Below are 57,671 nucleotides of genomic sequence, written 5' to 3'. Positions count from 1 at the left end.
CGAAGAAGTTCAGGAATTTGGGCTGGAACTTTTTGAAAGATTCCGTCATCAGGGGATTGGATATGCCGCTTTGGTTCGGCTGCTGGAAATCTGCAAAAATGAATATCACGTAAAAGAACTTCACAGCAAGGTATACCCGGATAACTTTCCAAGCATTCTGCTTATGAGAAAGATCGGCGGCACTCCCTATGGGATCACTGGAAACCCGTGTATCGATGTTTCTGAACGACTGGAATTTCAAAAAGACAATGCGGAACTGATTTCGGATAACGTAAAAAGAATGGCGGAACTCTTTGGCGTTGAACCGGAGCTGCTGCTTTCCAATTTGCTGGTATTTCAGATCCCGCTCCAGCCTGCGGAAATACGTTCTTCTCTTTCTTTGACCGGTGATCTCAGTTATGAGAAAAAGATAGAAACCAAAGCAATCAACCACATGTATCAGGAAACAACTCGGATTCTGAAATCCATACTGGAAAAGGCGAAAAAAGGCACAGAAGAAGATTTTAGGAAAGAAATGATGGATATGATTGAAAATCTTGAATCGCGTATGTAATGCAGGACTGAGCAGGGAGATTTTTGAAATTCTGTGAATCATCGTTTTTTCAGGTAAAGAAAAAGCACGGACGCTGGGTTCGTGCTTTTTCTTTGGGTAAATTGGTGAGTTTAGATTGTTGGAATGAAGGTGCCGTTGTTCCAGGTACCTGCTCGTTTTGTGAATTCAGGATGAGACCAGTATCCTACAAACATATTTTCAAAATCGGATACATTTGTAATGTCCCAGTGTTTGATGCCGCTTTCCTGCCGATTCTGAAAGACTTTGCGGAGATCACCGGTTCCAGACTGAAAATCCAGCAAGACCCGTGGCATGACATCACGGCAACTTTCAGCAGTCAGTGCGGCATCGATATTACGCCGAGTGAAAAGAGAATGCGTATGATCATCTCGGCCGCCGATCATATCAGCATCAATAAACAGACTGATTCCGACCGGGTGGATTTTTCTCTTATCTTCGGTTTTCCGGATGATGCAGAATAAGAAACAACAGGGATGTACGGATCAATCTAAATCCGTCATCCCTGTTTTCGTATATATACATCTCTGTTTCTTTCCTTTTATTTCGCAAACATACTCCCCTCTTTTTCCCTGTTTTTCTGCACGTTTTTTCCTTTTATATCGCAAACAAGCGATTTTTCCTGCATCCTGTTTTTTCCTTTTATTTCTTAAACAAGCAAAATACGTTTTCCTTTTATTTCCTAAACAAGCAAGTTTCATGTCGGTGAGTTTTTTCCTTTTATATCCTAAACAAGCGTATTGAGGAATGGTGCGAATTTTCCTTTTATTTCGTAAACACCTGGAGGTAAAGTGAAGAAAAAAATCCTGCGGCCAACCACCGCAGGATTGTAGAATTAGATCAGGTTGTTGGAGTAAATGTACCATCGTTCCAGGTACCAGACCGTTTGGTAAACTCCGGATGAGATGGGCAATGGATAAACATATAATTAAAGTTTTCTACATTTGTGATATCCCAGTCGTTAATAGCAGATGCATCAGAAAGTTGATTACAATCATTGAACATAGAATATATTTTGATAACATTGCCTGTCTTCCAATAAGCAAGTGGCGCTAAGTTGGTAAGTTGGCTACATCTACAGAACATAGCGCTCATATCGATGACTTTATCCGTTCGCCAATTGGCCAGTGGTGCTAAATCGGTAAGTTGACTACATCCACCGAACATACTGGCCATGTTTGTAACCTCATCCGTCTTCCAGTGAGTAATCGGTGTCAAATTAGTAAGCTGGTTGCATTCCCAGAACATGAGACTCATGTTGGCAACTTTGTCAGTTTTCCAGTTAGCAAGTGGTGTTAGGTCAGTAAGTTCTGTGCAGTGGCAAAACATCTCACTCATATCAGTAACTTTATCGGTTCGCCACTCGCCAATTGGCGTTAAGTCGGTAAGCTGATTGCATTGAGAAAACATCTTGCTCATATCGGTTACGCTGTCTGTGTTCCAATCAGCTAAGCCACTAATATCAGTCAAATTTTGCATTTCGTAACATAAATTTTTCAGAGAAGAGCCTGCGTTAATTTCTTCGGCTTCCGACCACCATTTAATCACGCCATTCTCATACCACATGTAAGCTGGTTTTGAAGTTGAATTATTTGAAGAAATTAAATAATCAGAGTCTTCCATGACATAATCAGGAGGTGCAGTATTGGATCGTTGGATTGCTACAATTGAGGTATCCGTAGTGTTATAATATGCCGAACTGTTCCCGGCTAATCTTTTCATGTGAATATTAAGAATAGTTCCGCTATAAAGCTTTGCAGTATTCGGTTCCCATTTTGCCGTAAACAGCATGTTTCCAGTGCCGCCTGTTGGGATGTTTGCTGGACTCCACCCAGCAAATTTATATCCTTGTTTTGTTGGTGTTGGTGGTGTATATCCATAATCGGTGCTTCCATACTCTGTCAAGGCTCCATCTGCTATGGTTCCGCCATTAAGAGAATAATAGATTTTACCGAGTTTTCCTGACTGGTTCCGGTCACCGTCATCTGCCGGTCGGCTTGTCTGGTTACCGGACTGGTTCAGGAAGATGGTATATACCTGATCCAGCACATCCTTACTCAGATTTCCATCACTGCCAGGTGTCAGGTTCACATCCGGGATATCGGTTGCCTGAATGGCGCAGGCGGTCACAATGATATCTTCCACGTTTCCGCTCAAATCGGATTCCACAGCATTTTTCATCTGTACCCTCTGGAACAGTTTGTCCGTGGTTGCGTCTTTCCCCAGGGTCTTTTTGTAACCGTACACATAGGATGTTTTTGCTTTCCCGTCTTCCCCTGCCACTGTTTCCGTTCGCAACAACTCCCACTGGTCACTGACGCCTTTTAACTGGAACAGATCCTGCTTCTTCTGCTCTCCTGTGCCGTCATCCTCGTCGGTAAACGTTTCCTGTGGTACCTCGACCCGTAAAAATACCAGGGCATTGTTGTTGCCGGTATTCTCGATCTGCGGATCTTTCACGATCTCCTGATTAGGGATGATATTTTTGACCTCGTCACTGTCATTTCCGGGATAGCCGGGTTCCTCCAGGTCGATCTTGACCTTGCCGACCGTGAACGTGTTGGTGGCTGTCTCGGCATCGGTCAGATAAGCAACGGTGCTTCCGGCTGCCACGGAAACCACAAGCCCGCAGGCGATCATTGCCCGAAGAAGCTGCTTCTTTGATTTCCTCATAAAAAGAAAACCTCCTTCCATATTTTTTTGTCGGTACAATTATGGAAAATTTGCACCCGGAATTGGTGGAACGCAAAAGAACCTGCTCCGATAAGGAACAGGCTCTTGTTTTATGAAAATATGATTAGACTGACAGGTCATTGCCTTCCAGGTTCTTACTGTTATTGGTATTTGCTTCCGGTACGGTCTGGCCATTGTTCTGCTTGCCGTAGATATCATAGATCTTCTGCAGGTTCTCCTTGGTCAGGGTATCGGTCAGGTCGGTATCCTCGCCCTCCAGCACCTCGGCTGCCTGGATCGCATAAGCAGTAACCTTGATATTTTCAGTATTGGTATCAATCTGTCCCTCGATGATGTTCTGCAGCTGGATGCTGTCAAACAGTGCCGTGGTCTTGGCATCCTTTGCCAGTTTCTCCTTGTAAGCATAAACATGTACGTTTGTATCAGCACTGGTATTATCACCCGTAAGTTCTACCCAGTTCTTTCCAGCGGTACTGCCGTCAGTTGCCGGATCGATGTCGGTATTCAGCATGGTAAAGAGCTCGGTCACCGCAGTGGTCTTTCTTGTGCCGTCCTTTTCTGCCACAATTACGTCCTTCTTCGGCATCTCAACCTTTAAGAATACGATTGCATCGTTGACACCGGTGTTCTCCACCTGCGGGTCCTTTGCCACGATCTGGTTCGGTACCAGGTCCTTCTTCTGAGTTTCCGTCAGTTTCGCATACTCCGGCTCCTCCAGATCAATCTTTACCTGACCAATGGTAAAGGTGTTGGTTGCGGTCTCGCTGTCAGTTAAATACGCCATGGTTCCTCCGATGGCCATTACTCCCATCATGGCACAGGCTGCTGCTGCCATGACCATCTGCTTCTTTGATTTCCTCATAAAAAGAAACCTCCTTCCATAAATTTTCTTGCGGAACAATTATGGAAGAATTACTGCATAAATTAGCAAAACGTAAAAAGAACCCATTCCCACCAGGGAACAGGCTCTCGTTTGATGTGACATACCCAATCTTATTGGTTATTTCCATGTATAATTTTTTGACAGAAAATTATGGAAGAAATTAGTCTTAATGCCACATCTTACTTAGGATCTCCTCCTTTCCTGTTTGATACAGGAATTATGGAAGAAATTTCCGCAGAATTGGTCAGAAAATAAAAATGGCTCGATGTTGTTTCTGTTTTTAATTCATCTCTCCACCTGCAGAGGTGGGGGAATTTTCGTTTCTTCTTATTTAAAAAGTCCTTTGACAATCTTTTTAATCATGAATGGATAATACTGAAAATACGGCTCCATGTCAGAAATAAAGATGCGGTTCTCCAGGAGCCAGTCTTCCACCTGTTTTTTATATTCCGGGTGTTTGCCGGAAAACATCAACAGATTGATTCCTTCGATTGCCTTGTAATTCCGGTTATTGATTTCCGCATATGCCGCTCTGGTTTTGAACTTTGTATTTCCCACCTTCTGATTCCTGAAGTCATCCGTTTTCACGTCATTACACAGAATGTATTCCGTTTCCGGTTTCTTATCCAGAATACCGGCATGGTACGCGGCGGATTCATGGTAATAAGCCCCGATATGTTCCCCGCGACGCTCCAGGTAAATCTCCCGGATTGCAGTCTCATCGGGAACATCCAGATCCACGGAGAATACGCCCGGACATTTCCGAAACAGGTGTCCTTCGGCAAGCAGCTGACGTGACAGATACTGAATCTTTGCAAACTCCATGGCAGCGTCCGTTTCTTCCGGTATCCAGACTCCATATTTCTCACAGACTTCTTTCGCCTTGAAATACAAAACCGCAGCATCCCGCAGGGGAATTTCCGGTTTTTTGACCACGTGATTAAACACTGAGGATTTCTCGCCGAGCGAAAGCTCCTGTATAAAAAACTGTACCGAGTTCGTCAGTTCCTTTCCGTCGGGACCGCATACCGTGATCGTGTTCCGTTCAATGCCGCTCACATGATATTCTCCGCCGGTACACTCCGCCACATATCTTCTCATGTCTTCCTTCGGTATAACCGGCGTACACAGGGCGCACCGCTTGCCGTTCAGAAAACTGAGGGCATATCCTTCGGTTGTTGTTCCGCAGGTGCGGTGACGTACCGTCATCATCTTTGACAGTCCCTGATATGGAGTGATCATCTCATACTCATCCCCCATGAGTTCCTGGAATCTCTCCCCGAATCGGTCAACAACCGCCTGACCGCTCCTGCAGCAACGACAGAACGGTGCCCGTTCAAATTCCCGAAGAGATACTGTGAATTCGCCTCCGCATTCCTCATGCCGGAGCGTCACGAACTGTCCGATTCCCTTACCGCCCCGGTATTTCACCAACGTGTATGTATTTTCCGCATGCGCGGCCCTGTCGATCCTTGCCTGCAGTTCTTCCTGTCTGAGATATGTTTCACAGTAACAACGTTTCTCCATCCATATCAGCTCCGTGGCGTTCACATTACGTTCCTTGCCACAGGTCTTATGTCGGATCTTTACGGGTCTTCCATATCCCGGGAAGTGTTCCTCCAGTTCGTAGGTACCGTCCCCAATCATATGAAGCTGGCGCTGAAACACCTCATCTGGATCCGCTTCCCGGTCACATTTCGGACATCCGGCACCAAGGAAAAGAGCATAAGGATGGATATGGAACCGCTCCCCGCATTTCCGACACTCCAGTTCCGCAATCCAGTGATCCACGGAATGCACGATGTATCCCGGGAAAAGCTCGGCAAGCGTTCCCGTATCATCCGTCTGTACCTTCAATGCCGCCTTCTGAAAATCCTCGTAATCATGGAACAGGAATAACAACAGTGCAATCGCGTCTTCCGGTACAATTTTCTTCTGTGACAGAACCTTGAACACACGCACATCCGTTTTACCGGCGAACAGACCGGCATATCCGGCAGTCCGAAGATCATCCGCAAGATTTCCGTACGGTGACTCCAGTGGATATCCGCCTTCTCCCATGCGCGCCAGAATCATCGCCTGTAAGCCATTCAGATCCAGATCCGGCGGGCACTCATATAATTTCCGCATAAACTCACTGATACGCTGTTCCGTTGTTTCATCTGCTCTAAGCTCCACCGGAACCATGGACCCGTCATCAAGTCCGCGTTCCCAATCGTCCGGTTCTATCTGTACACGCATCAGTACCCGGTGATGTTTCGGACACATCCGAGCGCCAGGAAGATGATGGACGGTATGGAGATACGGTCTTCCATATGCGGCAATATCCTCCCGCGCGCAGTCCGGACACACGCGCAGTTCCGTGATATCACTGTCCATCAGAGGAATATCCAGTTTGCAACCGTTATGTTCCCGGAGCAGAATTTCCATGCATTCTGCCTGATATCCCCTGGTCATAAACGGAAACAGGGTCGTGAGCGGTGTCATTTCCGCAATCATGCTCCTGACATCCGGGAAACATTCGAATTCTCCGTTCTCCGAGCATATATGGTCCAGATTGAATCGGTAATCCAGACGAACGGGAACCGGTTTTCCCATTTTAAATTTTCGATCTTCATACGGGATATAAGCTGCACAGAATTTCTCAATGGAATCGTACATATTGACTCTGAATAACCTTACAATCCAGCCGTACAGCAGTTCACCGGGATAAGGTTTCAGGCATGTCGGCATCAGCATAAATAGCACTTCCTTTCCATAATGTCTTTGTATAAATTATGGAAGAAAAGCCCCCTGTTACCGCAAAATGAAAAGCCCCGGAAGGCTCATTCCTTCCGGGGTTAAGTCACATAAAATAATAAGAAAAGATTCTTAATGATGATTTTAAAGTTTGGGATGAATCCTTGGAAATTTTTGCATCTGATTGATTGCTGATAACATCCAATTATACTGTGGATTTATAAAACGCAGCCTTCCGTGTTCTTCATAAAGCCAATGGCTCTGCAGTTTTTTTTCAGAGTATGCCTTTTGAATATCATAATGAGAAAAATGTCCTCCTCTTACCTGATAAATCGTGTATTTGTTAGCATACTCTACAGTCAGTGCATCCTCATAAACCAGTCTTTGGGATTTGCTGATTTCTCCAAGTGGGATAATTTCGTGAACCGATTGTGGCTCATATACCGCAGTTGCTGACACGGCAGACTTCCCACTTGGCGCAAAATGCTCCCGAAAACGTTGAAAAATTCCGTTCGTCTCTCCAATATAATATAAATCCTCTGCGCATTTCAAAACATAAAGATAAGATTTTCCTTCCACTAAGTGATACTTATCGCAATAATCATAAAGGGATTTTTGCGTCCCCCAATACCGCAGCTTGTTCTGCGGTCTGCAGTCTCTGCGCTCTTCTGGAGTCATGTTTAAATATCTGTTATGAGCATCTTCCAATATTTGAAGCATTTCCTCTAAAGTCATTTTTTGATTTTCCATTGTCATCCCTCTTTTCTATGTGTTTGCCTTCATGGTCTGCATTCCGCGCATCAGTTGAGCAGGGTGCCTTAGAAACGGTAAGTAATCCATACATAGTCGGCTTTCATGTGTAAATTATGGAAGGAAAGCACCCTGTTACCGCAAAATGAAAAACCCCGGAAGGAATGTCCCTCCGGGGTTCAAAACCGCTATTCTCTTAACTTTTAGAGCTGAAATTAACAGATTCTGGTGATCCGCTCATAGATGACGGTATCCTTTTCCGTGATCTGACGGTCCACATGATGATGGCCGAAAAACCACTGGCCGTAATCCGTCTTCTGTTTTACTTTTTCCAAATATTGATTCAGCGGATCCGGCGACAGAAGTCCGCCGCCTAAGATAGCCAGACTGGATGACGGACCGTCATGAGAAACAATGAAATCCGTCTTCATCCCGTTTGCTTTCAGTGTCTGCATCCCGTGCATCATTTCCAGTCTGGTCGGCATCTCGACCCGCCACCAGCTGACTTCCTCAATCCGCGCGCAGCAGTTTGTTCTGCGGAGAATCTTAAGCTTATCATACAGAAGCGGATCGTCCGGCTGCAAAATCCCTGCCGTGTAATCCCGTTTCAGTGCCGCATCCGTTGCAAACCCGTCGATGTCATGGGATCTTGCCCCGCCGAAAGCGAATACCTTCTTTCCGTCCAGATCGAACATCTCGCCACGCATTAGATGAATGACATGTTCCCGGATCTTATGCACCCGTCCTCCATGCCATTCCTCCACCGGAAAGGTATTCAGTCTGGTAAAATTCTCATGGTTGCCGTCCGCGAACAGTGTGGTGTATGGTCTGTCCTCCAGCCAGTCGAGCAGCTGCTTCTCCCGTTTGCTTTCCTTATCCTCCGCCCATACCAGTCCAAAGTCTCCGCAGATGATCATGTAATCATCGCGCGTCAGCTCTTTCTGTTCCGGGAAATTCTCCGTATTGAAGCGGTCCGGTTCCGCGTGAATATCCCCTGTCACGTAAATTCTTCCCATTTTTCTTTTCTCCTTTTTGCATGATTCCGTTCTGATTCTCCAAGGAGTTTACAGTTATCATACCATTGTGTCTTACTTCTGTACAGTCCCGCTATCGGCAGCCTGATTTGCACCACCACGTTCTCCCGAACGCTTCTTTTCCGACAGGACGTATTCGCCGTATCCGATCCGTTCCAGATAATCGTTTCTTACCAGCCATCGCATCAGGTCCTGCACCTGTTTCAGCGGCAGGATGTCAGCCGAGTCCCTGGGGCTCCAGAATCCCTTCCGTCGGCAGATTTCTTTTGCGGATAAATAAATCAGCGCTTCTTTTCTTTGTATCGGTTTCGGTTTTGCCAGCCGGTGCGTAAAAAGCTTTGATTCCGTGGGTCTGGACAGTTCCTGCATGATGCATCCGGAATCCCGGAAGAATCTTTCTCCGTTTTCGCCTTCGATGCAATATCTGACGTTTTTCATGTCCGTAATGCGGTAGTACCCTCCAGTGCATGTGTTAAGCGCCTCTTCCAGTTCCGTTCTTCGAATTGCCTTGTGGCACAGGTTGCATCTTCTCCCGCGGAGAAAATCATTCGGAATCATCTCCGTAACGGTTCCGCATACCCGGTGTCTGATCAGTATCCGGCTTCTCAAATCCGTGAAGCCGCTCACCGGCTCGTATTCGTCTCCTGCCAGTTCCCGCATCCGTTCCTGGAAATCTTCCGGGGAATTTCTTGGGGCACGCCGTCTTCCGCATGCCATGCAGGTCGGCCTCTTCTCAAAACGGCTCAGTTCCCACTGAAAGGTCTGACCGCAAACTTTGTGTTTCAACCGGACGATGTGCTCCTTTTTCCCTCCGATATACCGGATCAGTGTAAAATCGGGGGATGCAGCGCGGACACGTTCCGCCGCATCCGCAAAACTCACTTTTGTTTCGCAGTCGCATTTCTTCTGCGTCCAGAGTGTCTCCATAAGTCGGGTTTTCCGCAATTTCTCGCAGGTTTTATGGATAATCTCAGCCCGTTCTCCCATGTCCTCCTCATTGACATCCTGCGCCAGCTCATAATTTCCGTCTCCGAGAAAAGAAAGCCTTTGGTTGATCCGTTGTTGCAATGACAGCTTTGCTTCACAAAACGGACAGCCGCAGCCCAGACCGAGCGCATACGGATGGATATGGAAATTTTTTCCGCAGGTCCCGCACTTCAGACACACCAGCCTCCCGAACCCGGACATCAGTCGGAACCGTCCGCTGATTACGTCCGCAAACGGTTCCTCCAGTTCCCTCAGACAGCGCTGCGCCTTTTCTTCCAGAACGGAATATTTACCGAACAGGAATGTCGTGAACGCCATCAGCTCTTCCATTCCGTTCCACGGCTCCATCAGTATTTTCAGTACCCTTTTTTCACATTCGCCTTTCAGGTACGGAAGAAATCCGGCCGTCTCCACCGCTTCCTTTATTTTCTTCCGGATCCCCAGTTCTTCCATGCGTTCTGAAAACAGCGCCTGCAGCCCGCGAAGATCGAAAAACAGCGGCCGTTCATACATTTCCTTTGCGAAGCTGCTGATCTTCCATTCCGTTTCCGGATCTCCGGCCGGTTCTTTCCCCGACAGGATGATTCCGTCCTCATCCGGGTCCAGCACTTTTTCTTTCCGGCATGCCAGGATCTGCAGAGGAACCCGGTGGACGGCGCACAAACGCACACCCGGCAGATGATGCCAGGTGCGCAGATAGGAAAAGCCGTACCGTTCACGATCCTGCCGTCTGCATTCGGGGCATGACAGGAACTCCGGAATCATGTTTCCGCGGTTTCCAGTCCCGGTCAGGGCAGTGTCTTTTTCCCTCAGGATGAACTGCGTCCACCGCGCCTGGTTCCCGTATGCAAGGAACGGAAAAACCGCATACAGCGGCGTCATCTTCCTCAGCATTTCGTCCGCTGACGGAAAGAAACGGACCGGCCCGTATTCCTTACAGGTCCGGTCCATGTCCCGGATAAAATCAACCCGCGCGGTCCAGGATACCCCCTCCAACGGCTGCAGTACGGTCCTTTCGGCCAGGAACCGTGTCCCGAATTCTTTGATCGACGTGTATCCGTTTTCCAGTGACAGCCTTGAAAGCCAGCCGTAAAGCAGCTCATCTTCCATCGGTCTCACACATACCGGCATGATCATGGTATGAAGCCCTATCCTTTCTCGATGCAGTTCATCAACGTGTTTTCGATCTCCTTCATTTTTCCGTCATCCCCGGCTGCCTGTTTTGTTCCAATCGTCCGTCTTTTTCCTTTTCCGACCTTTTTTAAGACGGCAAGAACCATCTGAACACGTTCTCCCTTGGCGGCCTTTTTGAATCCGTCTTCCTGCTCCGCTTTTGCAAAGGCTTTCCGGATCTGAAGTTCCGAATACTCCGGATAGCAGTCTGAAATGGATCCCATCATCTGAGAAAGAATCAGGTCACGATCATAATGATTATCAATGTTTTCCTTCGCTTCCCGGCGGAATGCTTCCGCGGCTTTTCTTTCCTCATCCGCCAGGGCTGACTGCTGAATATCCATCAGCATGTTTTCACGAAGTTTCAGAAAACGCTGTTCATTCTCAACCAGGGATTCCTTTAACAAACCCCGCATTTCCCTGATGTGTTTCTCGGCAACCTTATGAACAAACACCTCATCAATAGTCGGCTGCTCCTCCGTGCTTAATACCTCGAACTGCATCATCATCCACAGCGTTGTAAGCAGGTCAATACTGCCGCAGCTTTCCTCATACATGGCATTCTCAATTTCCTCCGTCAGGGTTGCCGGTTCGTCCAGCCACTGGTATTTCCAGATCCTCTCGATAATCCCGCTCATGTACTTCCTGTTTTTGCAGTAGGAATCCGCCCGGATAATTGTGCTTGCCATGCGCCTCTGGATGCGCAGCATGCTGCCCCATAACCTGCACGCCTCCGGGGTTCCGATTGCCACGATCGCCACGCCCGTCTGGGCCGTGATGGTCAGGAAATTCTCGAAGCTTTTTGCGCTTCCCTGTGAAAAATCAAGGAACTGGATCTCGTCGATTGCGATCACCCCGATGTGGTACACCTCAATCCATCCGCAGACAATGGAAACAATCTTTCCCAGGTTTGCCTTACCCGAAACCATATTCAGGTGATCCGTCCCGGTATCCAGCAGCCGGTCGAGCTGCTTGGCAAATGAAAGGAACAATGCCGTCAGGTTTGAATTCGCAAAGGCAGTCAGACGGATGATCGGGATCTGCGTGTAAAATCCGTCCGGAAAGGTGTGGCGGATGACCCGCGGATACTTCGCGCATGTCAGGTCAAATGCCGTTGATTTTCCCACTCCGGATGTTCCGACAACGGAAAATCCCAGTACGTTGGCAGAAATATCATTCGCATACGAAATGATATTGGTCGCAATCTCTTCTCCCGCAACCCTGGTCGGTCTGGTAATCGCCGTTATCCCGTTCCGTCTGCTGGCGTATGACGAAATCAATGCCATGGACAGATGGTATTCAATAAGAGAATGGAACGGAATCGGATAGCGGATCTTTTTCAGACTGATCAGCCGGCGTTTCCGCTCAGACAGCGGAACCATCTTTACCTTTGCCGGGTCATATCCGGAAATGGGGATATTGTTTTGTTTGAACAGTTCGTTGATATCCGCCGCACGCGGCAATGCGCAGATATCCGGATTGCCCGGATATCCGTTCTGCTTCCAGTAACGCGCTTCCACACAGTCTTCAGCCTCCAGATCCACACCGTCATACAGGTTTTTTCCGACGGCCGGTTCCACATAATCAAGACTCATGTTCTTAACAAATCTCATGATTTTTCCTTCCTTTCCGCGTTCTAAACACCGAAATGTTTCTCCATCCCGCTGAAATCGTCCGGGAGTACTTCAATTACCTTTCCGGCTGCTTTCGCCGCCTTATTCTTCTTTTTTGTAATGTTTTCTTTTTCAGGCTGTACAGTTTCAGGTGCCCCTCCAATATCCGGCAGTCCGGTCACAACATCCTCTTTGGCTGCCGTAAGGCGGTCGGCAAGCGTATTGGAGAGCTGATTGTTTTCCTGTTCCTGCTTTCTGGCATTCCGGATGTCCTTTTTCCGGTTCTTCCCGGCATTTTGTAACTTTTTCGCCGTCATGATGACATCCGCCATGTCCCGCTGCACGCTGACCTGCTGCTCCAGATCGTGTGCTTCCAGACTCCTGCCTGTATCCTTTTTCCGTTTCCAGAGCCCGTCATATTCCTTCCAGCTCATGTTTTTAAAGGATTTCTGCTCCTCCCGGATTTCGTTCAGGGGGATGACATGCAATACGCCGTCTTCCATCAGGTACACGTGATTGATGCTCCGCGGGTCATAGCGGACTCCTGGCAGTGCTTCCCTTTTCTTTCCCGTTTTCCACATTTTCTCCAGAAGCCATTGTTCTCCGTTTTCATAGAATAGGCCGCGGTATGTAACGCCGCGTCGGGAGATCTGGAACTTCCGGTCCGTTTTCAGAAGTGCGAAAAATGCGGTCTTTTTCGTGCTATCCGTCAGCCAGCGCGGTGTCATCAGATACTCACACCCGTACTGCCATATGGAAGCCGGGATTGGCGGGACATCCGCCTGGATCATTTCCTTCGTCAGAGGATATCCGTCCCGCTTATGCTGGTTGAAATAAATGACAAACCGGTATGCCATGCGCCGGATGTCGTCCAGATCGGTGCAGGCGGTCTCGTAATGCCGGGAATCATGTTTCTTCATGATGACTCCCGTTCCGGCGGCCGCTCCTCTCACAAGTTCCTGGAACTGGTGGAATGACTGCTCGACGAGGCCTTTCATGGAACCTGTGGCCGGAGGCGCCAGCACGATGTTCATTCCGATTTCCCGTCCTACCCGCCGCATGTCCTCCGACGTGTATTCGGCGCCGTGGTCCGTACGCAGTTCCTGGGGAATGAATCCCATCGGGTAGACTTCCGGCGATGCAGTCAGGCCGTATCTTTCATACTGCTCACGGCCGTCGAAAAACAGCGCCATAAGTAAATTTGTGATTCCGACAAAGCTGTTATTTGCGTAATCCACCCAACAGCCTACAATGCAGCAGGAATAAACATCTATCATCAGATACATAACAGCTCGTCCGACAACCTGCCTGCTGTCCCGTGAGGACACGTTAATCATGTCGATCTCCACTTCGTCCACCTCAACGATATGTCCCGGTCCCAAGCAGCCGGACTGGCTGTTGCCGCGCAGGAGCCTTGAGTTGTTTCTCCGCTCCTTGGCGCTCATCTTCAGAGGAGTAATACCGTTCCTGTCGTTCTGTTTATTGCAGTATGTCCAGAATCTTTTGTATGTTGGAATTTCCTCAAGCGGAGCCATTTTCTGAACCAGGGTACCATTGCTGTATTCCTGTGTCATGTAATGCTTTCCGACCAGATATCTGTATGCCGATTTAAGCGACACTCCGACTTCTTTCCCTTTCAAGAAATAGCTGTAACCATCTTGGAAAACCTCTTCCAGACGTACGTCATTGGCAACCGTTTTATTCCCGTGTCCACGGACAGGGTCTCCTACCTTGTACTCATTCTTCCTGTTTTTTTCTCCCTTTCTTCCATCTACAAGAGAATAAGGGTTTCTTCCGGATTGAAGATAGTTTCGTATTTTTCGATGGGTAACCGCCTTGCTGCGCCCGAGCTCCTGCATCAGTTCTTTTATTTCCGGTTTGGTTTCCTTCGACTGGATTCGTTCCCATTCCGGATATAAGCGCTGCAGCATGCGCTCCACTGCAGCTGTTTTCCGGTTTAGTTCTTCCTTTTCCTCATCCGTCAGATTTTTCACTAAAAGCTCTTCATCTTTCCAGTCTGATCTTTTTATACCGCCTATGGATATCTGATACTTTACGAAATCCATGGAAAAACGCAGGATGTTCAATCTGGTTGTTTCTATTTGGATAAAAATTCCGCAATTAGGAGTCATGACCAAAACCCGATATAAACCGTCAGGCATCTGTACCACGTCACCCACCTGCATCTGTAACGACTCGCTGTTTTCCATCCCGGTACCTCCTGAACGCTTCTCTTATTTTCTCTTCGTTACCTCTTACCAGGCTTGCAAACCGTACGATTTCCCTGTCCATGGGAATCGATACCGCTTTGTGTGCAACCAGGTATTTTAGCATAGTCTCTTCACCCACCACATGCTCCAGAGCATAGTACGCCATACAGTGTTCGATATTGACTGCCAGGGTTTTATTCAAATTTTCCCGTAACACGATTCTGAAATCGACACCGTACCGTTTCCAATATTCCAGCTCGATGTACTGCCGGATCAGAAGATTACTGTATTGCGGTGAATCCGGATTGAAATCATCCGAGCCCGATTTGATACTGTATGCGACCCTGCTGCCGTTACGGAATGTAATGAGGAAATCCGTGGACAGGACATTGCGCGGAATGCGGAATCCATGTTCCTCACAGATGTTCCGTACCGTCTCGGAAGAAAGCATCATCTGTTCCTGAATCTGTGCCACGTCATCGCGAAAACGCATGATCCAGAAAAATTCCTTTTCGCCCATGGATAACGTATCCACGGTCCTCTCCGCAATCGGATCGTATACTGCCGTTGATGTTCCGATACTGCCGATTTCATTTGCTTTAATGAATCCGACATACAGGTCTCCGGTTCCGAGGCAGCGCCCTTCCTGTCGTTTTTTTGCGTCGCTTTTCTGCTTCAATTTTTCACCTCCTCGGTCCAATTATGGAATATCCCAATCCATGCCCTTTTCTCTGCAAGGCTTAAGGAATATAAATCTCTCTTTTCTTCTTGAAAAAGTCCTTTGTATCGACTGCGCATTTTTAAATTTTGACGAACCGAACAATCAGAATGACAGTCTTTTGATGTATCTTTTCTTGCGGATAGATGAATTCCGCTTTTTAAATACAAAATGTATGCATCTTCTCGAATATATACAGTCATTTTGCTTTAGAAATATTACTTTCCGTGCCGATACACACTATGACTGTATATTTCTTCATATTTTTCACAAACGCATGCACTGTGACTGTGTTAGTTCGTGCTTACTGACTGCGGATATCAAAATCTATCATATTTTATCGTTATGACTGCATATTTTTGTTCTCACGCAGTCATTTTGATATAGAATTTTACTTTGCAAATCCGGTTTCCCGGAATCAGGAACTGTGCTATACTTTTCTTATTACTGACGACAAAGAATCTTCGAGGTACACATACGATGAAATTAAAACGCAATGATGAACTGATCCCTAAACGGCTCAAAAAACTTCGAGAGGAAAAAGGCTGGTCCCAGACACAGGCCGGTGATTCCATCGGCGCAGGCCGTGGTGCCTGGCAGCAGTGGGAACTCCGTAAGCGTACGCCAAGTGACACGGCCCTTATCGCCGCTTCCTATATTTTCAACGTAAGCCTTCCGTATATCTGCGGCGTGGATGACGAACCGACTCCACAAAGCATGATTATCCAGGAATCCCGCTTACAGCCGATGGATCGTAACGGGATTGAGGCTTATCTCAGCCTGACACGGCAGGAAAAAGAGTTTGTGCGAAAAACCATGGATTTCCTTCAGTCCCATCGTCATCACCAATGAACCCCCACTGTCGGAACGTAATCTGCTCCGGCAGTGCATTTTTTTATTCTTTCTTCTTTTAATCAGAAAGCGAAACTTTTTCAAACTACTTTTCAACACAAGTAACAACTTCTTCAAAGCTACTCTCTTCCTCACTTTTCCTTGCCGCACAACCATGCGTCAAAGCTTTCCTTGGGTACGCGGTACATGGTCCCGATTTTATGTACCAGGAACGGCGTTCCGTCTTTATAAACCTTTGTCAGAAAATTGTAGGCAGCCGAACGCTTCACGCCAAGCATCACCTGAATATCTTCTGCACTGTACACACGCTGATCGATATCCTGTCTCTTCTCATATCCCATATCTGTTCTCTCCTCTCTTTTCCTCTAAAAGACGCAAAAAGGCACAAAAAGGCACAGCCCCTGCCGCCAATTTCATGGCCTCTAAACAGGAACTGCACCTAGTGGTGTCGTTATCGGTATTCTCTTTACTCTTTAAGTATAATGTCCTCCTGTCCGGGTGTCAATCCATTTTCTTCTATCTTTTCCATTCTATTTTTCTCTACTTCATCGCGCCATCTTTTCCCATAATTCCTGTACAAACATACAGGCATGGAGTTGAAAATTCGTGCCTGCTTTTACGAGAGGAGGACATATCATGATGCACGATTACTATGATCCCGTTAACCTGCAACGGCTGCAAGTTGCTCTTCCATTGCTGTACGGCCAGTTGGAAAGACTCTTGACAGAGATGCATACTTGTTGGCAGTTCCTTGCCTCTGATCCGGCTCCACCGAATGAGGACAGCATTCTGTATCTCCTGGATCTGATTGATCTGGTAGATAGATTTTCTGAGCTTTGCAAGAGACTTCGAACAGAATACCATACGCGGACTGGACGGCAGTTTTTCAAGCGGATTGATAATTTCGGTCATCGGCGAACGCTGCTGCTGATCGCGTTGGCTATGTATAACGATCTTACTTCTCAGTAGCACGGACTTAACAGCCTCCTGCTTTCCAGCGGGAGGTTGTTTTTTGCTGGATGATATCAGCTTTCGTGATAACTATGGCATAAAAGCTATCAGTTTCCGTGATAATCACGGTTGGCCCGCGGCTATCAGTATACGTGATAGTATGATGATTACTTAATATCAGCTTCTGTGATAACTTACGGTACTTATCTATATCAGCTTTCATGATAACTTTGTTTCAGTGGGAAGTTATCAATATACGTGATAATGTACCGGAAAGAATATATCACTTTCGTGATAATATCCGATATCCTTGGATATCAGCTTCATGATAATTTCTCTCGGTGTTTATATCAGCTTTCGTGATAATTTCTTTTCGCAACATATATCAGCTTCGTGATATTTGTATTTTCCCTAAAGTTATCACATACGTGATATCTATAATTTTCGCAAAGATATCACCTTCGTGATAGTTTGTTTGTCAGAAAAACACGTCATTTTGCTCACCATACGTCATTTTCTTCACCGTACGTCATTTCCCTCACCATAGCTTAAAAGCAGGCTTATTTTTCCCAAAATGCGGTGGAAAAAAATACGATAGGAAATGGGGAAAAGTACGTCATTTTGCTCACCTCACCTACTTTTGCTCACCGTACCACCCCAAAATACGTCATTCTGCTCACCATAAGACATTGATAATTCCTCGGAAACACCTGTAATTCCAACGATTTCTGGGTGGCACCGCCTACTTCGTAAACAGATTTATAACTATGTAATACTATAAATGTACAAAACTGTACGGCAACAATTTTTTCGCCCCAAAAAAGAAACAAAAGAAAAGAAATCTCGCAATAAAAAACTTTATCGTAGAACAGACCATGAATTGACTCAGCTACAATAAGTTTATTAAACCGATTCCTCATAAGCAGAAAATATCGATACAGTTACTGTTCATTGTATCAGTAACTGTATCGACACTAGGGGAATGTATTGGCATCTTCTACACAGTGAACCCTTTATGGAGAATGTGAATTGTCTGAAGTGAAGTTATTGGAGAGGTAACATAGTGGCAGGAATAACTTATCCTTTCGAGAAAAGAATTAGCACACCGCCAAAATATTCTCCAAAGTACAGATATGGTTATCGGAATACAAAACTGTACCGGTTATCAGTGACCGAGTCGCATACGCTGCCTCCCACCTTATGGAGAGGCGGTAATTGGTGAAGAGAAAATTGTCGGTTAACAATGACTGTATTGGCAGAAATCACGTACTTTTTTCGGAAAAGACATCGGCACACCGCCAAAATTCCACTTAGGAAATGATACAGCCATTGGAATATGGAACAGCTCCGTTTATCAGTGCCGAAATTGACATATGGTACTGTGAAAATGCTGTTGTGGAGACGCAAAACTGGCATTAAAACTTGTATCATCCTGCAGAAAATGGCTGTCATACACAAAAAAATCCTTTTCCTTCAGAAGAAGATTGATCCATCAATACCAAAATATTCCGTTTTGTCTCCATAATTACGGCATCAAATCGGTAGGAAGGAGACCAGTAATCAATGAAACATTATCCCCAGCCAGCAATACACGACTACAAAATCTTTGAGCGGAATGACATTGCCAAATATGGCATCATGTTTATCACTTATAAGGCTCTTGATCCGATCCAATATAAGAGCCTTATGTATCTGCTTTGGAAAAGTTTGCAGCAAACTTACGGGCGTATAGATTGCGCAGAATTATCCATCAGTGAACTCTGTCATGCCCTCGGATACTGCAGCGACCGGAATTGTAACTTCGCCCGTCTAAAAAGGAAAATTGTCCTGCTCATTAAGGAGTTAATGAACGAAACACTGACAATCCATGATAAGGACCAGGATATGTATGTTTCTTTCGTATGGATTCAAACGATGAGTTTTTCCTTCAAGAAAGACTGGCTTACCGTCCGGTTTAATACGGATCTTGCACGTTATTTCGGCTATGCATTGAAGGAAGACTTCACCGTGGTGAAATTGAAATATCTGAATCGGCTCAAGAAACCTGCTTCCGTCATACTGTATCCGTTTTTCTGCCGTTACCAAAATATGCATGTCTTTAATTATGATATTTCGGATCTCACGAATCTTTTGACAGGAGACATGGATTTTCCGTACAAATATCTGAAACGGGACCATATTTTGCCGGCCATTCAGGAAATTAACCGCTGCACAAATCTTAACGTAACCGTCTCGGAAAACTTTTCGGATCGGAAGGTAAGCAGTTTACACTTTGTCATTTCACGTTTTCCTGCCGAGGACGAAATGGATCATTACATGATCCATGAAAATGTCATGTTCGATGAGTTGTCGATCTGTCCGTATCGGAATGACTGGATGAATGACTTTGATTACGATATGGCTACCCAGAAATACATACCTCATCAGGATGCCACAACCTCGAAGATCGATGTCGATTATTCCAGTTCCATCTATGATGATATCATCGATTCATCTTATAAAGGCTAAGGAGGCGCCATGTATTCCACTGATTTGTTATTAAAAATTCCGAAAAGCATTTTGTTAACCGGGATTTCCGGGAATGACGGGAAGCCGATTTCCGCAATCGCCTGGAAGGCCCTGCTGTCCATCATGTACTTTTTCCACGAACGCGATCACTGTGAAATCACTGTGCCGATCACGATCCTGCACATGATGTTTGGATACTATTCCAATTCGGAGTGTAATCGCAACCGCTCACACCATATCCGTCGCATCCTCTCCCATCTGGAAGATCTTGCCGGACAGCCTCTTGTTTTTGGAAGACACCGCAAGAATAATACATCAGGCATGATCTGTATAGAGTCCGTTCAGGCGGATATCCGTTCAGACCAGTGTTCCGTGACTTTTTCCCCTTCCTTCATTCAATATTGGAAACGTAATACCGAGAAGACTTACCAAACCTTAGACCTCCAAAACCTGTATCCGCTTCATACGCGGCCTTCTGTCATTCTCTATCTGCGTTGTGTAGTATCCAACTCAGGCGTTATTACCCTTTCCGCAGAGGCGCTGGCAAAGCTGCTTACCGGAGACCCGGACTATCCGTATAAGTTGCTCAAAAAGGACAAAATTCGTCCGGCCATTGAGGTTATCTATTCGAATGCGGGTTTTCGCATTCATTTTAAAGAAATATTCCGTGGTCAGAAAGTGCAAAAAGTGCAATTTACTTTTGGTCGAAATCAGGTCACCCAAAATGATGGATGACGAGGCACACCAGTACAGTTGGAATCTATTATTTAGGGGCTTGGAGATTGACATTATTCTTTATCACGGACACAAAATGTATTATAATGGGGTTAACCCAAAGATTGGTATGTCAGGCTGCCATGCAGCTTCAAAAAACGAGCGCAGATACAGCACCTGCGCTCGTTTGATTTTTCTGCATTTTTCTTATAACGTTTCCATATCATCTCCAACGGAGTTTCTTTCCACCATCATGTTATCGAATATCGTTTCCTCTATCACTTTCAGACATTCATCCGGCTTCTTCATGATATCATTACCCCAAAACCGGATAACCGTCCATCCGCGGAACAGCAACGCCTTGTTCACTTCGTCATCCCGCTCCATGTTTCTTGCAATCTTTTTCACCCAGAACGGTCCGTTGTTTCCGCGCTCCAGCTGAGGTTTCAGCACCTCCCAGTCCTTTCCGTGAAAGAATTCGCTGTCGCAGAAAATCGCAATTTTATACTTCGTCAGAACAATGTCCGGCTTTCCGGGCAGTTCCGCCCAGTTTTTCCTGTATCCGTATCCGTGCTCTCTCAAAACTTTCCGCAGGACAAGTTCAATCTTTGTGTCTTTTGCATGGATCCGGCGCATGTTTTCACTTCTCTGCTCGCTTACCGGCTTCGGCATGACCGCTCACTCTCCTTAATGATGCACCAGTGCCGTGCATTTCAGCATGGATGCCAGATCCCTCATGGGTCTGCGCCCAGCACCGGATCCTTCCGTCCGTTCCAATGCGTTTCGGCATGATTCATTGTCCATGACGGTCATAATCTCCAGCCGAATGCGCGCCCTGGATGCTCCAACGTAAAACAGCATGGCATCATCAGTCACGGTCCGTTCCGTGAAATCAACCAGAATGACCGCATCCGCTTCAAGCCCTTTGAATTTTCTGCAGCTCATGAATCGGCATTCCCCGTAAACGCCGTCTTTTACGGCTCCGCTTACAATGCTGTCCGTTTCCGTTGACAGGGTCAGAATCACGATGTCATCGATTCCGTCCCTGCGCAGTCCGCCAATCACATCATCCAAGGCATTGAAATATGTTTCCTCACTGCAGAAATGAATGCACGGGATTTTACCCGTAATGCCGCGAAGAACTTCCGCTCTTCCGCATTCTGGCAAAAGACTCATCGCCGTCCGGTATATGTTTTCCGTGTTCCTGCAGTTTTTATGCAGGGTAAGGCGGCATTCCGCGTTCCGTATGAAACCCGGAATCTGATCCGACTGCACCGCCTGGAGCCTGTCGTAAAACACGTAACAGGATGATTTCGAATTCGGGTCGGCCAGCACGGCATCATGCAGCAGCTGAAGCAGTTTTACATTTTCCATCGCGTCCCGGCCGAAGTCCTGCCCCTCGTCCACGATGACATGATCATACGGGAAACTGTCGAATGCGGCAAAGTCCTTCAGCTTCCTTTCCGCCCTGCCGTAATCCGAAACGGAAACGCCGCAGAGCCTACACACGTAACCGTCCAGGGTCATGAAATCAATAAGCGGATTTGCATAATGAAGCGCGAGGAATTTTTTCAGTTCCGAATTGTAGCAGAGGAAAAGAACCCTTTCTCCGTCCGCGGCATGACGCACGGCTTTTTCAACGGCTATCATGGTCTTTCCCGTTCCCGCGGCGCCGTTTACGACCGCGCTTTTCTGTTCCGTGAGGAAATTCAGGATTCCGCTCTGTTCATCAAGCATTCGGTGAAACACGGCGTGTTTCAGATCAACGTCAAATCCTGGCGGCGGAAATATGTTGAATTTCGGGCAGAGAATCTCGCGGACAAGGGCACGGAAATCCCCGTCCGAAATATCGGTGACAATCCCGGCAGGAACTTCCAACGAAAACAGGCGTTCAATGCATGTCCATGCATCGGAAAGCGCCTCGCTGCCCAGCACGATCTTTCTGTCCGCTTCCGGCGGCATGACAATCTCATCGATCCGTTCATCGGAAAGGGACGGAAACCACACTCCGTGCAGAAATTTGATTCTTTCCGTAAGAAAGCCGAGCCGACTGTTTCCAATCAGCTCCATCAGTTTCCATTTGTTGGCCGCGGCCTGCCGGAACGGACCTCCCGAACGCATCGGCGTTCCGTTTCCGTACATCCATCGGCCGTCGCGAAAGGAAACGGCTCCCGCCTTCGCTTCCAGGCACAGAATTCCTCTTTTCCTGTCGAAAATGATAAAATCGGTCTCGCTTTCATTCAGAATCCCGTCCTTCACGTCCGTGAGCCGGAAGGAATGAAAAACCATGCAGAAATCCGGCAGGTTCTTCAACGCTTCAAACATCACGTCTTCAAGGCTTCCGGTCTGAAACGGATTCGGTATTTCCGGAATCATTACGGCCATGTCATCTCATCTCCCTGATTATCCTCTGATTGTTTTCGCTTTGCCCGTCAGGCCCGTAAATGCATTTTACGCCGTTGTCCGCGGCGATTTTCATGGCTTTTTCCTGACCGGAAGCAAAATACATGATTTCCGAATCCTGCCAGTAATAATCGCATTCCCAGGTACAGGAGTTCCCGGACACGCTGAATTTCACGTCCCGAAGCGGCATCCGTTTCCCGGCGAGTGCGCCGCTGCTTTTCAGCCATTCGGCAAATGCGCGTTCCCCGTCGGTTTCCGAAAACTGCGAAATATCAGAAATCACGCTTTCCGGGCTTTCTCCGCTCATGTCCGTACCCGCGGTGACGACCACGCGTCCCGTCGGCCGTTCCGTTTCCGTCGTTTTCTCTTTCAGAGACTCCAGATCACGTTTCCACCCGCCGGTTCCGTACAGCTGTTCATGGAAAAAGCCGAGTTTTTTATTGTCATACGTCCCGACGGCCACTCCGCGATCCAGAAAAACATTGAACTCCTCACAGCAGGTTTCCGGAAGGAGACAGCAGGAATAACATGCCGCAAGGTTCAGGGAATCCCTTCCCTGACCGTTGCTGAGAGAGCATACCGGATCATTGGAGCAGATGACGGCCGATTCGATTGCTTTTCTGTATATGCGGGGGAATGTGTCGTACCTTCCCTGGCGCACAAGACCTCCGAGCGTCCCTTCCGAATCCCCGCTTGCCGTGTAAATCAGGATTCCGGCCATTTCCTTGCCCTCCGCCGCTTCACCGCAGTAGATTCTTTCCTTCAGCGAGGAAATGTTGTATCCGCATTCAAAGCTCAGCTGTTTGATCAGCAGATGCGAAACGGTATGCAGAAGAAGGAATTTCCCGGAAATCTTCCTTTCGTGCTGGCTGCCGATGAAGGATTTGTCATAGTTTTCCTGGAGCATCTTTACGCGCTTTTCCAGCGTTCCGTTCCCGCTTCTCCACCTGTTGATCGCATCCTCGTCAAATTCAATGAAAATGCCTTCACCGTACACGTTGTAACCCGGATACCAGTCATCTTCCGTTTTTTTGACGGAAACAAAACCGGAGTTCGAACTTCCATCCCCTATCATGGATGCGGAAAAGGGGCTGATTCTTGAGAATCCGAGCATTACCTGCACCTCGCGGATTTTTTCAATCAGGGAAATGTTCTTCACAAACGGAATGTCGTATTTTTTTATGTCGGTTCCGACGCGCTTAAAATCATCGTAATCCGTTCCCGTGACGGAGGCGCGACCGGAAAGGGCGTCAAATTCCGCCGCCCTGTATTCGATGCTGCCCGTGTCATAATTGATCTCCTCACCCGAAGACATCCGTCTGCTCAGGATTTCGCGCACCTGGTCACGTCTGCATCCGATGTTATCCGCAATTTTTCCCGCATATTCGTCAATCTTGCCCTGTATGAATACATTTGTCTGTTCTTCCGACAGGTTCATGCTGACCTTCATTTCCATGGCTGTTTTTATCGCATTCCGAAAATCTTCATAAAGGGTACTGTCCTCAATTCGGCTGTTGATGATGTCCGAAAACGGCGGAATGACAAGGGAACTTGCCGTTACCGGGAAATACACGGAAGAACTTCCCCTCTGCAGCACCTTCGGATAGCACGGGCAGACATCCGTCTGGTTTTTCCACGGATGCCTTCCTTCGCACATGAAATCGTACCTGTTTTCCGTTTTCTCGTCCAACTGCTCAAATATCCCGTCATTGAAAGCATCCTTCAAGGTGGCCGATGCATTGCACGCGGTGCACTTCAGGCTGAGACCTTCCAGGCCTTCCGAAGCGACCGGGCTTGTTGTAAACGTAAGCTGCGGATTCGCGCAGACCGGTTTCGGGCCGCCGAAACTCTTTGCGTGTGTCCATTTCACCCACGGAAAATCGTTGATGTGCCCCCGCGCGCATACCGTGACGATTCTCGCCACGACAAGTTCGACGCGATCCTTCGGGCAGTAAAGCCTGCGGCTCATGTTTCTGTTGTTTGTCTTTTCCTGTTCCTTTGCATTTTTATTAAACTCGGCAATCCATTTTGAAAGGGGCTGGAAGCGACGGCATTTCGGACAGAAATACCATTCCGGGAACCGGGCATATGCGATTCCGTCCCGGTTTTTGCCGCCCGCGGGCATTCCGAAATACCGCACTCCCAGTGATTTTTCCAGTCGTTCATCATGAATGCGAATGATCTGATCATTCCAGTATTCGGGTGCCGCGGTCATGAGCGTCTGGGAGGGAAAATCGACCATTGCCCCGACGCCGTACTGCAGCACCGCCTGGGACGCACGCACCGAATGCGATGTCGCGTTCAGTCTGATTTTTTCAATATTTTTATCTGCCATCCTGATCATCATCCTCCTTCCACTCGATGATGGAGCCCGGCACCATCACGTCAACGTTTCGCATGGATGTCATGGTTTCGAATGCCGGATCCTCCCGAAATGTTCCGAACGCTTTCAGCAGGCGTTCCCCCGAAGCATCCGGATTCTTCACCATGAACTTTCTACCGTAACAGAAGATTTCTTTCGCATCCTGTGCCAAATCATCCCACTTTTCAAGAATATCCTCCATTTCCTTTTTAAGATCGGCGGAGTCATCCTCCATGTAAGGGTTGATGCGCCGATTGACGTCAATGCAGCGATTTACCATGTATCCGCCGATCTCCTCAATCGTCTTTTTCCGGTCTTCCAAACGGAATTTTATCGCATCATTTTCACCGGATAACTCTCCCACCGAAAGTCTTATGTAGGCGATCAGGACCGCATGAAGCGCCCTTTTTCTTGCCGGTGCCGAGAATGGAGTGGCTCCCGTCGGTTCGACGTGACGGTAGAAGGATTCGTGGTACGGTCTGAACTGTTCATAGTGGGATCTGTCGCGGCTCTTTCCTCCGTCATACATGGTGAACGCCACGCCCGGATACTCACGCCCGACACGGCTTGATGCTTGGATGTATTCACTGGTAAGTTTCGGCTGTCCCACCAGAAGCATCACGTTCAGCCGCGCCACGTCAATGCCGACGGAAATCATGTTCGTTGCCAGCAGAACATTACACGGATAAGTTTTACTGTTGTTTGTCGAATATTTATTCTTTTCCAGTTTATCCAGAGTCTGATTCAGCTGGGTGGTGGAGACACGGCTGGTCAGTTCATCCGCGGTTCCGATTTTTCTTACTTCCGCGTTTGATTTCAGACGGTAGCACATTCTCTTCATGAAGTCCTTGACGTCATCATCCACCATGGTCGCCGCCTTGCCGAGATCCTTCAGGCTGTTGTAATAAGCCGTGAGCGTCCACAGCTTGTCCCTTACCTCGTCACTGACATCCATGTCCTTCGCCTTCTGCAGCATCACGGCCATGGAGCGGATCTCCATCATTGCCTTGGTCTTGCCGGACGGCATGAGTCCCACGTATTTTCTGCCGAAACTTTCCTTTTCGTAATCAATCTTCTTTTCCCTTGCGAAGAAGGAATCCTCCGCGTCCAGCGCCGGATGCGGGAACTGGCTGACATCCCGGTCGTAAAGAGCGGCGCACTGCTCAACCGCCCGTCGTATCGTCGCCGTTGACGCCACGATTTTGGTCACGTTTCCTTTTCTGCGGCACAGCGCATCCACCGCGCTTTCATACAGACCGACCATGGTTCCGAGCGGTCCGGAGATCAGATGAAGCTCATCCTGTATGATAAGCTCCGGTGCCCGGTTTTCGGAATTAAGCGCAAAGAAGTTCCCGATCCGGTTCTCCCAAGGAAGCATTGCGAATTTGTCCACCGTTCCGAAAAGGAGCGTCGGCGGTTCATTGTACAGTTCCTCATCCACCACCTGAACCGGCAGCCTGTTCCCGAATGGACATGCCTGTCTCGTGCAGTAAAGGGCAAAGTGATTTCCTCCGTACATCTTGTAACCGAAAGTGCCGCGGATCTTTTTATCTTCGCCTCTTTCCTGCGTCATGCGGGTTCCGCACCAAGGGCACTTTAATACCTGAAATTTGTTGTATTTGTCCTGATTATAAACCCCTGTTCCCCGCAATTTTTCCAGATTCTTTTTCGCTCCGTCATCGGTATTCGGCGTATGTTCCCCTCCGATCCACAGTCCTATGGTGATCGGAGTAGTTCCGAGTGCATAACGTCTGTACCTGGATTTCCTTGATTCGCAGTCCTTTCGGATGAACTCACAGGCACAGATAAGCGTCGAAGCTCTTGTGAACTGCTGCGCCGCAAGAAGCCTGAGCGTATAGCGCATGATGACTGTCGTTCCCCCGCCCTGTGCGGGATGACGGAAACGACGGTAAAAAATGGTCATTGCGGTAAGACCAAGGTAAGCTTCCGTTTTTCCGCCGCCGGTCGGGAACCAGATCAGATCCACCAGGGAACGGTCGGCGCTGTCATCATCGGTCACCGAAGCGACATCCAGAAGCATGAACGCAAGCTGGAACGGTCTCCACGCGTACCGATCTTTTGGAAAAGTTTTATCCGCCGTGCCGTAATCAATGTCCTTCAGGACGTTCGACAGATCCTTTTCATCCGGGTATGATGCCGGATAATCCCTTTGAATCGCAAGCTGGACACGCTGCATGAACATGGCGCGGTTGGCAAGCTGGAAGGCATCCCATGCCATGTCGTCTTTTTCAAGGATATGGATTCCGTTTCTCATGCGTTCGCACGCTTCCAGGCAGCCCTTCAGGTTCCGGTCTGCCGCCTTTGCCAAACGCGGTTCCAGCGCATGCGAACGTACAACCAGATCATCGATCCATGCGGAATACGCATCGACCAGACTTTCCAGGTCGCGGATTTTCTCGCTCTTTTCCGTATCGTTCAGATCGGAAAGATATTTCATGGACAGTGTCCGGTCGCTGACCCCGCAATCATCCGGAAGTGTAAAGTCCATGGACGGCACTTCAAATTCCGGGAAAAAGTCGTTCCGTATGAATCCTTTCCCGTTTTCATCAATCTTCCAGTTGACCGCAGTTCCGAGACCGGTTCCGTACACATGCTTGTTCCTGTACTGGAGTTCAAGAGACTGCTCTTCCTCATCAAGGAGATCGAAATTCACGGCTCCTGAATATTTTTCAAACGAAAACTCATTATTCTCCGAATCCACCCGAAGCTCCGGCTGAAAAATACAGTTGCTGCTCTGCGGCCGTCCCGTTTTGGCATTGACCGCCATGATTGTCAGGGCCGTGGTTCCGTTTTCCATTTTTCTTCTGAGCGCCGTAATTTCCACAAGGTCATGATCCGCAATGCACGTTTCATTCGCGTAGTCCCCGTCACCGAACACGATTTCGTAATTATTCAGTTCACGCGGTTCCCTGACGAAACCGTTCTGAAGCTGATCGGCGAGTTTGTACAGATTATCGATGAGCTGATCCTCATCCGTATCCAGCAGATCCCTCTCCTTCAGCTGACGGACCGTTTTCCGGTTGATTCCGTTGATCAGTCTCAGGGTCTTTTCTTCCTTATCATATCTGACGTAGCGGTCAAATTCTTCCGGGACGGTCCATTCTCCCGCTTTTGCCGGTATAAACGGAATCCTGCAGTCCTCCATGCGGGCATCCCTGTACGTGCCGTATTTTAAGGATATTCTGACACGGTCGGTGTTTCCTCTGACAAAAAACGTGATTCCGAAAGAGGACGGCATGTTCTGGGCGGCCAGACTGACTTCCTCATCCAGATTATCCTCCGAATCCGGGTCATCATCGGCCTCATCGGCTGTCTTTTTGTCCTTTTCCTTTATCGTCATGTCCTTTCCTACATAATCGGAATCATCGAATGCAACCGTTTCGGCCTGTTCCGCGTCTCCCTTTTCGTCTTCCGGGACGGCGCGATCCACGTCGTTTCCGTCCGCCTGCATTTTATTTTCCTTCGGGAAAAGAATTCCGATGGAATATCGTTTTTCCGGAACGGTCGTGATCAGTTCATGTTCCGCGTCCGGGACGGACACTTCCGATCCCGGTCCGAGAAGTTCCGCCTTTACCAGGGCAATGAACTCATCCCTCGCCTTAATCATTTCAGACTTGTTTTCCATGTTTACAATCCCCCGTCAAGATCCAGAGGCCGGTTTGTCATATAGGCCGGTACCGATCTCTCATCTTTTATTATTGTTTCTATCCTGAGAACTGCCGCAAGCGTTCCGAGCCGTTCACGAATCTCGGGCGGAATCATTCCCTCGGGTGCCTTCTGCCCTTCCAGAAATTTAATGATTGCTGCCCCCAGTTCCTTCAGAATGTCTTTTCGCAATCTTCTGATTCTTTTGCATGCTTCAAAATACTCGGCCGCATGATCGAACATATCCCAATCGTTCGTCAAATAAGCAATCTGCTCCAGTGATTCCACCGACTGCGGAGCCACGGTATGTGCATCCTCATCAATCCAGTTCATCACGGTGTTTTTCTGAACCCGTACACCGTTTCCTTTCATTTCATCCGCAATTTTCTTCGGCGAATGCCCGGTTTTTTCCATGTGTTCCAGCAGATCATTTTTCCATCTGCGGGACATCTCATAATCCCTCATGTTTCCTTCGCTTATCCGGTTACCGTCGATCAGTTCCTTTAAAATGTAATCGACGATATCCCGAGTGTATTCATCACGGTTAAGGAATATCATCCGGTCACCGGCTTTCAGATCATCCGCCTTTTTCTTTTCGGCTTCGCCCTTTTCATCATTCAGAACATACGCTTCGTAATGCTTTGAAAGCATGGCTCCTTCCCCGTCCTCAAAGCGGACAAGCACGGAAACATCCACGGGAGGAACCGTGCTGCTCTCTCCTTCCCGCCGCAGGGCCGCATCGAACTTTTTCGTGACGACTTCTTCCGTGTAGGACGCAATTTCCTCATCCACGTTCTCGATTTCATCCACGTCCGTGACGGAAACATTCTCTTCGATTTCATCATCACCGTCATCAGCCGTACACTGGTGTTCGTTAAACAACCGCTCCGTCACGCGGCTCCGCTTCTCCCTCGCGCGGAACATGACGGCTTCCGCCTCGTACAGAAGTACCGTGATTTCCGCGGATGACATGCACCGGAAGATGTCAAAATGTTTTCCGAGCAGATTTCCGACAACCAGAATGCGGTCGTATGCACGGGTTCCGTCAAAACGGGCCATCGTCACGATTTCAACACCGGATTTCTCCGGATCAAGTTCGGGCAGTACGTAATTCCATATGATGTCGGCATAATAGGCTTTCGGAACCACTATGGCAATTCCGTGCCCGTAATTTTCGTCAATGTATTCCCGCAGGAACCTGCGTTTGGGCGAATCATCATATCCCGCATAGTATGCGGTTTCCAGGGAGTCCGCGATTTTTCCCGCGGCTTCCGCCAGATTGACAGGCAGCTCCTTCAGTTTCTTTTCCAGTTCTTCCAGCCGGATATGCGGCTGTCCCACTTCCCTGCGGATTTTTCCTTCCTTTACGGCATCCTCCATTTCCCTGACGGAAAACGGCGCCGTCATGAACAGGTTCATGAGAGAATATGCATTGGGAATTATGTACGCCCTTTCATCCTCGTCCAGTTCATCCATTCTGACATATCCGACGGCTTTTTTGAAATCCCGGTATGCCTTCCAGTCCGTTTCGCCGTGCAGAATCACCTTATGAATCTCACGGTCCATCACCGCATCCGCCTGCCGCTGCAGCTCAACGGTAAAATCATTTCCGTTTACCGGAGGCAGGGTATTCTCCAGAAGGAAATCCTTCGTGCAGGCAAACACTCCCGCTTCCCCGTATTCCTTTATCAGTTCTTCCGCACAGGACAGATCCATGCCGCCGGACACGACCGAAAAACCGACGGATTCCCTGGTCATGACCTGCCCAAGTTCCGTGATTCCTCTTTCAATCAGGCCGTTCCCGCAGACAAACATTCCGAGATATTCGTTTCCGTCCGATTCCCATGTCATATCCAGACCGACGGATATTTTTGACGCGAATTTTATCATCGCTTCGTTTTTCCCGGCATTGCCGCCGTACGGATACTCGTTTCCTTCCGTAAAATACGATGCGGTCACCAGATCCTGAATCCGTATTTTCAGGTTTCCCGTCTGCAGAACCAGACCGTCCATACAGCGGTTTGCCCGCTGACGATCCATGACAATGATGACGGAAGCATCCGTCACGGAAGGGACATCCTTTTTATCGCATTCAAGCAAGGCCGACAGAAATTCTTCCCGATCGCGGTTTCCGCTTCGGATTCCGCGCCCGTCATAACGCTCCGACTGACCGTAATACGGCGTGATGCGCGCCCAGCTTTTTCTTCCTATTCTTGTCGTGCCGCCTCCGCAGCGGATGCTTACCCGTTCCACACCGTCCTCGTCCGTATTCAGGCCGATAAATTCCGCTCTTTTACGGTCATAAAGGACCTTGTCTCCCGGTCTGAGGTTTCTGATGATGGACTCAACATCCGTTTCATTCCCTGCTATGACGGCCAGAGCCGCCCATGCAACCGAGATCGCGTCAAAACACGGAGAAGCCAGATGCAGCACAATGCTTCCGTTGTTTTCCGCCTTACCGGCCTCACCGGTCAAAAATTCCATAAAGGATCGCAGGAGCAGCTCTCCGGAAATGAGCCGATCTTCAAAATAAACGTCGCATTTTTTCATGATCTTTTTCAGGCTTTCAACATCCATCGAACTTCCCCCTTTCACCGTTACATTTCAGCCGAAAATTTCTTCTTTTCCGCTCTCAGTTTGTAACCGCCACTGTCAAATTCCACACATTTTGCACGTTCCAGTCTGTGCAGATAACTATAGGCTGTAACATTGGACTGCCCGAGCGCCGCTCCTATGTCCTCCGCGCGGAAACCGTTGCTCAGTCCGATTTCCGAAACGAGCCGACAGCATTTTTCAACCGTCTTCGGCTTCTCATTCTTCAGCAGTTTCCGAATATCGTTCTGCACCTTGAGCAGTGCCCCGGGAATTTTATAACATTCCCTCTCCTCTTCCGAAAATTCCGCTTCCATCCGTGTCACACAGTTTTTTATGAACAGTGCCATTTCCTCAATGAGCGGTATCGAAACGGAATTACCGAACTGCTTGAATTTCTGCTGATTCGACATTTTTTCCGGGAACGAAAAAGTCTCATTCCCGTTCTTATCAAGAAACGCATAGCCGATGAATCCCTGAAGGCGTCCCCACTCTTCCGGAGTCATGGTTCTGATGCATTTTTCATTTATGGGAGTCTTCTTCCCCGGCACGTTCCTTCCGGCAATGTCGCGGCCGTTGACCGGATCATAAATCAGATTTCTTTCCTTACCGGAACCTCCAGTCGCAAGAATGGTATGTGCAAGCGGTCTGGTCATGGAAGCGTCATTGACGATCCGATAACCGAACCCGTTTCCGTTGCTTTTCTGTCTGGCCCTGTGCTTTTCCAGTGTTTCCAGGAGACCAGATGAAAGGAAAAATCTTTCCGAAACCTCGGTGTCCAGAATATCCAGAACCGAGTGGAATATTTCTTTCCGTCCCTCGGTCGGAGTTTCCTTCGGCAAAACATCCAGATGTTTCCCGAAATAATCCCTGCTGAATGCCACCATGTACACTCTCGGCCTGTTCTGCGGGAGTCCGAAATTCTTCGTGTTCCTTATGAAGGACTTTTTGTCATACTTCAGTTCGCCTTTTTCATCCCTTTCCACGCCGATGACATGGTAGTTCAGTTCATTCTCCAAGGTATTTATGATGATCTTAAAAGTCTGTCCCTTGTCATGGCTTACCAGATTCTCCACGTTTTCCAGGAATACGACCTTCGGCATCGTACGGTCAATGATTTCCGCTATGTCGAAAAATATGGTTCCCTTCGTGACATCCCGGAATCCCTTTCTGAGACCGACTTTGCTGAATGCCTGACACGGGAAACCAGCAAGCAGCACGTCATATTCCGTCCGCGTCACCAGCTCCTTGAATGCCTCATCCGTCACATCGTGTCTGGGATCATCACCGAACAGATGCTGGTACGTCCTGCACGCATATTCATCTTTTTCCGCAGAAAGCACGTTCTCGAAGTCTCCGGCCAGTTCAAATCCCCTCCTGATTCCTCCGATTCCGCAGCACAAATCAATTGTTTTCATGATCCCGTTCCCTCATTCTCCTCTTTTTTCGGGCTTCTTAATCCAAACCGATTCCGCGGTTTTATCCGGCCCGTTTCATTCACATAAAAAATATTATATTTCCTTTAAGTATATCACAGAATCCGCTTAAAACCGTCATGTATTTCGCAATCTTAGCTGAAATTTTCCATATTTTGCATTTTTATACAAAATATCCGTTTCACACCGCACTGACGGATGAATGTGACGGGATTTTTCCACGCGGATTCTCAATATAATTATGGAATGAAAACATGAATTATCAGTTTTGGGGCAAAAAAAAGAAGGACAAGGATTTCTCCCTGTCCCGAATATTCTTTGCTCTATACGGATAAGTCCAGCGGTAAATCGCTGATGTCCTTCAGTCTCTTTCCTTCTATCAATGCGTTCAGCATCTCAATGGAATCTTCAGCCCCGGTATCTTTTACGGCTTTCACCAGTTCATACAGTGCAAAATGGTACATGCAGTCAATGTCACCGGTTCCCAATGCCAATGAGGCAAGTCTGCTCGGCAGCGGCTCCCCGGTTACCACCACGATATGGGGCAGATGTCCCTTTCTGTTTCGGATCAGATTCAAGGCTTCCGTTCTGCTGTTCTGGGCACGGTCGCTTCTCATTGTCCATTTGGCTGAAATGGAAGCATGCAGAATTGGCAGTCCTCCGTTTTTTGCCCTGATATCCGTCTGCAGAGCAACCGAATCATCAACAATCACGACCTGACTGTTCAGTTCTTCGTCCGTAAGCGGTTCACGGTACACAACCACATCTGGCGCGACCATGTAATCGTTTCCCATGCTTGCGGCCAGCTTTGAATCAACAGCCAAAAGCTGTGACAGATAATCCAAATGCTCATACTGACAGAAACTGCTTGTTTTTATCGCATTTCGGTTTCCCAGTTTCACGATGTGCCATTTTCCCGGACGGACATTCTGAAGTTTCGGGAATGTCGCCGCCAGGAATTCCATGTTTATCTGCTCAAACTTGGCTCCCGAAGTCTGTCCCAGGGCTTTTTCATGTACCTCAGCCATCAGCTGATCCGCGATTCCCTTTGCAATCTCCTTCGACAGTCTGGATGAAGAATCCGCATTGCTCGGAATTCCGTTTTTGTCAACCGTCAGAACGCCGCCGTCAAGTAGCATACGATGATAGTGTTTTCTTTCCTCAGTCAGTAACGCTTCCACCTTCCAATACCCTCCTTATCTCTTCTCCGACCGCCTGAGCCACCGGCGGCGGGAATGCATTTCCGATCATGCGGCATGCGTGTGTCTTTTTGTTTCCGAAATCCCAGGTGTCCGGGAATCCCTGAATTCTCGCAATCATCCGCGGAGTGAGTCTGGGCATCCCCTCGAAATCTTTTGCGGGTGCCTCATTCGCCACGCCGAGTCCGTCAACACCGAGTGCTTCCCATGCCTTTCTTGCCCTGACCGGTCCCAGATCCGGACCTCCGTGCTTCTTGGAACCGCCCACAATTGTCGGGGCAATGCTGTTTGCTTCCTTGGCCCATTTTGCGGCACCCTGCCAGCCGTTTGTTTTCATAAGATCCAGCAGTGTTTCTCCGACTGTTTTGGCATTTTCCGGATGTTCCTCCGGGTAATGGAATTCCCCGTTTTCATCGTTTCTGATTCCGACAATGATGACTCTCGGACGGAGCTGCGGCACACCGTAATCACTGGCATTCAGTAACTTTATCTGCACCCTGTATTCCAGATCCGCAATCCGCTGCAGGATGGATGTTCTGTATTCGGTAAACTTCGGATCAAGCAGTCCGCGGACATTTTCAAGCATAACGGCACGCGGCTGAATTTCACCGATCAGTCGAATTGCTTCCGGGAACAGGTCACGCTCATCCTCGCTTCCCAGCTGTTTCCCTGCCTGGGAAAAAGGCGGACACGGAACTCCGCCGGCCAACAGATCTATTTTCCCCCGATAGGGGATTCCGGAAAACTCACGGACATCCTTACAGATCACATTCCATTCCGGACGGTTTCGCTTCAAGGCGGCACAATAGTCCGCTTCATATTCCACCAATGCCACATGAACGAACCCGGCCATTGCAAGCCCCAGCGCCTGTCCTCCGGCACCGGCACATATTTCCAAACTTGTAAGCATATATCAGTAACCTCATCCTTATGTATTTCTCTTTACGTGAGTTACAATTATATCATACGGCAATACTTTTATCCAGTCGTTTCGGTTTATATTCGCAACCGTATCAAGAAATCGGCTTTATAATGAAAAATCAGCACGCCGAAGAATTCCCGGTATGCTGATTCTGTTTGTCTTCATTCATTATTTCTGCTCCGTGAACCGAATCACGTCATTCGGAGTACAATCCAAATAGGTGCAAATACGTTCCAATGTAATCAACGTAATGTTCATATTTTTCTTCAAACGATCAAGCGTATGATTGTCGAGGATCTTATCCTGCAGCATCATATATTGTGTTATTCCACGCTTGCGCATTGTGTCCCACAACGGGCTGTAATCAACCATGATAAGTCCTCCTCCTGCGAACAATCATAGCTGATTTTTGTGCAAATCAATATTGTGCATATATCCACAATGTGTTATGCTGTTCAGACAGGAGGTATAAATATATGCAGGAATTTGATTTTACAAAGAGGGATGGAGCCAACGAGTTATCTGAGATGGCCGAGCAGCTTTCACTTAAAGAAGCCGCTGCCGCCATTGCGGCAATTCATGCAACAAGAGATGAAAAGAAAAATACTGAGGCGGAAGACTTCAAAAATTGGTTTGATGCAGCCTTTCTTCCGATTCTAAAGGATTTTGCCGCCCTTACCAGATCCAAACTGACAATACAGCAGGATTCATTTCATGATATTACCGCTACTTTGACCAGCCGATGTGGTTTTGATATCACAACAAACCAAAAACGGATGCACATGGTCGTGTCCGCGGCCGATCACATTTCAGTGAATAAGTGGTCTGACTCTGATCAGGTAGAATTCACGCTTATCTTTGGTCTGCCGGAAGTTGAAAAATAAAAAGCCGGTTTCTTAATTATAAATTCTGCTATACACAATAGAGCTAATGTAAGAATGCAAAATTTCTGCATTAGCTCTGTTTCTATGATATAATGTTTGAAACAAATATGTCGAAATTTGAAATACGTTAAATCAGACTTGTATGGATAGCTCAAGAATGATTGAGCATATTGCAATATTTATAATGTAACTTCACTTAAAACCATTATGACATATTGTAAAAACTTCCCTAATGTGAGGAAGCAATTTTTTCTTTGGGAGAATTTATAATGATTGATTACAGTAAATGGGATGAATACTATGATGGTGGATTTGCCGACGAAGAACCCGTAAATAATTTTAATGAAGAGTATGATGAACGATCAGAATTAGAAAAATTGGAATATGGCGGGCAAAAAACCAATGTGACAGCAAAACAAATCATGCAGGAAACAGGAACGACAGCCATATCCGAAAAGTTCTTATATCGAAATGGAGTCGTCATTATTTTACTTGATTATTCAAAAGGTATTTTTGATAGATGGAAAAATGGAAAAATATTGCATTGTCTCGGAGATCGAACGTATACCACCCGCCAAAATACAAATGACCTATCTATAATTGATAAGACGCTTTTTAATGCAGATTCTATTGATAAGATTATAGTTCGTGCGTTTTGGAAGGATGAAACTAAAAATTATAGACTTGTCAATGGTTTATTGGTATTAAGTAAAGAGAAACCTTATCCTATAGAGGAAAATGGAAAATACAGATGGGTCTTCCCTTTATCTCTAATGTCAAAATACAATTTCCAAATGCCTGAAAAATACTCATATTTCTTAGACATAAGAAGCGTAACAGAAGCAGCACTAATTAATGCAGATAAGGAGGACGGAGCCCGTCTGACGACGTTAAATAAACTTGCCCGTTTTTCCTCCAGCAAAAACGACATCCATTATAAACGAACTCCTCAAAAAAAGATTAAATACACAAGTGTACAGGAAAAAATCGAGAGGAGCAGCAAAATAGCTGAAAATGCGCTGATTCTTGCCGATTTTAAATGTGAAATAAATAATGACCACTTTACCTTCATCAGAAAAAATCAAAATGTGCCATATACAGAGGCACATCATTTGGTTCCGTTGGCATACTCAGATTTGTTTAATTATTCCTTAGATGTTGAAGAAAATATAATTTCACTATGCAGTACATGCCATAACCAAATTCATTATGGAAAAGATTCCGAATCGCTCATAAAAAAATTATATGCGAACAGAAAAGAATTATTGAAAGAAGCAGGAATTGTATTATCAGAACAGGAACTACTGGAAATGTATAACAACTCTTAAGATGATATCCACTTTTTGCCAATAAATTCGTATCATATAAAAGGAGATTCCCTGAACACTTACATAGTGCAAGGGAATCTTTTTTACACCATATTTCCACGAATAATCGGATCTGACGAAGGGCAGCATTTTGCCCCCAAATACGGCGGCAATTTCAAAAACGGGCCAATATATTAAACGTGCAGGAAAGATAAAAAGATCATTGAAATAACGAGTGTAAATCAATGAATAAGTTTGGTGTGAAACTTAAAATTGGTTACAATGAAAACTCAAATACTGTACAGGTACTTCTTTAATCAACCATACCCCATTTACGGACAAATAAAACTGATAACCATCTTCCGCCATCTGCTTTGCATTTACCCGGTATACAACCGGCTTCCCATGACGGCTCCCGACCGTCTTGGCCGTCTCGTAATCTTTGGACATATGTACATACAGCCTGGATTTCGGAATCAATCCAATCCGATTGATTGATTCCACATACTTCTCTCCCGTTCCATGCCATAAAACATCCGGCGGGGTCTTTTGCTCCAGTTCCACATCCACTGGAATGGAATGCCCCTGGTTTGCCCGGATCAGCGTTTTATCCTCATTGAAGGAATACCGCTGCTTGGAATCAGTCCGTACAATTTCTTCCAGCATCTGCATGTCAAATGGTCTGCTCTTCGCTATCCCGGCAATCAGATCTTCCGTACGCGCCCATCCGTGTTCATCCAGTTTCATACCAATGGCTTCCGGGTGGTGCCGCAAAATAAACGCTATGAATTTTCCGGCATTGTCCTGATGTCCCATATTCTCACCTGCCCTTCCACTGTAATGCCTACTCTTTTGACTGCGCCGCCATATATCCTTTCATATAGCCGATATCATAGCCCTCTTTTCTTCCCTCTTTCAGAATCTCACGTGTCATGGTCAGCATGCTCACGCCTTCGCCTTCATCCTCATCATCGCTCAGCCATTTTTCTTCCGGCGGTACCGGGATTATCTTTCCGGCGTTTTCCGCAACCTGTTTTACCCTTGTATTCACGAACTCCGTGCGCAGTACGGCAACAATGGCATTCATCGCATCGTCCGCGCTGCTCTTTCCGCCCATATACTCCTTGTAAGCAGATGCCGCAAGATTAAACGCCGTTCTAGCGACATGTTCCTGCCACTCGTCATGCGCTGTCCAGCAATGTTCATGTTCCTCAACCTTCCGCGTCTCTTCATCTTCCTTGAATAATTTCTGGCAGTCTTTATTCCAGAATCCATAATACGCCTGCTCCTGGCCACGGTTGAATCCCGAAACGTATGCTTCTTTTCTGACTTCAGTCACCAGATCCGGGATCTGGTATCCTTTCCGTAAAAAGAACTCATCCGCAGTATAGAAGGACGCTGCTTCATTCTCTTTTCCGCCTTTTTTGATTTTCCTCATCCCGTTACCTCCTCACATTCGTATTTAACCCATCACCCGTTTAAACACCTTGAAATTCGTATCATCCCGCGGTGGGCAATAGACCGCAAATTCAATGGTTTTAAATGCGTGCAGATAATCCGCAATTACTTCTTTTGCTGCTCTTGCCACCACTTCCGGCTTATTCTGGAACGCTCCGCATCCGAAAGCACCCAGGATTACCACTTCGTCACCGTTCAGTACTGCAACATCCAGAATCCTGGTCAGCCTCTTCTTATGGATTTCCAGGAGTTCCCGGTCACTGACTTTTACCGCCCGGTCACCGTTTCCCTGGTTGAATCGGTTGCTCGGTCTCTCACGCAGGTTCGGTGCCGCGCAGGTGATCACATCCACTTCATACCAGTCTTTTTCATCCATCAGCTTCGGCCTGCCCGTATCCGTCTTGAATACGGTTACATCCGGCGTGTAAATGATATCCGCATTGTTGATCGGAATCTTCGCATTCCGATGAGGGTAATAGAATCCTTGCATCATTTCCGGTACACTCAGGCAGAAATACAGACCGGAACACCGACACAGACATTCCTCCTGTGCGCTGGATCCCCTTGTCACGCCGCCGCCCGGATTTGTGGCAGAGGCAAAGTTATGTACCGCCACCTTCTGGCCTGCATAACCTGCAGCCGCCTCGAAAGTCCGCTTTGCGGATACAACAATCTTCGCCTCATCTGCGAAACGCGCCTTATCTACGGCAGGCAGATCCACTCCTTCCGGAATCAGCTTCTGATTTTTCACTGACCGAGCAAGGGTGTCCTTAATCTTTCCGTTTGTCTCGCACAGCCTTTTGGTATTTTCAAAAATTTCCACATTCTCAACACTGCTCATATGTTTCCCATTCCTTCCTCTTCCGTTCATTCCGATACTGTCTGGAACTGTAAAAACAGCTGCGGAATTGTTCCCGCAGCCTATGTCTGGCCTCGTCTGTCTCACATGCCATCATCACGAAAATACTCATTTACCGTATGTAACAGCAAAATCATATCCACCTCTGATACGCATGATGCATCCAGTTCAAATTCATAGACGCTGTTCTTTGTTCTGATTGTCAATGAACCATCTTCCACTCGGATACTTCCGTAGGTTGTGTGCAGATATTTGCCCGGACAATCGCTTGCCGGACTCGTAAAGAAGTAAACCAGATACTTCTCATACCGGCTGTCGGATTTATAGACCATGATCAATCCCGGCTGATCCATATACGGTATCCGCCAATCCATGTATTTCCGCCCATTTTTATCTTCTGCTTTACGCAGGATTCCCAACGCTGACTGATCCAAATGCATCTCATCAACTCCTTATCATACAGGTATTTCACCGACTGCTGCAATGAAATCCTGATCCCGGTATCCGACCTCGTCAAATTTCCGCAGCCCGGCTTCCACTTCAAATACATGGCCGCAACAGCAACACTTGAGTTTTCGCGTAACAACAATTCCCGGTTCACTCAGCAGTAACTCCATGGATGATTTTCCTGCATTGGCTGCCACATACTCATCCATCTTTGCCTGTTCCTCATCGGTCAGCTGAATGTGCCACCAGTTATGTTCCTCATGACACTTCGGACATGGCGGGTTGATTTTATAAAGCCTTCCCATAGTTTGGTCTCCTTTCGATTTTTTCGTTGCAACTATATCATCATCGAATTCGAATTTCCAATTGGCGGTTTCTGCGGATAACGTTTTGAGTCAAATTTTCACTCCGACGTTCCTGCCTGAAATCATAAAGCGCTTTGTCATAATTCCGGTTTCAGCATTCGTCAAACCGTTGCCGCCACTATATCATCAAGTATTTCAAATTGCAAGAGGGTATTTTACAGATAATCGGATGTTTCGGAAATAAAAGGAAAACCAGTTCTCGCCCTTATACCCTCTTGTTTCGGATATAAAAGGAAAACTGGTTTTTTGATTTTTATTCTTTGTTTGCGATATAAAAGGAAAACTCAAATCCCTGTTTTACACCGCTTGTTTCGGATATAAAAGGAAAATTATTACGTTTCCGCATCCCTTGTTTCGGGTATAAAAGGAATGTTTCGGAAATAAAAGGAATTAAACAATCTCTCCTACAGCTCGTCCACCGACTCCACGATCTTTCCGTCTCTCCAGATCCTCTCAAGATCATAGAACAGACGATCTTCCTTGGAGAATACGTGTACGATCACATCGCCGTAGTCCATGAGTACCCATGTAGAGCTCATGCTGCCTTCTTTCTGGTGGCACTCGTAACCTGCCTTGAAGAGCTTCTCCTCCACGTTATCAACTAATGCCTGTGTCTGGTTTGCGTTGGAAGCGCTCGCGAGAACGAAGTAATCCGCGATCACGGAAACGCCTTCAATGTCGATAATTTTTACATCTTCGCCTTTTTTCTCTTCCAAAGCCTCGACTGCAAGCTTTACCATTTCTTTTGACTGATTCAACTGATTGTTCCTCCTTGTCTTGATCGGTCTCTCCGGCCGCGCCGGCTGTCTCTTTCTGTTTTTCTGAAACGACACGGCGCATATCCTGGTAGGCCGCCTCCGTCATCGGATCGATCTGGCACCCGGTGCTCTTCAGATACTCGAGAATGCTCTCCATGATCTCAAAGCATGCCTGATCCAGGTCAATAAAGGCAAGCTTCCGCATTTCAGGAAGATTTGCCGCCTTGGACCGTCTCGGTTCAATATAATCCGCCACATAGAGGATCTTGTCGAGCAGACTCATGCCCGGCTTTCCCGTCGTATGGCAGGTGATCGCGCTTAAGATCTCCGGATCATCCACTCCATATTTGTTCTCAGCCATCCACGCCCCGAGTTTCGCATGGAGCAGGGACGGGTCGCGCTCTTCCTCGGCTGTCACCGGGATCCCGCGGTCCAGACATTTCTGAAGCATGACCGGATTTTCAAAGCGTTTTGCCGAATCATGCAGAAGTCCCGCAAGATCGGCTTTATCAAGATCGTACCCATACCGCATTGCAAGCGCCTGACAGGTAAATTCTACGCCGAGCGTGTGCTCGTACCGGTACGCATCGAGTTTTTTCTTTAAATGTTTTCTGATTTCAGGTACCCGACTATCCATAATGAATCTTCTTTCTGAATCTGCCCCGCCGGGATATCTCCCGCACGGGTCCTTCGTTTTCACCTGTTTTATTACAGTCAGGAGCCGGACTGTCTCCTTGCAGTTTACCTGCCTCTATTTCCTGTACAATCCTGTTTCCCTGATGTAATTTGCAACGGCTTCGGGCGTGTCTTTCGAGAGGTCCTCCCCCAGCGCCGCCCGTTTCCGGATATCCGCGGACGCTTCCTCGATCTTCGGGTTGTGGAGGATCCGGATATCAGCCCCATATTTTTTATTGAGGTAAGAAACCTCATCTTCAAGGGAAACACCGCCGTCCTCGTATGTCCTTCCGGAGACCAGGAGTACCGCCTGTGCCATCACCTGTTCGGGATGATACCAGGATTCCAGCTGATACAGGGAATCTGCCCCGATGATAAAATAGACCTCGATATCCGGGTACGCTTCCTTCAAAAGCGCCAGTGTCTGCGCCGTGTAGGTATTTCCTTCGCGTCCCATCTCAAAATCGGAGACCGAAAAATACGGAACGGATTCCGTGGCAAGCTCCAGCATCCGGATGCGCGCCGCTCCGTCTGTGATATGATGATCTTTTTTGTGCGGCGGAACATGAGACGGCATGAACCAGATCTCATCCAGCCCATACTCCCGGTGAGCCTGTTCTCCAAGGAGCAGGTGTCCGTTATGGACCGGGTCAAATGTTCCCCCAAGAATACCAACGCGTCTCATAGGATCCTCCATTACCGACAGGATTATCGTTTTTCCTGTTCTTCCCGTTCCGCAGTCCGTGCGGAGATCACTTTCGCAAATTTCCGGCACAAAGCGGACATTCAGGAATACAGGTATTTCCGCGGCAATTACGGAAGAACGATCTTCCGGTCTTTCTCTTCCTTCGCCGGTTTGTACAGAACGATCATCTTTCCGATCACCTGTACAACCTCAGAATGAGTACGCTCTGCAAGGATCTGTGCAAGGTCTTTTCCGTCATCCGCACAGTTCTTCAGAACGTGGATCTTGATCAGCTCTCTCGCGTTTAATGCTTCCTCAACCGATTTTGTGATCTCCGGTGTGAGGCTGGATTTACCGATCTGTAAAACGGCATCCATCGTCATTGCAAGTCCCTTTAAATAGGAACGCTGTTTGCTTGTCATAATAACTCCTTTTCATATATGGAAAAGCGCGGCTCCCTGGATGTTCCCATGAAACGCCCGAGAAGCTCCGGCGCATTATTTATAGTAATCAAATACGAGTCCGTACATGCGGACGGTATCGCCCTCCTGGATCCCCGCTTTTTCAAGATCTGCAAGGATTCCGGACTGCTTTAAGAATTTCTGGAAGAAGTCAAAGCCTTTCTCGGAATCAAGATTCGTGTATCCGAGCATCTTCTCGATCCTCGGTCCCTCGACCACGTAAATGCCGTCCTCATCCTTCTCGACCGTGTACGGAAGGGAACGATCGCCGACATACTCGATCTCGAACTCTTTCTCGAAGATCTTCGGTGTGCGGTCTGTATTTTTGATCACATCATAGAGATAATACAGAAGATCGTTCACGCCCTCGCCGCTGACTGCGGAGATTCCGAATACCGGGATCCCCATCGGCTCGAACTCTTTCTTTAAATCTGCAAGCGGATCTGCGCCCTCATCATAAACTGCATCCAGCTTGTTGGCTGCGATCGCCTGCGGAAGCTTTAAAAGCTCCGGGTTGTAGGCGGAAAGCTCATCCATGATCGCATGAACATCCGCGATCGGATCACGTCCCTCTACGGAAGCCGCGTCAACCACATGGAGCAGGACTTTCGTGCGCTCGATATGACGAAGGAACTCATGTCCAAGACCGGCTCCCTCGGATGCGCCCTCGATCAGTCCCGGGATATCCGCCATTACAAAGCTGTTCCCGTCACCGAGATTTACAACGCCAAGGTGCGGATTCAGGGTCGTGAAATGGTAGTTTGCGATCTTCGGTCTCGCATTGGAAACGCGGGATAACAGGGTGGATTTTCCGACGTTCGGGAATCCGACAAGTCCCACATCCGCGATCACCTTTAACTCCAGCTGTACCCAGAGTTCCTGTCCCGGCTGTCCCGGCTGGGCATATTTCGGAACCTGCATCGTCGCTGTTGCGAAGTGCATATTTCCAAGACCGCCCTTTCCGCCCTTTAAGATCACTTCACGGCGATTTTCGCCGGACATATCCGTGATCACTTTTCCGGTTTCCAGGTCCTTAACGACAGTACCTTCCGGGACCTTGACGATCAGGTCCTTTCCGTCAGCGCCGTGGCAGCGGCGTTTTCCGCCTTCCTCGCCATTTCCGGCCGCATATTTTCTTACATGACGGAAATCTACGAGCGTATTTAATCCATCATCCACTTCGAAGATGATGTCTCCGCCTCTTCCGCCGTCACCGCCGTCAGGTCCTCCATTCGGAACATACAGTTCACGCCGGAAGCTTACATGTCCGTTTCCGCCGTTTCCTGATCTGATAAATACTTTTGCACTGTCTGTAAACATGGAAAACCGTCCTCTCAATAAATCTTTTGTAACTACTCAGTATCCTCAAGCCTGTGTCTTATTACGGTCAGCGCAGCAAGTGCGCAGACCTACTGGATTGTTACAATCTTTTACCTATAAAAAATGTAACAGCAAAACCTTTCTTTCCTGTTTCCATGAATCCCGAGTCTCACTGTTACACTGCCATCTAATCTTAAAAAAGCTCCATACCATCCAGTATGGAGCTCTTCGTTATTATTCGTTGATTGCCTGAGGATATACAGAAACCTGTTTTTTGTCTCTGCCCTTTCTCTCAAACTTAACAACACCGTCAACTTTTGCGAATAATGTATCATCGCCGCCGATGCCTACGTTAAGACCTGGATGGATCTTTGTTCCGCGCTGTCTGTAAAGGATGTTGCCAGCTAATACGAACTGTCCGTCTGCTCTCTTAGCTCCAAGGCGTTTGGACTCAGAATCACGTCCGTTCTTTGTGGAACCAACACCTTTCTTATGAGCAAATAACTGAAGGTTCATCTTAAACATATCGTTACACCTCCCTGAATCGAAATTTGATATATTCTGCTCCATATTCATCCCGGATGTTTTCGAGTCCGAGGATCAGGGATTTCATGAGGAGCTGCGACTCAGAACTTATTTTATCCGGGAAGGAAAAAGAAAAGCTTCCGCCGTCTTCCCCCACACTTCCTTCGAAGTGATCGTCCGTAAATGTTTCAACGGAGTTTGCCATGTTGAGAACCAGTGCGGAAACAGCAGCACAAATCACGTCCTGTCCGTATTCTGCATAGCCAGCATGACCATTGATATCGATTCCCTTTACTACTTCGTTCCTGTCACGCAGGATATTTACCTGAATCATAATCTTAATTAAGCATTGATCTTTTCAATCTTAACCTGAGTATAAAGCTGTCTGTGGCCATTTTTCTTATGGTAGCCAGATTTGCGCTTATACTTGTAAACGATAACTTTTTTGCCCTTGCCAACTTTCTCTACTGTTGCAGATACTGTTGCACCCTCAACGGTCGGGCATCCGATTGTAAGCTCTCCGTTGTTAACAGCAAGAACCTGATCAAAAGTTACTGCAGAACCAACCTCTGCGTCGATTCTCTCGATCTTGATGCTGTCGCCCTCGGCTACTCTATACTGCTTACCGCCAGTTGCAATAATCGCGTACATATTGCACCTCCTATTATCATTACTCGCCAGTTATGGTGTCCTCCGTTATGGAGTCCTTGGAAACCTCACTGTGCGGCACACTAGATAACTATATCAAATACTTTTCTTGTTGTCAATCACTTTTTCTGCAATTTTTTACATTTAAAAATGTCAACATTAAATTCGACATTTTTTCATGTTTTTATCGTTTTGCCGTTTTGCACAATACGTAGCCTGTTTTATTGTATATTTTCACTTTTAGGCAGCGCAATAGTAAGGCTGCCACTGCTGCCAGCCTCTCACGCTCCCTATTTTCGTTCTTATGCAAGCTGCTTTACCTCTTCCTCGAATAGTTCCCCTGCTGAATGATAGCCATGTATTTTGCGTGGGTATCCGTTTATCCAGTTCTCTATACTCTCTACCTCTTCCTCTGTCCTGTCGTCAAAATTTGTGCCTTTCGGTATCTTCCGGCGTATCATCTTATTTGTTACCTCATTTGTGCCACGCTCCCAACTGCTGTACGGGTGGCAGTAATATACCTTTGTCCGCTTTTCTCCCTCGTTGATAATAGAACGCTGTAAGCCCTCTGCATCTGCAAACTCGCTGCCGTTGTCTACTGTGATTGTCTTAAATACCCGCTTAAACATATCAGCGCCCCATTTTCTTTCTAATCTATCCAGTGCCGCTACTACTGCCTCGTCTGTATGGTCTGGCAGTTTAAATATAATCTCGTTTCTGGTTTTCCGCTCCGTCAGTACCAGCAACGTATTTTTTGACTTTCCCCGCTTACCTAAAACGCTGTCCATTTCCCAGTTGCCGAACTCTTCCCGTGTATCTATCTCTTTCGGGCGTTTGTCTATACTCTCTCCTGCTGCCGCCCTTTTCTGTTGCCTCTGTACTTTCTTATAATTTCTCTTCTTATTCTTCTTTACTGGCAAATTCTTATTAGACAACTTAAGGAAAATACCCTTATCAATGTAGCTGTATAAGGTCGTTACGCATACTGTTACGGAAAAGTCCCCCTCTTTCCCCTGTGCTTTCAATTCTCCCAGTACCGCAGCTGGGCTGTAATCTTCATTTACTATTTTATCCTCTATATAATTTGCGTATGCAATATCGTTTCCTATTTTAAGTTGTGTACCCCTTGCCTTTAAATTTTCCTCTGCTTTCATTTGTGCCTTGTTTGGGCTATAACTTAATGTTTCTGTATAGTCGCTATTTCTGTGCATATATTCCCCTCGCTTAAGCTCATTGTATATAGTGCTGCGGTGTACGCCCAGCTGTTCTGCTATCTCTATCACGCTATGCCCTGCTTTTTTCAATGCCTCAATACTTATACGGTCTGTCCATGTCAGCTGTCGGCTGCCTTTCTTATTCGCCATTTCTGCTACCTCTCTTTCGTTCCTGTTCTTTCCCCATATACGACGAAAAGCCGCAAACTCTTTTACAAGTCTGCGGCTTATGCCTTTACCTATTTACAACACTTTTTACAAGCGGTGTATTTCTTCTTTGCTTGGCTTAGCGGTATGCTCTTTGGGTTTTTCATTCCTGAACAGTTAGGCTTACTATGGTATTTTTTGTTGCTACGGTCTACATATACTGTAGTTTCTCCCGTATGCTGGCTTACGCTGGGCGTTGCGTCCTCGATTACGTCAAGCTCTATATTGCACCCGAACGTCTGTACCCCCCCCCCAGAAATTTCCAGTATTTCTGCGGTGTAGCGGGCTTTCGGGTACTTTCTCGCTAAGTCCCCCGCCAGTTCTGCCGATAGATTGCCTATTACCTTATCGCCCCACTTTACGTATGCGGCAGGCTCTCCGTTGTATGTGTACTTTTCTACTGTAATATCTTCACTACCGGACATTTTGCTTAAAATATCCTGCCTGTTTTCTCCGTCCTCATTATTGAACGTCACGCCTACTACTTTCGTTCTGATTGTATCTAAAACCCTGCTACCAGATGCGGCGGCAGGCGCTGGTGTTCTGTTTCCGTTCTCTTTTCCTGCGCTTTTCTTTTTCAGTCCAAAATAGGCGCATACTGCCGCAATCACAATACAACCCACCCCACCTGTTATATTTCCAGACGGCAGCGCCGTTAAACCGCTTACTGCAAATAATGCAGCCACTACCAATAAAATTACCTTTTTCTTTGTCATAGTAAGCCCTCGCTTTCGTTTCTACTTCAATTCTAAAATTTCATCAGCAGAGGCGTTAAGCTCTCTGCAAATTTTCGCAAGTGTTATTGCGTTTGGCGTAAGCTCGTTGTTTTCCCAGCGGCTTATATCTTTCTGGTATACTTGCAGGCGCTCTGCAAGTTCCTTTTGCGTCACGCCTGCCGCTTTTCGTGCTTTTTTAATGTTTTCGCCTAAATTCATGCCTTACCTCTCTTTTCTCTTGCCCTCAAAATGAAAGCAACCAGCAGCTTTACCAGTCCTACTGCTACTAAAAATACTCCTAATTTTAAAAGCATACTCTTTACTCGGCTTTGGGTTTGTGTTATATTTCTTATAGGCGGCGGGCTTATCGCCCGCCTGTTGGTTAGGGCTTTCGCCCTAACCTATGTACTTACCAATTATGATAAGTATTGTTCCTATGATTAAGTCTATCACTGCACTGATTGCCAATTCTTGCCAGTTGATAGGCTTTTTCTTTTGTTTCTTTTTCTTACCCATTGTGCCGTTTCTCCTTTCCAGTGGCTTTGCCTCTTATTTGTTCTTATCTCCTTTCCATGATTTTATTATATACCTTTTTCGGTATATTGTCAACACTTTTGTATAGATTTCTAAGAAAATCGCAAAAAAATAGAGGGCAGACAGCGAACCGCCCACCCTCGAAAACTTAAGCTAATCTTGTGGCATAATCTAAGCTAATCCAGCCTGCGCCACTCTTCAAGCGTCCCCAGCCAGCACTTGCGCCCTGTCCGGCTTTCACTTCCACAATGGTAAATACTCCCTTTCCTGTGGTTTCTCCCGTCTTTGCATAGTTCGTGCCTGCTCCTGTTCTGATATTAAGGTCTAAAATATCTACCTGTACGCTAAACGGAACGCCTGCGCTTGTCTGCTGCCCCGCTGCGGTATATACCGCCTTGCCGTTATCATCATATACAGTATAACCCGCCTTGCAAGCGCTCTTTGCATTTTCCAGCGACGTAAACGCCCCCAGCTGGCTTGCTGCGTCCGTCCAGCTCTTGCGCACTCTGTAATACTTTGTACCGTTTCCTGCTGCATACTTTTTATAGTATCCCTCGCCGTACTCTGCACGCTTTTTCTTTACTGTTTCGCTCTGGTCTGCTGGCTTTTCATATCCAGTAAGAACGGCATCAGATGCAGCACGCACGCTGCCCGCCTTTTTCAGTGCGTCCATTACTGCTGTGTATCCCTGCAATTCTTCCCATAAAAATCCCAGCTGCATATTAAGGTCTGCAATGGATACGCCCGCCTGTTTTGCATGATTAAGCAACGCCTGTTTTCTGCTCCAATACGTCCACTGCGCCAGCCCATAGCCTGCACTGTCCTTTACAAAATTGCCATAGCTGCCATTATCCACCGCTGCTGTATATTCTGCGTCCGTCTTACCCAGCTTATTGTTATAGGTGTTCTGTAAGTTGTTCGGCATAAGCCCGCTTTCAGCATACAGATTACCCATAATACCAGCCACAGCATAAGCATTTAAGCCCTTTCCTGTAAGAAAATTCCAGATTGTTTTTTCATTGCCGCCCTGCGATGTTTCTGCCTGTCCGCTGATTTTACGCTTAAACTCGTCCCATGTGTGGGCGCTGGTGTTATATACATACGGGTTAGGGCAAATCTTGCCCGTTACGTCGTAATGTCTGATTACATGAGATGCAGGCACGCCGTATTTATTCATAAGGTAACGGGTAAGCTCTGCCGCTGCCTCTACTGTTGCGTCCTCAAAATACCAGTCTTTATCTGTTGCGCCCATGCTCTTTGTGTTTTTCTTCCTTACGCACATTTCAATACCGATACTATTAGCGTTTCGGCACTCTGCGTGCTTATAGCTCGACGCTCCGCAATGCCACGCTATATTAGCGTCCTCTACGCACTGCCATACCTCGCCGTTAAATCCTACAAAGTAATGTGCCGACGCATTTCTATTGCCGCCGCCATAATATCGGCAGTTATCCTCTGCGCCGCCCAGTGCGCCTACATAATGGATAACAATATACTTAATTCTGGAAACGCTGCCCTTATTGAAATTGTACTTACTTATCTTTCTGTTAATGTTCATATTTCCTGCCTTTCCGCATACAAAATAAGCGCCTGCGGTGTCCCGCAAGCGCTCTTTGCTGCTATGTCCTTATTATTCTTATCTTTCCTGTGTCCTGTGTTCCTCTACGTTGCCTGTGGTGCTGTCCCCGTCCAGTTCGTCTGTGTCCGGCAGTTCGTCCGTATACTTCGCCAGAAACTCCCGCACCTTTTCCCATACCTTTTTTACGGGCAGCCCGCATAATGCCATATTCTTAAAAATACTCACTACCTCATAGGCAATGTAAAGCAATGCGAAAAATTCAGCCACGCCCACGGTATCAAGCCCTAAATATGTACGTGCCTGCTCCGGTATAAATCCGATTAAGTTAATCTTAATCAGTACGTCGATTGCCAGCATGAATACCAGAGAAATAAGCATACCTACTTTTCTGATAGCCCCGTCAATGCCTGCGCAGCTGTTAAATTTCTTCTCTTTGATTGCACGCAGCACGCCAAAAACCGTGTCGCACACAATCGCCAATACTACCAGCTGGATAATTTTGTTATGTGCCGCCGCCTCAATAAATTCTGTAATAGTCATGTTCATAAATCCTGCCTTTCTCTTAATTGCAAATCTTTTGCCCGCTCTTTCAGCTCTGCGCCGTCGTAGCCTGCTGTCTGCTCCCAGCTTTCCAGAGTGGCTATTAAATCAGCAATAAGCCTGCTTTGCTTTTCTATGGTTTCCTGTTGTTCTTGTACTACCCTTAGTAAATTGCTACTCATGTACTCGCTCCTGCATTCTGCCGCTTAAGCAGCCTTTTCTATGGCTGCCTCTGCCAGCGTTTCTATTTTCTTTCGTAGGTTATAACTGTCGGCGTGTCCTGCGTGTCCCGTCCAGCTCTGTATACTCTTTTGTAACTGCTCTTTTGTGATTTTCCCGCTCTCGCACTTCTTGATAGTACGCTTTATGCGCTTTATGCTGTCCTTTCGTACTTTCCTGTGCGTTGCCCTGTGTTTGTAGCCTACAAAGTCTATACCGTTCTTTGCTGCCAGCATGGTAGTTTTCGGGTTAAACTCTAACTTAAGCTCTTCCCGTAAGAATTGCTCTATCCGTGCAAGCCAGTTGCGCAGCTGTTCCTTGTCTGGGCTTAATATTACAAAGTCGTCCATATATCGTATGTACGCCTCTACGCCCAGCTCATGCTTAATAAACTGGTCTAATGCGTCCAGATAGATATTTGCAAATAACTGACTGGTAAGGTTTCCTACTGGTATCCCTACGCCGTCCAGCATATTGCCGTTGTGGTCTATTATCCTGTCCAGCAATGCCAGTACCCCAGCGTCTTTTATAACCTTACGTATTTCAGTTTTTAATACCGCATGGTCTATGCTCTGGAAATAGTGGTGTATATCTGCCTTGATAGCATAAAGCGGCTGGTCTGGGTGGTATTTGTTCCACTCATACAGCCACTCTTTTAGCGTATCAGACGCAGCGTGCATACCTTTACCTTTCCGGCAGGCGTAAGACTGCGATATAAACCGCTTATCAAATATAGGCTCTAACACGTTGTTTATGGCGTGCTGTACCACCCTGTCATAGAACGGCAGCGCCATTATCTGCCGCTCTTTCGGTTCGTACACCTTAAAGTAATGGTATTTGCTTGGCGCATAGGCAAGGTTTATAATATCTTCCCGCACCTTGTCTAAGTTTTCCTCTTTGTCTTTCGTAAAAATCAGTACGTCTTTTCTGTGGCGTTTACACTTTCTGGCTTTGTTATAGGCTTTCTGTACGTTTCCATAGTCGCCCATAGCCTCTAAAAGCGTAATGCGCCGCCCGTCCTTATCGGTAATGCATCCTACTCTCTTCAAGTATTAAGCTCCTGCCTTTCGCCGTAGCTACTAACCAGCAGCCGTATTTTTTCTCTTTGCCTCACGGCGGGACAGCCACTCTGACTATAGGATATTAAACACTCGGTCTTATCCCTTTCTAAGTCCTTGCCAGTATTCCGTAGAACTCTGTGCCTGTAATGTTCTCACTAAGTCACACGCCCCACGAGCGCCAATGTTCGTATTGACATTCCACGGGTAATTGTTGCAATTCACGGCACGAGCGCCGCAATTCGCCCCATTGTTCCAGTTGCCGCCCGCTATCAGCGCCGCCAGAGGCTGTAAGTAAGCAGCTGCCCCATATCCTGCTATTTTCTGGTCTTTACCTCTTCTATCAGTTCGCCCAGCATAACGCCTATTTCTTTCAGCTTGCGGCAGCTCTCGCCGTAGTGCCGTGCGTTCATAGCGCTATACTTCAAGTCATGCGCCAGCCGCAGCAATTCTTTACTTTCCTGCAATGCCGTATCTACCGTGTATAAGTGGCTTTTCGTTGCCGTCTTATCCCACTTTATAACCTCTTGCAGCATTTCAAGAATTGCGTTTCTTGTCGCCGTCTGTAAACTGAATTTCTCATACTTTGGGTACTTCGTAAGCAGAGGGTAAATATATAGCAGAAAATCGTATATTTTCTGGTGTATAATATCTGTTTTTGTCTGTGTGTCCATGCCTTACCCCCGTTTATCCGGCTGGGCTTTCGCCCGCCGTCTACAGAGAGTCACACGCCCCACGAGCGCCAAAGTCCGTAATGACATACCACGGGTAATTGTGGCAATGCACGGCACGAGCGCCGCAATACGCCCCACTGCTCCAGCCGCCGCCCGCCAGCAGCGCCGCCAGAGAATATGCGTAATACTGGTAAATGTTACCAACGTCGTAAGACTTCTCGCCTGTGTTCAATGGGCTTTTCTTGTCCCAGCCCCACGCTACGCTTGCGTGGTAGTCTGCATTTGTGGCGTGTTCCGCTCTTGTAATAAGCTCGTCCAGCCACTCCCAGACACGCCCCACGGCATCTACAACGCCCACGGAAGAAACGGCATTTACCACACTGCCTGTTACGCCCCTACCTGTGTTGCTGGTGGCGCTCCATGCGTTTGTATTTGCGTTATCCAGTCCGGCAGGGCTGCCAAAAGCATAAGCGCAAAATTCTGCATAGTTCGGCAGACGCTTACCGCTCTTTGCCAGACGTTCTACAAAGTTGTACCAGTTCATGCTTTCTGTACCCGTCATAGGTGCGCAGCCATACTCTGATTTCAAGCCCTTTGCCCCGTCGTCAGAATTAAGGTAAATATCTACCCATGTGCCGCCGCCTAAATATACCATACCCTCTGGGCTGCATTTCGGGCGGTGTCCCAGTGTCCATACAGAACGTGGTACAATGCCATTGCTTACTGCACTTTCCCAGCCTGTGCCAAAAATAACACTGCTGCCATTAAGCGGCTGTAAATTGCTGTCCACCTTGCGGCAGCGTCCATAATGAAAGCCGCCGATTTTACGGCTGTTTGTAGCGTTCCAGCCTGTCGGGTATGTAGAATTAAGGGAAATTACGTATTTCTCGTCTGCGCTGTCAATTCTGCTGTCGCAGATATATACGTAATAGTCCTTACCTACCGCAAAAGCGCTGCCTGCGTCCAGATTAGCAGCCGTAAGAATTGTATTTGCTGTCTTGAAAATTCCAGCGCCGCCCACGGCAATTACGCAACCCTCTACTACGGTCAGCTCATTTGCTCCGCTGGCGTAAATGTACTCATTGCTCGGTGCTACAATATCGCTGATTGTAGCCATTTTATTTACGTTCAAAAGCGCCCTTGCGTCGGTCTTTGTAACGTCGTCCACTAATAATCTACTCATACTGCTTTAATACTCCTTTCAGTGCTGCAATGTCGTCTGTTGTCATTCCTGCCACGGTGTCTGTGCGTTCCAGCGCAATTACCTTGCAGCCCGCTTTTACCGCTTTGGAAAGTGTAAGGGCTGTTCTGTCGTTTCCCGCCTCTCCTGCTGCCGCTGCCTCGTCGGTCTGGATATGTGTTACTCCCTGCACCGTGCCGGATACGTCGCCTGCTACAAATTTCATACCTACCGCTGCCTCGTCGCAGTAATATACCGTAACCGCCTTTTTCTCTTCCTCTACAGCTGCTACGCCGCACTCAATATAACGCTGGTTCTCTGCGCTCTCGATTTTCGCCAGCAAATCTGCTGCTGCCAGTTCTCCGCTTGCTACCATAGCAAGGCAGTTGTAATAATCCTCTTTTGTCTTTAATACTTTAGGAAATCCTTTCATGGTCTGCCGCCTTTCTAAAATGTATTTGCAAGATAGGAATTACCCACGTAGGTAGCCCCTAACACTGCCGTTTCTACTGTTCTTTCGTAATGCTGGCTCATGTATGCTGCGCCCATGTAACACAATCCCAGTACAGCATCATGCTTATAGTCAATGCCCCAGCCGCTTTCTACTCTCTTAAGTCGCTCGTCCAGCGCTGCTATTGCCTCTTTGGTTTCTTTCGTGCCTGCCTCTGCCTGCTTTTTCACTTCCTGCATGGCTGCTGCCAGCTCTTCAATTTGCAGTTGCAGGCTGCCTGCTATGTCCTCACCCAGCTTGTCCTTGATACTCTCAAACCATGTGTTAAATTCGTTTTCAGCGTCCGACTGGAATAGCTTAATTTTTGCCATAAATTCTGTATAGGCGCTTAAAAGTTCCTTGTCCCAGTTGTCAAGCGTGCTTTCAAAACTGCTGTATCTTTCGTTAAACTGGCTCTCATACTGCGCAAATAAGCCCTCTGTCTTGCTTACGTAGCTGTCATATACGCCCGCAATCTCTGTAAGGTACTTTTCCATACTCTGCTTATATGCGCTGAACTCGTCCAGCACGGCTGCGCTGTAGGTGTTGAAAAAGTCCGTAAACTGCTTTGTAAGCACGCTTGCGTCTATCTCTTCCACCGTTCCTGTTACAATGCCGCAGACTGCGCTATTAAACCGCTGGTCTGTGATGTTCTGCGTCTGTATCCTTGTTACGCCCTTGCCTACGTAAATATCTGCAAGCGCAAGCTCCCATATTTCCGTAGTGCGTGTTACTGCCGTTGCTGTCGGCTTTGCAGACGGTGTGCCTTTCAGCACCGCAATATACATATCTCTTTGCGGCAAATCCCAGCGAACTACTACCCTGTCCACCCTGTTAAGCGCTCCCTCTGCCGTATCCAGTGTTACGCTAAGCGTTGCAGGATTTCTAAAGGCGTAGCCGTTTATAAAGGCATAGCCTGCATTTACTCTTATTTCCATGCCGCTGTAAGCTACTACCTGTAGCCCGTCGCTCGGCTTTGGAAAAATGCCGTTTGCAATGAAAGTAGCAAAGTACCACGCCCAATCCTCGGCTTTATATACCCTGTCGTACTCTCCGTCTACTGCCACGGCATTAAACGGTAAGCTGTTTGCCATTTCTGCTACCTCACTTTCCTAATCTGGTCTACCAGCGTCGGCAGGCTGTCGCCAAAAGTCGCCTCTATGGTTTCCTCGCCTTTCTGGTATGTTTCTGTTACTTCTGTAATGCGTGCATCTATCTGTATGCCCCACTTAGTTTCTTTGCAAGTAATACGGTCGCCTAAATCAAAATCAGCCTTAAATTTTAAGTTTGAATTTGTATTTATGGTACTTACAAAATTTATGTTCTTGCCGTAGTTTTCCAACTCTGCGCCGCCTCTCGTTTTCAGCATTGCAATATAGGTATTCAGCGGTATTGTTACCTCTGTTTCCCCCTGCTGGTACTTTCTGGCAATGTCCGTAGCGTCGCAGAATACCTCTACTAAATCCAGCCCCGTTGCGCCCTCGCCGTCCACTGTGGTTACTGGCTGGCTGCCGTCGTCGTCAGCTGCTCCCTGCACATAAATAAAGTTGCCGCAGTTCTCTATACTGGCTGTGTATTCCTGCTCGTTGACATTATCAAAATCTCTTGAAAATATGCAGGGTGTGTTACCCTCGGTATTTGTGGCTGTAAGGTCATTGCCCTTATACAGATAAAAGCCAAACAGTCTCTCTCTTTCGTTAAGCAGAATGTCATAGCCCAGCTTTCCAGCCTGCGCCCTTGCCTTTACTTCCTGCCCCAGTTGTGCGTATACCTCGTTTGCATATTCAACCGCCACGCCGTCTATGGTTTCCTGCGCCAGAAATGTAAGCAATGGAAAACGCCGCTTTGTTCCTGCTGCGCTGCCGCAGTTGTTCTTTACCATAAGGTTTATAAGATACTGGTTTGTACCTGTCGCCACAATCTGCGGATAAATGCAGCGCTTATTAAGCCACCAGCTAAGCATATAGCCTTGTGCCTCTAACTGCTCTAAGCCGTTCTCGTCTTTGGTAATGTGTACGTAGGTTATCTGCGCTGCCCTGCGCCATACGCCGCCGTCGGCGGTCTTTACTTCCTTTTTTCCGTCGTGCTTGGTTATTAAGTTACCCTCTACCAGCAAACGGCTGTTATTGTCCGTAATCGGCGCAAGCAGGCTAAAAGTTCCTACGTCAAAATACTTTGTATGCCATAGCAGGCTTGCCAGCTCGTCTATAGCTCCCAGCGGCTGTACTGTCTTGTCGAATACTCTAAGCTCCATACCGTCACACTCCTAAAAATTCCTTGCTGTAGAATATGGATACTTCCAGAGAATTTACGCCGCTGGCTGCATCATATCTAAACATATTGTCGCCTATGGCAAGCTGCATAAATGTACTGTCTACATCAATGTAGCGGAAATAGTCGGTTTCTACGCCGTCCCTTATCAGCTTAGCGCCCTTGCTGCCGTACTTCGTGTTAATCTCTATCACGTCGCCCGTTTTCATAGTGGCGTTAATCTGTATAAATTCCTCGGTATCCACATTAAGCAGTATCGGGTTTGAAACTGTCCCCAGTGCTGTAAACCTTATCCTCATTCCTGTTGATACGTCGCCCTCGTTGTAGCAGTCCACTATTACGCTTTCCGCTCGGTATCCGTATATCATGCTCTTTGTGCTGTCCTTTTCGATAACGCAAGGGAAATGCCACGCAGCCACCCAGCTTGCTATATCCTCTTTTGTTTCTTCCTCTTCCCGCCAGAACGGGTTAAGGCACTCTATTTGTAAATCAAACTCATAAAGTACCTCTTTCTTTAGTATCTTAGGCTCTCCATACGCCCTGCAATCAATCACACGCTTAAAGCCGCCGTACTCATACACCAGCGTAGCGCTAAGCTCTGGGTTAAATATCTTAAGCATACGGCGGCGCAGTTCCAATGCCTGCGCCTTGTCCCGTGTGTTGATATGTCCCACTACGTCTATGTCCCTCGCCTCGATACGCTGCCCTACGTAGGTGTCGCCGTGCTGTCCCATACTGTTTGTGCTGTAAATGACGCTCGTAACGCCGGAAATGCCCTCTACGTCTTTACTTATATTGCAATGGTATACGCTGTCTACTCCCAGCTCTAACCGCTCGCCCCTTGAATTTATGTAAGTCAGTTTTTCATTTTCCATGTGTTACACCGTCCTTGCTATCATTCTGAACTGTCGGGCTGCCTCTTTCTGCTGTTTTGCATAGTCCGTGGTATTCGCATAAATATACTGATTGACAACTACGCCGCCTGCTGCACTGCCGCCGCCTCTCGGCTTTGGCTTTTTGTCGTCGTTATCATACTTAAATTCATTGCCTACATTTACCTTTGCGTCTACATCAAACTCCTGCGGTACGCTGTCCTCAATCATTTTCTTAACGCCGCCGATTTCATTAGAAAAGCCAACGCCGATACCCTGCGCCAGATATACGCCGATTTCGTCACGCATCAGCTTAGACGGGCTGGCAATTCCAAATAAATCCTTAAGGAAGTCGGTAACATTGCCTACCCAGCCGCTTATTTTGTCTTTTATCCACCTCGTAGCGCCGCTTATGCCGTTCCAGATGCCTTCTACCATGTTTTTACCGAACCCTGCAAACGTACTGCCAATATCCTTAAATACGTCTGCTATTCCAGTAATTACATTTCTCATGCCCTCTACGGCTTTGTTCTTTACTTCTGTACCCCATGTAGCCACTTTGGAAATTGCACCAGAAATGCTGTTATAAATCTTTTGCGGTATTTCCTTAACAATCGTAACAATGCCCGTTACCATGGCATTCATTACCTCTTTGGCTTTCGTAAGCATATTGTTGCCCCACGTAGCCACTTTGGTAACTGCCCCTACTATGCTGTTCCAGATTTTCTGCGGCAGTTCCTTAACAATC

General features: G+C 47.3%; 55 protein-coding genes (1 of these 55 cut by a window edge). 8 read left to right on the top strand and 47 right to left on the bottom strand.

All coding sequences use genetic code 11. The features are described from left to right. Both GPK90_RS15935 and GPK90_RS15930 read left to right on the top strand, forming a co-directional pair. Positions 1-553, top strand: partial view of a GNAT family N-acetyltransferase gene (locus GPK90_RS15935; protein WP_215703437.1) — the 3' portion only. 206 nt of this gene lie to the left of the window's left edge; the window shows 553 of its 759 coding nt (coding positions 207-759); its start codon lies beyond the left edge, outside the window; its stop codon occupies positions 551-553. A gap of 23 nt (positions 554-576) precedes the next feature. After that, entirely contained in the window at positions 577-1,035 is a 459-nt protein-coding gene (locus tag GPK90_RS15930; protein WP_215703436.1) for a hypothetical protein, read from the top strand. Positions 1,036-1,056: 21 nt separating this feature from the next. Here GPK90_RS15930 and GPK90_RS15925 read toward each other — a convergent pair whose 3' ends face one another. From GPK90_RS15925 to GPK90_RS15880, 10 genes are all read right to left on the bottom strand, one after another. Further along, entirely contained in the window at positions 1,057-1,272 is a 216-nt protein-coding gene (locus tag GPK90_RS15925) for a hypothetical protein (RefSeq protein ID WP_215703435.1), read from the bottom strand. A 139-nt stretch (positions 1,273-1,411) separates the two neighbouring features. Continuing rightward, positions 1,412-3,244, bottom strand: a complete 1,833-nt coding sequence (locus GPK90_RS15920; RefSeq protein WP_215703434.1) for a TasA family protein — start codon at positions 3,242-3,244, stop codon at positions 1,412-1,414. Positions 3,245-3,368: 124 nt separating this feature from the next. Then, positions 3,369-4,127, bottom strand: coding sequence for a SipW-dependent-type signal peptide-containing protein (locus GPK90_RS15915; RefSeq protein ID WP_215703433.1), 759 nt, complete (start codon positions 4,125-4,127; stop codon positions 3,369-3,371). 348 nt (positions 4,128-4,475) lie between these two features. Continuing rightward, positions 4,476-6,887, bottom strand: coding sequence for a TniQ family protein (locus GPK90_RS15910; RefSeq protein ID WP_215703432.1), 2,412 nt, complete (start codon positions 6,885-6,887; stop codon positions 4,476-4,478). A 144-nt stretch (positions 6,888-7,031) separates the two neighbouring features. Beyond that, positions 7,032-7,637, bottom strand: a complete 606-nt coding sequence (locus tag GPK90_RS15905) for a GIY-YIG nuclease family protein (protein ID WP_215703431.1) — start codon at positions 7,635-7,637, stop codon at positions 7,032-7,034. Between the two features lie 215 nt (positions 7,638-7,852). Further along, positions 7,853-8,653 carry a metallophosphoesterase family protein gene (locus GPK90_RS15900; RefSeq protein ID WP_215703430.1) on the bottom strand — a complete coding sequence of 267 codons (801 nt, stop codon included), beginning with the start codon at positions 8,651-8,653 and terminating at the stop codon, positions 7,853-7,855. 72 nt (positions 8,654-8,725) lie between these two features. Beyond that, a complete protein-coding gene (locus GPK90_RS15895; protein WP_215703429.1) occupies positions 8,726-10,795 on the bottom strand; it encodes a TniQ family protein in 2,070 nt (689 codons plus the stop codon). A gap of 11 nt (positions 10,796-10,806) precedes the next feature. After that, a complete protein-coding gene (locus GPK90_RS15890; protein WP_215703428.1) occupies positions 10,807-12,444 on the bottom strand; it encodes an ATP-binding protein in 1,638 nt (545 codons plus the stop codon). A 23-nt stretch (positions 12,445-12,467) separates the two neighbouring features. Further along, positions 12,468-14,654 carry an integrase catalytic domain-containing protein gene (locus GPK90_RS15885; protein WP_215703427.1) on the bottom strand — a complete coding sequence of 729 codons (2,187 nt, stop codon included), beginning with the start codon at positions 14,652-14,654 and terminating at the stop codon, positions 12,468-12,470. After that, positions 14,617-15,333, bottom strand: a complete 717-nt coding sequence (locus GPK90_RS15880; RefSeq protein WP_215703426.1) for a TnsA endonuclease N-terminal domain-containing protein — start codon at positions 15,331-15,333, stop codon at positions 14,617-14,619. Before GPK90_RS15880 ends, GPK90_RS15885 begins: the two co-directional genes overlap by 38 nt. A gap of 519 nt (positions 15,334-15,852) precedes the next feature. On the opposite strand from GPK90_RS15880, the gene GPK90_RS15875 reads away from it, so the two are divergent. After that, entirely contained in the window at positions 15,853-16,224 is a 372-nt protein-coding gene (locus GPK90_RS15875) for a helix-turn-helix domain-containing protein (protein ID WP_215703425.1), read from the top strand. Between the two features lie 131 nt (positions 16,225-16,355). Here the strand turns inward: GPK90_RS15875 and GPK90_RS15870 are convergent, their stop codons facing one another. After that, positions 16,356-16,565, bottom strand: coding sequence for a helix-turn-helix domain-containing protein (locus GPK90_RS15870; RefSeq protein ID WP_215703424.1), 210 nt, complete (start codon positions 16,563-16,565; stop codon positions 16,356-16,358). 295 nt (positions 16,566-16,860) lie between these two features. Here GPK90_RS15870 and GPK90_RS15865 point away from each other — a divergent pair, with 295 nt between their 5' ends. From GPK90_RS15865 to GPK90_RS15855, 3 genes are all read left to right on the top strand, one after another. Continuing rightward, complete coding sequence (locus GPK90_RS15865) at positions 16,861-17,193, top strand: hypothetical protein (RefSeq protein WP_215703423.1); 333 nt, start codon at positions 16,861-16,863, stop codon at positions 17,191-17,193. A 1,545-nt stretch (positions 17,194-18,738) separates the two neighbouring features. After that, entirely contained in the window at positions 18,739-19,683 is a 945-nt protein-coding gene (locus GPK90_RS15860) for a replication initiation protein (RefSeq protein ID WP_215703422.1), read from the top strand. A gap of 9 nt (positions 19,684-19,692) precedes the next feature. Continuing rightward, positions 19,693-20,418: a replication initiation protein gene (locus tag GPK90_RS15855; RefSeq protein WP_215703421.1), complete on the top strand. Its 726-nt coding sequence runs from the start codon at positions 19,693-19,695 to the stop codon at positions 20,416-20,418. Positions 20,419-20,604: 186 nt separating this feature from the next. Here GPK90_RS15855 and GPK90_RS15850 read toward each other — a convergent pair whose 3' ends face one another. From GPK90_RS15850 to GPK90_RS15810, 9 genes are all read right to left on the bottom strand, one after another. Further along, positions 20,605-21,069, bottom strand: a complete 465-nt coding sequence (locus tag GPK90_RS15850) for a very short patch repair endonuclease (protein WP_215703420.1) — start codon at positions 21,067-21,069, stop codon at positions 20,605-20,607. 15 nt (positions 21,070-21,084) lie between these two features. Beyond that, a complete protein-coding gene (locus GPK90_RS15845) occupies positions 21,085-22,782 on the bottom strand; it encodes an ATP-binding domain-containing protein (protein WP_215703419.1) in 1,698 nt (565 codons plus the stop codon). 1 nt (position 22,783) lies between these two features. Further along, entirely contained in the window at positions 22,784-25,135 is a 2,352-nt protein-coding gene (gene drmB, locus GPK90_RS15840) for a DUF1998 domain-containing protein (protein WP_215703418.1), read from the bottom strand. Next, positions 25,125-28,808 (bottom strand): helicase-related protein, encoded by a 3,684-nt coding sequence (locus GPK90_RS15835; RefSeq protein ID WP_215703417.1) that lies wholly within the window; start codon positions 28,806-28,808, stop codon positions 25,125-25,127. Before GPK90_RS15835 ends, drmB begins: the two co-directional genes overlap by 11 nt. 2 nt (positions 28,809-28,810) lie before the next feature. After that, a complete protein-coding gene (locus tag GPK90_RS15830) occupies positions 28,811-31,405 on the bottom strand; it encodes a DrmE family protein (protein ID WP_215703416.1) in 2,595 nt (864 codons plus the stop codon). A 20-nt stretch (positions 31,406-31,425) separates the two neighbouring features. Continuing rightward, entirely contained in the window at positions 31,426-32,838 is a 1,413-nt protein-coding gene (gene dcm, locus GPK90_RS15825) for a DNA (cytosine-5-)-methyltransferase (RefSeq protein ID WP_215703415.1), read from the bottom strand. 341 nt (positions 32,839-33,179) lie between these two features. Then, positions 33,180-34,037, bottom strand: coding sequence for an NgoMIV family type II restriction endonuclease (locus tag GPK90_RS15820; RefSeq protein ID WP_346011280.1), 858 nt, complete (start codon positions 34,035-34,037; stop codon positions 33,180-33,182). After that, positions 34,018-34,965, bottom strand: a complete 948-nt coding sequence (locus GPK90_RS15815) for a DNA cytosine methyltransferase (protein ID WP_215703414.1) — start codon at positions 34,963-34,965, stop codon at positions 34,018-34,020. Before GPK90_RS15815 ends, GPK90_RS15820 begins: the two co-directional genes overlap by 20 nt. A 180-nt stretch (positions 34,966-35,145) precedes the next feature. Continuing rightward, the gene (locus tag GPK90_RS15810; protein ID WP_215703413.1) at positions 35,146-35,349 is read right to left on the bottom strand and encodes a helix-turn-helix domain-containing protein; all 204 of its coding nucleotides are present in this window, start codon (positions 35,347-35,349) and stop codon (positions 35,146-35,148) included. 104 nt (positions 35,350-35,453) lie between these two features. Here GPK90_RS15810 and GPK90_RS15805 point away from each other — a divergent pair, with 104 nt between their 5' ends. Then, positions 35,454-35,861 (top strand): hypothetical protein, encoded by a 408-nt coding sequence (locus GPK90_RS15805; RefSeq protein ID WP_215703412.1) that lies wholly within the window; start codon positions 35,454-35,456, stop codon positions 35,859-35,861. 269 nt (positions 35,862-36,130) lie between these two features. Then, positions 36,131-37,189, top strand: coding sequence for an HNH endonuclease (locus tag GPK90_RS15800; RefSeq protein WP_215703411.1), 1,059 nt, complete (start codon positions 36,131-36,133; stop codon positions 37,187-37,189). Between the two features lie 246 nt (positions 37,190-37,435). Here the strand turns inward: GPK90_RS15800 and GPK90_RS15795 are convergent, their stop codons facing one another. The 27 genes from GPK90_RS15795 to GPK90_RS19220 all read right to left on the bottom strand — a co-directional run. Beyond that, a complete protein-coding gene (locus tag GPK90_RS15795; RefSeq protein WP_215703410.1) occupies positions 37,436-37,984 on the bottom strand; it encodes an RNA 2'-phosphotransferase in 549 nt (182 codons plus the stop codon). 28 nt (positions 37,985-38,012) lie between these two features. Beyond that, entirely contained in the window at positions 38,013-38,606 is a 594-nt protein-coding gene (locus GPK90_RS15790; protein ID WP_215703409.1) for a hypothetical protein, read from the bottom strand. A gap of 24 nt (positions 38,607-38,630) precedes the next feature. Then, positions 38,631-39,467: a TIGR02452 family protein gene (locus tag GPK90_RS15785; protein WP_215703408.1), complete on the bottom strand. Its 837-nt coding sequence runs from the start codon at positions 39,465-39,467 to the stop codon at positions 38,631-38,633. A 101-nt stretch (positions 39,468-39,568) separates the two neighbouring features. Continuing rightward, positions 39,569-39,859, bottom strand: a complete 291-nt coding sequence (locus GPK90_RS15780; protein ID WP_215703407.1) for a hypothetical protein — start codon at positions 39,857-39,859, stop codon at positions 39,569-39,571. Positions 39,860-39,940: 81 nt separating this feature from the next. Beyond that, positions 39,941-40,237, bottom strand: coding sequence for a hypothetical protein (locus GPK90_RS15775; protein WP_215703406.1), 297 nt, complete (start codon positions 40,235-40,237; stop codon positions 39,941-39,943). A gap of 464 nt (positions 40,238-40,701) precedes the next feature. After that, on the bottom strand, positions 40,702-41,055 hold the full coding sequence (rsfS, locus tag GPK90_RS15770; protein WP_117484561.1) for a ribosome silencing factor: 354 nt from the start codon (positions 41,053-41,055) through the stop codon (positions 40,702-40,704). Continuing rightward, positions 40,970-41,692 carry a bis(5'-nucleosyl)-tetraphosphatase (symmetrical) YqeK gene (gene yqeK / locus GPK90_RS15765; RefSeq protein ID WP_215703405.1) on the bottom strand — a complete coding sequence of 241 codons (723 nt, stop codon included), beginning with the start codon at positions 41,690-41,692 and terminating at the stop codon, positions 40,970-40,972. The genes rsfS and yqeK overlap by 86 nt, the downstream gene beginning before the upstream one ends. Before the next feature lie 114 nt (positions 41,693-41,806). Continuing rightward, complete coding sequence (nadD, locus tag GPK90_RS15760; protein ID WP_118529892.1) at positions 41,807-42,415, bottom strand: nicotinate-nucleotide adenylyltransferase; 609 nt, start codon at positions 42,413-42,415, stop codon at positions 41,807-41,809. A 128-nt stretch (positions 42,416-42,543) separates the two neighbouring features. Then, entirely contained in the window at positions 42,544-42,837 is a 294-nt protein-coding gene (gene yhbY / locus GPK90_RS15755; protein WP_015554475.1) for a ribosome assembly RNA-binding protein YhbY, read from the bottom strand. Positions 42,838-42,912: 75 nt separating this feature from the next. After that, positions 42,913-44,196 carry a GTPase ObgE gene (gene obgE / locus GPK90_RS15750; RefSeq protein WP_118322675.1) on the bottom strand — a complete coding sequence of 428 codons (1,284 nt, stop codon included), beginning with the start codon at positions 44,194-44,196 and terminating at the stop codon, positions 42,913-42,915. 234 nt (positions 44,197-44,430) lie between these two features. After that, complete coding sequence (gene rpmA, locus GPK90_RS15745) at positions 44,431-44,721, bottom strand: 50S ribosomal protein L27 (RefSeq protein WP_015554473.1); 291 nt, start codon at positions 44,719-44,721, stop codon at positions 44,431-44,433. 4 nt (positions 44,722-44,725) lie between these two features. Next, on the bottom strand, positions 44,726-45,055 hold the full coding sequence (locus GPK90_RS15740; protein WP_015554472.1) for a ribosomal-processing cysteine protease Prp: 330 nt from the start codon (positions 45,053-45,055) through the stop codon (positions 44,726-44,728). Between the two features lie 8 nt (positions 45,056-45,063). Further along, the gene (gene rplU, locus GPK90_RS15735) at positions 45,064-45,372 is read right to left on the bottom strand and encodes a 50S ribosomal protein L21 (protein WP_021905027.1); all 309 of its coding nucleotides are present in this window, start codon (positions 45,370-45,372) and stop codon (positions 45,064-45,066) included. A 299-nt stretch (positions 45,373-45,671) separates the two neighbouring features. Continuing rightward, positions 45,672-46,733: an IS30 family transposase gene (locus GPK90_RS15730; protein ID WP_002591292.1), complete on the bottom strand. Its 1,062-nt coding sequence runs from the start codon at positions 46,731-46,733 to the stop codon at positions 45,672-45,674. An 89-nt stretch (positions 46,734-46,822) separates the two neighbouring features. Beyond that, the gene (locus tag GPK90_RS15725) at positions 46,823-47,506 is read right to left on the bottom strand and encodes a hypothetical protein (protein WP_227069880.1); all 684 of its coding nucleotides are present in this window, start codon (positions 47,504-47,506) and stop codon (positions 46,823-46,825) included. Between the two features lie 21 nt (positions 47,507-47,527). Then, on the bottom strand, positions 47,528-47,725 hold the full coding sequence (locus tag GPK90_RS15720) for a helix-turn-helix domain-containing protein (RefSeq protein ID WP_002591290.1): 198 nt from the start codon (positions 47,723-47,725) through the stop codon (positions 47,528-47,530). Between the two features lie 463 nt (positions 47,726-48,188). Continuing rightward, positions 48,189-49,598 (bottom strand): phage tail tip lysozyme, encoded by a 1,410-nt coding sequence (locus tag GPK90_RS15715; protein ID WP_215684916.1) that lies wholly within the window; start codon positions 49,596-49,598, stop codon positions 48,189-48,191. Positions 49,599-49,676: 78 nt separating this feature from the next. After that, positions 49,677-50,159 (bottom strand): phage holin family protein, encoded by a 483-nt coding sequence (locus GPK90_RS15710; RefSeq protein WP_002591287.1) that lies wholly within the window; start codon positions 50,157-50,159, stop codon positions 49,677-49,679. 2 nt (positions 50,160-50,161) lie between these two features. Beyond that, positions 50,162-50,341 (bottom strand): hypothetical protein, encoded by a 180-nt coding sequence (locus GPK90_RS15705; RefSeq protein WP_117553022.1) that lies wholly within the window; start codon positions 50,339-50,341, stop codon positions 50,162-50,164. A 24-nt stretch (positions 50,342-50,365) separates the two neighbouring features. Continuing rightward, a complete protein-coding gene (locus GPK90_RS15700; protein WP_215684915.1) occupies positions 50,366-51,427 on the bottom strand; it encodes a reverse transcriptase/maturase family protein in 1,062 nt (353 codons plus the stop codon). A gap of 326 nt (positions 51,428-51,753) precedes the next feature. Next, positions 51,754-52,110, bottom strand: coding sequence for a diversity-generating retroelement protein Avd (gene avd / locus GPK90_RS15695; RefSeq protein ID WP_215684914.1), 357 nt, complete (start codon positions 52,108-52,110; stop codon positions 51,754-51,756). Positions 52,111-52,150: 40 nt separating this feature from the next. Continuing rightward, positions 52,151-53,293 (bottom strand): phage major tropism determinant, encoded by a 1,143-nt coding sequence (locus tag GPK90_RS15690; protein WP_215703404.1) that lies wholly within the window; start codon positions 53,291-53,293, stop codon positions 52,151-52,153. Next, a complete protein-coding gene (locus tag GPK90_RS15685) occupies positions 53,286-53,723 on the bottom strand; it encodes a hypothetical protein (protein WP_055056154.1) in 438 nt (145 codons plus the stop codon). The genes GPK90_RS15690 and GPK90_RS15685 overlap by 8 nt, the downstream gene beginning before the upstream one ends. Positions 53,724-53,737: 14 nt before the next feature. Beyond that, positions 53,738-54,874, bottom strand: coding sequence for a hypothetical protein (locus tag GPK90_RS15680; RefSeq protein WP_002591281.1), 1,137 nt, complete (start codon positions 54,872-54,874; stop codon positions 53,738-53,740). A 5-nt stretch (positions 54,875-54,879) separates the two neighbouring features. After that, positions 54,880-56,034, bottom strand: coding sequence for a siphovirus ReqiPepy6 Gp37-like family protein (locus GPK90_RS15675; RefSeq protein ID WP_009297825.1), 1,155 nt, complete (start codon positions 56,032-56,034; stop codon positions 54,880-54,882). 4 nt (positions 56,035-56,038) lie between these two features. Then, positions 56,039-56,926 carry a phage tail family protein gene (locus GPK90_RS15670; protein ID WP_003023324.1) on the bottom strand — a complete coding sequence of 296 codons (888 nt, stop codon included), beginning with the start codon at positions 56,924-56,926 and terminating at the stop codon, positions 56,039-56,041. A 3-nt stretch (positions 56,927-56,929) separates the two neighbouring features. Further along, positions 56,930-57,671, bottom strand: a 742-nt coding sequence (locus GPK90_RS19220; RefSeq protein WP_330620800.1) for a phage tail protein, incomplete at its 5' end; no start/stop codon positions are given.

The sequence above is a fragment of the Clostridium sp. MCC344 genome, from assembly GCF_018785365.1.
Classification (GTDB): Bacteria; Bacillota; Clostridia; order Lachnospirales; family Lachnospiraceae; genus Pilosibacter.
The sequence above is the reverse complement of the archived record's forward strand: the minus strand, read 5'-3'. Positions and strand labels throughout refer to the sequence as shown.

Coding starts and splice junctions, on each gene's coding strand:
- GPK90_RS15925 (WP_215703435.1), bottom strand. CDS start 1,272: ATGAAACTTGCTTGTTTAGGAAATAAAAGGAAAACGTATTTTGCTTGT.
- GPK90_RS15920 (WP_215703434.1), bottom strand. CDS start 3,244: ATGAGGAAATCAAAGAAGCAGCTTCTTCGGGCAATGATCGCCTGCGGG.
- GPK90_RS15915 (WP_215703433.1), bottom strand. CDS start 4,127: ATGAGGAAATCAAAGAAGCAGATGGTCATGGCAGCAGCAGCCTGTGCC.
- GPK90_RS15910 (WP_215703432.1), bottom strand. CDS start 6,887: ATGCTGATGCCGACATGCCTGAAACCTTATCCCGGTGAACTGCTGTAC.
- GPK90_RS15905 (WP_215703431.1), bottom strand. CDS start 7,637: ATGGAAAATCAAAAAATGACTTTAGAGGAAATGCTTCAAATATTGGAA.
- GPK90_RS15900 (WP_215703430.1), bottom strand. CDS start 8,653: ATGGGAAGAATTTACGTGACAGGGGATATTCACGCGGAACCGGACCGC.
- GPK90_RS15895 (WP_215703429.1), bottom strand. CDS start 10,795: ATGATCATGCCGGTATGTGTGAGACCGATGGAAGATGAGCTGCTTTAC.
- GPK90_RS15890 (WP_215703428.1), bottom strand. CDS start 12,444: ATGAGATTTGTTAAGAACATGAGTCTTGATTATGTGGAACCGGCCGTC.
- GPK90_RS15885 (WP_215703427.1), bottom strand. CDS start 14,654: ATGGAAAACAGCGAGTCGTTACAGATGCAGGTGGGTGACGTGGTACAG.
- GPK90_RS15875 (WP_215703425.1), top strand. CDS start 15,853: ATGAAATTAAAACGCAATGATGAACTGATCCCTAAACGGCTCAAAAAA.
- GPK90_RS15870 (WP_215703424.1), bottom strand. CDS start 16,565: ATGGGATATGAGAAGAGACAGGATATCGATCAGCGTGTGTACAGTGCA.
- GPK90_RS15865 (WP_215703423.1), top strand. CDS start 16,861: ATGATGCACGATTACTATGATCCCGTTAACCTGCAACGGCTGCAAGTT.
- GPK90_RS15860 (WP_215703422.1), top strand. CDS start 18,739: ATGAAACATTATCCCCAGCCAGCAATACACGACTACAAAATCTTTGAG.
- GPK90_RS15855 (WP_215703421.1), top strand. CDS start 19,693: ATGTATTCCACTGATTTGTTATTAAAAATTCCGAAAAGCATTTTGTTA.
- GPK90_RS15850 (WP_215703420.1), bottom strand. CDS start 21,069: ATGCCGAAGCCGGTAAGCGAGCAGAGAAGTGAAAACATGCGCCGGATC.
- GPK90_RS15845 (WP_215703419.1), bottom strand. CDS start 22,782: ATGGCCGTAATGATTCCGGAAATACCGAATCCGTTTCAGACCGGAAGC.
- drmB (WP_215703418.1), bottom strand. CDS start 25,135: ATGGCAGATAAAAATATTGAAAAAATCAGACTGAACGCGACATCGCAT.
- GPK90_RS15835 (WP_215703417.1), bottom strand. CDS start 28,808: ATGGAAAACAAGTCTGAAATGATTAAGGCGAGGGATGAGTTCATTGCC.
- GPK90_RS15830 (WP_215703416.1), bottom strand. CDS start 31,405: ATGGATGTTGAAAGCCTGAAAAAGATCATGAAAAAATGCGACGTTTAT.
- dcm (WP_215703415.1), bottom strand. CDS start 32,838: ATGAAAACAATTGATTTGTGCTGCGGAATCGGAGGAATCAGGAGGGGA.
- GPK90_RS15815 (WP_215703414.1), bottom strand. CDS start 34,965: ATGCTTACAAGTTTGGAAATATGTGCCGGTGCCGGAGGACAGGCGCTG.
- GPK90_RS15810 (WP_215703413.1), bottom strand. CDS start 35,349: ATGGTTGATTACAGCCCGTTGTGGGACACAATGCGCAAGCGTGGAATA.
- GPK90_RS15805 (WP_215703412.1), top strand. CDS start 35,454: ATGCAGGAATTTGATTTTACAAAGAGGGATGGAGCCAACGAGTTATCT.
- GPK90_RS15800 (WP_215703411.1), top strand. CDS start 36,131: ATGATTGATTACAGTAAATGGGATGAATACTATGATGGTGGATTTGCC.
- GPK90_RS15795 (WP_215703410.1), bottom strand. CDS start 37,984: ATGGGACATCAGGACAATGCCGGAAAATTCATAGCGTTTATTTTGCGG.
- GPK90_RS15790 (WP_215703409.1), bottom strand. CDS start 38,606: ATGAGGAAAATCAAAAAAGGCGGAAAAGAGAATGAAGCAGCGTCCTTC.
- GPK90_RS15785 (WP_215703408.1), bottom strand. CDS start 39,467: ATGAGCAGTGTTGAGAATGTGGAAATTTTTGAAAATACCAAAAGGCTG.
- GPK90_RS15780 (WP_215703407.1), bottom strand. CDS start 39,859: ATGGATTGGCGGATACCGTATATGGATCAGCCGGGATTGATCATGGTC.
- GPK90_RS15775 (WP_215703406.1), bottom strand. CDS start 40,237: ATGGGAAGGCTTTATAAAATCAACCCGCCATGTCCGAAGTGTCATGAG.
- yqeK (WP_215703405.1), bottom strand. CDS start 41,692: ATGGATAGTCGGGTACCTGAAATCAGAAAACATTTAAAGAAAAAACTC.
- nadD (WP_118529892.1), bottom strand. CDS start 42,415: ATGAGACGCGTTGGTATTCTTGGGGGAACATTTGACCCGGTCCATAAC.
- yhbY (WP_015554475.1), bottom strand. CDS start 42,837: ATGACAAGCAAACAGCGTTCCTATTTAAAGGGACTTGCAATGACGATG.
- obgE (WP_118322675.1), bottom strand. CDS start 44,196: ATGTTTACAGACAGTGCAAAAGTATTTATCAGATCAGGAAACGGCGGA.
- rpmA (WP_015554473.1), bottom strand. CDS start 44,721: ATGTTTAAGATGAACCTTCAGTTATTTGCTCATAAGAAAGGTGTTGGT.
- GPK90_RS15740 (WP_015554472.1), bottom strand. CDS start 45,055: ATGATTCAGGTAAATATCCTGCGTGACAGGAACGAAGTAGTAAAGGGA.
- rplU (WP_021905027.1), bottom strand. CDS start 45,372: ATGTACGCGATTATTGCAACTGGCGGTAAGCAGTATAGAGTAGCCGAG.
- GPK90_RS15730 (WP_002591292.1), bottom strand. CDS start 46,733: ATGGCGAATAAGAAAGGCAGCCGACAGCTGACATGGACAGACCGTATA.
- GPK90_RS15725 (WP_227069880.1), bottom strand. CDS start 47,506: ATGACAAAGAAAAAGGTAATTTTATTGGTAGTGGCTGCATTATTTGCA.
- GPK90_RS15720 (WP_002591290.1), bottom strand. CDS start 47,725: ATGAATTTAGGCGAAAACATTAAAAAAGCACGAAAAGCGGCAGGCGTG.
- GPK90_RS15715 (WP_215684916.1), bottom strand. CDS start 49,598: ATGAACATTAACAGAAAGATAAGTAAGTACAATTTCAATAAGGGCAGC.
- GPK90_RS15710 (WP_002591287.1), bottom strand. CDS start 50,159: ATGACTATTACAGAATTTATTGAGGCGGCGGCACATAACAAAATTATC.
- GPK90_RS15705 (WP_117553022.1), bottom strand. CDS start 50,341: ATGAGTAGCAATTTACTAAGGGTAGTACAAGAACAACAGGAAACCATA.
- avd (WP_215684914.1), bottom strand. CDS start 52,110: ATGGACACACAGACAAAAACAGATATTATACACCAGAAAATATACGAT.
- GPK90_RS15690 (WP_215703404.1), bottom strand. CDS start 53,293: ATGAGTAGATTATTAGTGGACGACGTTACAAAGACCGACGCAAGGGCG.
- GPK90_RS15685 (WP_055056154.1), bottom strand. CDS start 53,723: ATGAAAGGATTTCCTAAAGTATTAAAGACAAAAGAGGATTATTACAAC.
- GPK90_RS15680 (WP_002591281.1), bottom strand. CDS start 54,874: ATGGCAAACAGCTTACCGTTTAATGCCGTGGCAGTAGACGGAGAGTAC.
- GPK90_RS15675 (WP_009297825.1), bottom strand. CDS start 56,034: ATGGAGCTTAGAGTATTCGACAAGACAGTACAGCCGCTGGGAGCTATA.
- GPK90_RS15670 (WP_003023324.1), bottom strand. CDS start 56,926: ATGGAAAATGAAAAACTGACTTACATAAATTCAAGGGGCGAGCGGTTA.